We start from the raw sequence: 57,671 nt of genomic DNA on the forward strand, positions 1-57,671 counted from the left end.
CGCCGCCACAGAAACCGACTGAACCACCACAACCACAGACCACATGGGTCACGATTCAATCGGCCAAAGTGGGTCCGCGTTCAGACGCCCCCGACACGGAACCCGGATTCCGGCCATGACCGCCTCGAAGGCCGGCGCGTCACCAGCCTGTCCTGCAGTGACATGGATGGACAGAGGCCGTGCCTGGCTGTCACTGGCCAGGTGGACCTTCGTGCTCAAGCCACCGCGGGAGCGTCCAAGTGCGTGATCCTCTGGCTCGGACCGGCCGGGCGCCCCCTTTTCCCAGCGCCGGCCGAATGCTGGTGAGCCCGGCAGATGGTGGAGTCCACCGAGACTGTCCAGCCCACGTCGTCGTCGGCATCCGCCACCGCGAGGACAGCCGCGAGGATCCGTTCCCATGTGCCGTCCACAGCCCACCTGATCAGCCGTTTGTGCGCGGTCTGAAAGGGACCGAGTTCTTCGGGCAAGTCTCGCCAGGGCGAACAGGTGCGGTACTTCCACGCGATGGCTTCCAGCGTGCGGCGATGATCGGCCCACCGTCGTCCACGGACCGGATCGGCCGGCATCAGCGGCTCGATCCGGTCCCACATCGCATCAGTGATCACTAACCGGACAGACACATCCGATCAACTGATCAACCCATCAAAGAGACACGCGCTAGCCGCCGCCGGTCATCCGGGTGGCACCGTCGAAGTGCGGATGACGGCGTTCGGGCTCAAGCGCTGCCACATGCGCCGCACCATCCAGGCGGAACTCCTGCGCATGGGTGAACTCGTCGCCGCCGACGTCGTGCTGATCGCGGCCCCGGTGTACAACTTCTCCGTGCCCGCGTCGCTGAAGGCGTGGATCGACCGGGTGACCTGCCCGAAGATGCCCCTGGCGGGACGGCGGTTCGTCGTAACCCACGTGCGGGGGGCGGCGCGTACGGGCCGGGCACCCTGCGTCACCCTTATGACCACCACGAGCGTCATCTGCGGGATTCCTTCGCCGGCCACTCCGCCGTGCCGCAGGAGGCGATGACCTTCGTCGGCGCTGAAGTGGTCAATTCCCGCCTCGATCCCGCGCTCGCCGCCCGTCGTGAGGCCCACGACGCGTTCCGCACGGCAGCCCCGGCCGCGCGGCCCGCGAGCTGGGACAGACGCTGTGAGCCGGCTGCCGCTGGACGCGGCGGGCCTCGTCGAGGTCGCCCGGTCGCAGAGCATCAGGCCCACGGCCGGCTCGGTCTCCCCGCTGTCACTGGCGATGCGGACACTGCCCGTCGGCACGGCGCACGCGGTCTTCACCGGCATCGGCGCGGCAGGCGCCGTCAGTTTGGGGGTGCTCGTCCACTGCGAGCCCGTCTCCCTCGGCCGAATCGCCGCGCTGTGCCTGATCGTTTGCTCGATCTGCGCGGGGGTGAGGGAGGAGTTCTTCTGCTTCATGACCACCGTCCGGGTGCCCTCGTGGTCCCGCGGACGGTCGTACTGCTCGGGGACGCGGCGGCGGCGACAGCCCTGCTGGGCGACGGGTCCAGCATGGCGATGGCGGGCGCGTACGCCCTCGCAGAAGAGCTGGCCGCCCATCCGGGTGATCACGCCCGCGCCTTCGCCGCCTACGAGTCGCGGCTCCGCCGCGAGGTAGGCCCGCGGCAGCGACGCGTCGGTCTGCTCTCCAGGCTCCTGGTTCCCCGCACCCGGCCGGGCCTCGGGGTGCGCAACGCGGTGGGCCGCACGGTCGGTCGCACGAACCGGATCGCCTCCCGCGAAGCCGCGAACCGGTAGACCGGGTCCGCACCGACCGCTCACCGGTCGGTGCGCAGCACCGCGGTAGCTCTCAGCCGGGTCAGCGCCGCCAGGTCCCACGAGCCCGGCTCGGCGTGACAGGTCATCGCCGACGCGGCAGGTCGGCTGCTGTCGGCCTCACCCACCGTTCCCGGCGCTCGCCACGACAAGGGCGCTGCCGGTGACTATGCCCCCGCGACGCGGAGGTGAAGTGCTGGGCGGACAAGGCGTATCAAGGCGCCGACGGCATCATCCGGGTGCCCTTCCGCGGCCTGCGTCTCAAGCTGCGGCAACGTCGGCACAACAGCACCCACGCCAGGATCCGTTGCCTCGGCGAGCAAGCCATGGCCGCCCTGGAGGGCTGGCGCCTCCCGCGGGAACTCCGCTGTGGCACCAACCGGGTCGCCGCCGTTGTGAAGACCATCCCCGCCCTGCGTCACGCCTCAACCTGAGGTTGGAAATGGCTCACTGTCGTGGCCTCCTCCGTCGTTGGCCGTCCAGGTGTTGGAAAATGAAGTCGCAGCCCGGCAGCACCTTGGAGCCCAGCTCGCTGTGCTTGGTGACGCCGGTGTCGATGACCGCCATGCGCCATGGCCACGCCCCTGCCTGTGGCCTGCTTCCAAGCCGACGGAACGTTCATGCCGGCCGTGGTCTCGTACAGGTCCCACCGGGCCTTGTACTCGGCGGGGTCGACCGCGGTGCCGTACACCCGGCGGTCGGGGACGACGACCTCGAGCCGGTCGAGGGCTTCATCGTCGAGTACAAGCCCCCGGGCGCCACCGGTGCACAACCTCACCTGTGTGCCCGGCTCCTGCTTTCCGAGTGCCGCCCGCTCCTCGATGATGGCGGCGGTGAGCGGAAACACGCGAACGCCGCAGTCCGGTGGGCTATCCGTCCGCCCCGTCTACGGACACCTATTCATTCCGAGGCGGACCGCGCCGTTCGGACTCAATTCCAGAAATGGGTGACGTGTCCATCCAAAGGGAAGGAAAGGCCGTCTTTCGAAGAAAGAAGCGGGTGTTCTGTGGACCTCCGTTTCCGAACGGCGCCGTGCCCGGAGAGTGATTGCGTATCCGTGGATCCGGCGTTCCGGATGTTCAGGGACACGGAGCGGCGCCTAGTTTCAGGTGTCAGCCCGCCGGGCTCGCAGGACCGCGCAGTAACTGCGTGGAATCTGCCCAGTCTCGGTTGGCCGGCACGTGCACGGGCGTGTGGAACGAGCCGTGCATGCCGCTTCCCGGCTGTCCCGAGCCGGACGGCATCGCGCGCCGCTTTTCAGCGGTCGGCCGGGCGTGCTCCGCGGTGCGCCTCGACGCCGGGAGCTCGTCCACACGCCCGGGCACCCATGCCCGCCGAATCGCCAGGAGAGGCGGTGGAAATCCCGCTCGTGTGTGTGGCCGATGATGTGATCGTCTTGCTACGGTGCGGCGATGAGCGAGGATGACGGCGTGATCGCTACGCGTGGTTCCGCCGGGTGGCCCCTGGCCCGAGTCCTCGCCGACGAGCGTGCCGAACCAGTGCTGCTGTTCGTCGAAGGCGCCGCCGGCGAGGGAAAGAGCCACCTGCTCCAGGAACTGGCCGGCCTGCCCAAGAGCGCGGACACGCCCGGCCGGTGGTGGCGGTGCGGAGCCGGCGGCGGGCCGCCGCACAAGGACGAGCACGAAAACCTACCAACCCTGTGGCTCGTGGACGACGTCCACCGGGCGGGCGGAGACGAACTCCGGCGGCTGCGCCAGGTGCTGGAGGGACTGCGGCCGGGCTCGGCGGCCGCGGTGACCTACCGTCCCGAGGAACTCCCCGTGCCCGGTCTGCCTCTGGGCGCCCCGCCGATGACGTACCCGTCCGGGATGACAGTGCTCCGGCACCGGCTGGTGCCCTGGGACGAGGAACGCGTCCGCCGGGTTGCCGTACAGGCGCTGGGTGAAGGCTGTTCGGCCGAGGCGGTGCGCCGACTGCACGAGCGGACCGGCGGAGTGCCCCGGGTGGTCGTCGACGTCCTCGCCGTACTGCGGGAGCAGCGGCCGGCGTTCACCGGCACGGCCGTCGAGGTGGAAGCGGCCGGTACACCGGCCCGGCTGGCGGAGCTGGTGTTGAGCCGTACGCACGCGCTGCCTCCCGAGGACCGGCCGGTGGCCTGGGCGGCCGCCGTCCTCGACGGACCCGTCGGCCGCGACGAACTGATCGCGGTGTCGGGTCTCGGAGCCGTGACGGGGAACACCGCGCTGCTGCGGGCCCTGGAGGGCGCGGCGCTCGCGGAGCTCGGCGAAGACCGCTACGGCTTCGCCGTCCCGCTGGCGGCGCCGGCCGTGCGCGCTTCCCTGCCGGGACCCGTCCGCCAGGACCTGCACGGGCGGGCGGCGAAAGCGCTGGCCCGCAGGCAGCCCGTGCCCTGGGCCGCCGTCGCCGACCACCACAGGGCGGCCGGCGACAGCCACAGATGGATCAACGCGGTGGAGAGGGCCGCCGAGTCGGCGGCGGCCGGCAGCCGGCACCAGGAAGCCGTCAACCTGCTGGAACGGACGCTGGCCACCCCCGGCCTCCCGCCCCGGGTCCGTGCCCGGCTGGCCCCGCTGCTGGCCCGCAGCGCCGTGACCGGGCTGCGCTCCGACCAGACCGTCGAGGTCCTCGCGCAGATCGTGCGGGACGCGTCCCTCCCTGCGGCCGTACGCGGAGAACTGCGGCTCGACCTGGGCCTGATGCTGTGCAACCAGATGGGCCGGTACCCCGAGGGCTGGCGCGCCCTGGAGATCGCCGCCACCGAACTGCGCGAGGTGCGCCCCGGCCTGGCCGCACGTGCCATGGGGGCGCTGTCCAGCCCTTTCTGGCCGGGCAACTCCCTCGACGTCCACCGAGAGTGGCTGGTCAAGGCCACGGCCGCCGCGGACGCGAGCGGGGACGACGCGATGCGTACGGCGGTTCTGGCCAACCACGTCGCACTCGCGATGAGTTGCGCCGAACCAGGCGCGTGGGAGCTGGTGTGCAGGCTGCCCAGGGACACCACCGATCCCGCGCGCGCCGGGCAGGCGGCACGCGGTCTGTGCAACGCCGCGGACGCCGCCGTGTGGCTCGGCCTGCACGAGCGGGCGGCCGACCTGCTTGCGGAGGGGCGGGAGCTGTCCGCACGCAGCGGTGCGCCCTACTTCGAGCACAACGCGCTAGGGGCACAACTGCTGCAGGAATGGTGGACCGGCCAGTGGCCGGGTCTGGCCCAGCGATGCGAGGACTTCGTCGCCGCGACCGCCGACATGCCGCTCATCGCCGCAGATGCCTACGTCGTCCGCGGCCTGCTCACCCTGGCCCAGGGCGAGTGGGGGGAGACGGTGTCCTGGCTGTCCCAGCGCGGGACGTTCGGCACGGAAGACCTTCCCGTATCCCTGGCCGCGACGGCGGCCGGCGCCCTGGTCCGCCTCGCCCTGGCCCGCCAGGAGACGCAGACCGCGGCGGAACAGGCGCGTGCCGCTTGGTCGATCGTGGCCGGGAAGGGTGTGTGGCCGTGGGCCGCGGAACTCGCGCCGTGGGCCGTGGAAGCGCTGGCGCGCGCGGGCGACGGGGCCACGGCGCGGGCCATGGTCCGGGACTTCGCCCAGGGCCTCGGCCAAGGTGACGCGCCCGCTGCCAGGGCCGCGCTGATCTGGAGCCGGGCCGTGCTCGCCGAAACGGAAGCACCCGCCCGGGACGGGCGGGACGGACTGCTGCGGGCCGCGGAGCTGTACCGGCAGGCCGCGGCGGCCTACGAGGAGCTGCCCCGCCCCTACACGCAGGCGGTGACGGCGGAGGGTGCCGGGCGCTGCGTGCTCGCGGCGCACACCGAGGGCGGTCCCGGCCCGGTCGCGGAGGGCGAGCACACCGCCGCGTCGGCGGAACCGGCGGCCGACTGCGCCTCCGTCCTGGCGGCGGTGGCCGAGCTGGAGTCCTGCGCTCAACGCTTCACCGATCTGGGCGCCGTCTGGGACGCGGCCCGGACCAGGGCCCTGCTGCGCACGCGCCGGCCGGCCAAGAAGAACCGCCCGCCCGGACGCCCCTCGCACGCCGACGAGTTGTCTCCCCGGGAGGCGGAGGTGGCGCAGCTCGCGGTCTCCGGTCTGACCAACCGGGAGATCGCCGCGACCTTGCACCTGTCTCCCCGCACGGTGGAGCAGCACATCGCCCGCGCCATGCGCAAGACCGGTGCGCTCTCCCGCCGTAACCTCGCCGCCCGCCTCGGTGGCGGCCCCGAAGCGGTAAGCACCCTCTCGCCCACCGGTAACAGCCGGCCCTTCAGGGCAAGTGAGTTCTGCTGAGCCGGAGCTCTCTGTCCTGACCCCAGACGTCCGCGGTCGCGGCCGTCCAGTCGAGGACCCAGCCGGGGCGCAGCCCGCGAGCCGACCAGGTGTCGGCCGTAGATTTCGGGCACGACGTCGGCTCCTTGTTTCTGTGTTTCTGTGTTTCTGCGCGCTTTCCCGACGGACCGCATCAACGTAGGAACGGGCTCGGGCAGCTACTCCGCAGGGACTCCTGGTTTTCTGCGTATCCGTGAATACGCCCTCCTGATACAACAGCGAACGCGATACCTCTATGGTTCGGCAACGGCTCGAGTGTTCCCTTCTGTTCAACAGAAACACCGCGATTTATGTTAAATGAATTTCCCGCCGCCTGCATCTTGAAATTCGGGAAATGGCTGCGCAATAGTTCGGGTCCACGGCGGGTCGGTGACCCACCGTCAGACAGGAACTGCCGCTGTCCGAAGCGCAGTTGCGCTCCGGCGGTCCCCCCATTGGGTTCCTGTCTGATACCCGGAAGGAATCAACGTGCGCAACTCTCGTAAGTACCGCCTGGCTGCGGTTGGTATCGCGCTCTCGGCGTCCGCGGTCCTGGGAACCCAGACCATGGCGCAGGCGCAGACGCAGGGCACGACAGACACCGCCCCCCGCTACCAGCCCGAGATGGTCCGGGCGCTGGCGGCTTCGCTCGGTGTGAGCGAGGGGGCCGCGATCGACCGTCTGGACCGGCAGGACGCCCAGCAGGCCAAGCTCGCCGAGCTCGCCAGGAGAGGGATAGCCGGCGACGGGGCCTTCTTCGACGCCTCCGGCAAGCTGACCGTCAACGTCGCCGACAGTGCGGCCGCGGCCAGGGTCGAGAAGGCCGGCCTCGACGCCCGGGTGCCCGCCCGTGGCCAGGCCGCACTCGACAAGATCAAGGCCGAACTGGACGCCCTCGCCGCCAAGAAGGTCCCCTCCGGAGTGGTCGCCTGGTCCGTGAACCTGGCCGCCGACAAGGTGACCGTCAAGGTCAACAACGACCGTGGAGCCGCCGCCGAGGCGTTCCTCGCCCGCGCCGCCAAGCACGGTGCCGCCGTTGACATCGTGCGTGGTCAGGAGAAGCTCGAGCCCAAGGCCGCGATCCACCCCGGCAGCAAGATGACCTTCAACAACACCAGCCAGTGGTGTTCGGTCGGCTACGGCGCCCATGACAGCTCCGGTCGGCAGTACCTGGTCAGCGCCGGACACTGCATCGTGAACACCCTGCGCTACGACGGGACGGCATTCGCCAAGGGCTACAAGACCCGCTACGCCCTCGGCACCCGCAGTGTCGACATGGGCATCGCGACCGTCAACTCCGGCCACTCCATCGCCACCAGCGTCGGCACCTGGGGCAACACCGACCCGATCGCCGTCAAGGGGAGCAGCCGGGCCGCCTCCGGTGCCGCGATCTGCAAGTCCGGCGCCACCACCGGCTGGACCTGCGGTGCGATCGATTCCTACAACAACACCGTCACCTACGTCGACCTCAACGGTGGTCCTGACACCGTCGTATCGGGCTTGGCGGCCTCCAGCGTCTGCGTCGAGGGCGGTGACAGCGGAGGCGCCTACATCTCCGGCAACCAGGCCCAGGGCATGACCTCCGGCGGTCCGACCAACCAGCAGTGCTCCGGCGGGGTCAACTCCCGCGGCTCCTCCTACTTCCAGCCGCTCGACGACGCCCTCAGCTACTACGGGCTGACGCTCAACACCAACTGAGCACATCCGTAGCGGGACCGGCCGGGGGCAGCTCGCGAGACATGACGAGCGGCCCCCGGCTGCCTTTCCGGCGGGCCTCTGGCCCGCCCCGGCCGCAGACCGTTCCAGCCCGACCGAAGCCCTCCAACCGCTGGAAGACGCCATGCCCAACGCCCCCCACGCCGACGACCCGAACCTGATGTTCGCGACCGCGTTCAAAGAGGCCCTGCGACAGCGAGGACTGCCGCTGGATCACGTACGCGACCACCTCCAGTCGCACGGAATCACCGTCAGCCCCGCCACCCTCAGCTACTGGCGAAGCGGCCGCAGCCAGCCCGAAAGACTCCAGTCCCTGCGCGCCGTCGACATCATGGAACCCCTTCTCGGCCTCCCGAGCGGCGCCCTGCGGTCGCTGCTGAGACGCAGGCCGCGCGGCTGGGCCCCGCCGCACGACCCGGCCGCCGTGCGCAGCGTCTACGGCGAGAACTCCGACCTCGAGAAGGCCCTCGGCGACGCCTTCCCCCACCTCAACGCCGACCTGCGGCGACTGGTCGTACACGAGTCGGTGAACGTGAACCAGCACCGCCTCGTCGACGAGACCCGCGTCACCGTCGCGGTCAGAGCGATCCACGACGACGCGCGCCATCTGACGGCCGTTCACATTCTGGACTCGTGGAAGGCCGGCACGGTCGACTTGACCGTCCCCCACGGTCCGCCCCCGAGCATCCGGTTCCGACCGGAACTGAACTGCGTGATCGCCGACATCCCGTTCGGTCGCCGACTGGCCAGGAACGAGACCGCGGTCGTCGAGTACACGCTCCGCTCCGCCTCCACCGTGGGCATCTCCCACCAGCACGAACGCCGTACCGCCACCCCCCTGCAGACCTACCTGCTGCAGGTACGGTTCCATCCCCGGGCGGTGCCGTCCAGGTGCTGGCACTACTACCGCAGGCAACTCGGCATCAAGCCCCTGAGCCGGCAGCTCGCGCCCCTGGACGACTCCCGCACCACGCACCTGCTGCCCACGAAGTGCCCGCCCGGCGCGTACGGCGTCGAATGGCAGTGGACGGACTGAAACACGCTTCGCGAGGGCCCGGAAGCCGTACAGCAGGGCGGCGCCGGTCGCGGGGTGGACGGCCCATCGGGTGCGGGGCATCGCGGTGAACCAGTCGGCGGAGTGGTCGGCGCCGTCGTGGGCGAGCGGGTTGGGGCGATGCCGTCGAGATGGCGTGATGTGTGGGCGGAGGGCCGCATTCGACGTATGTCCACGGACGGCAGGAGGTGTGACGGGTGGCATCACGCGCGAGAGCATGGGGCGGTCCCGGTCAAGGCCCTAGGTACATGACTAGGTCCATGACCTCAATTCGGGAGGAAAGCCGGTCCAGCGCAACTCGGTCGGCAGATGGCGCATGTCGTTGGAGAGAAGGACGGAAGCCGGCCGGCCGGGCGTGTACCGGATGACCGTGAGCGCCGCGTTGCCGTAGTTGAGGCCGAGCCAGCGCCACTTCGGCGCATGCATGGCGTCGCGGACGAGCCAGGCGACCAGGAAGTTGTGCGTCACGACCAGTTCGTGCCGGTCCTCTTCGCCGTCCACCGGCCCGGTGAACAGATCCAGCGCCCGGCGGGCCAACTCCGGTCCCCGCGCCCGCTCCTCCTCGGTGGCTCCGCCGAGGAAGCGGAGAAAGAAGTCCGCCGATTCCGCCGGAAGCTCCTGTCTTTCCGGCATGTGGGGCACGTAGTCACCGGCGACTTCCGAGACGTGCAGAGGGACGTTCTCGAGCTGTTCGCCGATCAGGCGTGCGGTCTGCTCCGCCCGGGGCAGCGGACCGTGGTGGACTGCTGCGAAGGGGACGTCCCGCAGACGCTGACCGAGTAGCGCGGCCTGCCGCCGCCCGCCCTCCGTCAGTCCGCTCTCGTCCGGCGATGCCTCGCCGTGCCGAACGAGATAGAGGTAACGGCTGGCCGTACCGGTCATGTCGAACTCCTCCGCGCCCGCCGGCGATCTTGGGTAGCCATGGACGCTACCCTGCCCGCGTCAGGCCACGGCGGCGATGGAACGGCCCGCCCAGTCCGGAGCCGGTTCGGTCAGCTCCGTGAAGCCACGCCGGACCGCGTCCGGGAACTCGGTGGCCCGGCCCGTCCGCTGGTCGACGTGGACCGCGAGCAGCTCTGTCGTCGCCACCGGGGCCGCGTCGGGCGCAGGCGCCGGCCCCGGCTCCGACTCCGGGCCGGACACGACGTACATCTCGTGCACGAAGCGTGCCTTGCGCGCCGCCGCTCCCAACACGCGCGTACGGACGGCCAGCCGGGCGGCCTCGGGCACGTCCTGGAGAAAGCGGATGTGGGACTCGACCGTGTAGAGGGAACAGCCCGTGGACTCTCGGTAGCCGGAGTCCAGGCCCGTCTCGATCATCAGCGCGTCCGTGGCGTGGCCGAAGACGAGGACGTAGAAGGCCTCGCTCATGTGACCGTTGTAGTCGATCCACTCCGGGCGGACCGTGCTGTGGAACAGCGGGAGCCTCGTCATCGGGAGTCCTCCTCGCGGCCCAGGCGGCCGGTGGCGCGCAGTACGTCGACGACACCCCGGTCGCGTTCGGCCACCAGGTCCGCGAGGGAGCGGCCGTCCGCCGCCTCGTCGCAGCCCGACACCACGGCGTCGTACAACTCCTTGTCCAGCTCCGGCGCTTCGAGACGTGTCCACGGCGACTTCAGGGACGGCCCGAAGTGGTCCAGCATGTGCGCCATGCCGCCCTCGCCGCCCGCGAGCGCGAACGTCAGCATCGGCCCCATCACCGCCCAGCGCAGCCCGGGACCCTCGGTGATCGACAGGTCGATGTCCCGGACCGTCGCCTCGCCGCTCGCGACCATGTGCAGCGCTTCGCGCCACAGGGCCTCCTGGAGGCGGTTCGCGATGAAACCCGGCACCTCGTTGTCCATCGTGATGACAGACTTGCCCGCGGCCTCGTAGAAGCGGGAGGCCCAGGCGACCGCCGTCGCGTCGGTGCGCTCGCCGCCGACCACCTCGACGAGCGGGATGAGATAGGGCGGGTTGAACGGGTGGCCGACGACCAGACGCGACGGGTCCGCGGCCGCCGTCTGCATGTCGGTCATCGGATAGCCGGAGGTGGAGGAGGCGATGACGACGCCGGGCGGTGTCGCCGCGTCCAGGCGGGCCAGCAGATCGCGCTTGAGGTCGAGCTTCTCGGGCGCGCTCTCCTGAACGAACTCGGCGTTGGCCACGGCCTGTTCGAGGGTGTCGGTCACGGTGAGCCGGTCGGTCGACGCGCCCTCGGCCAGGCCGAGCGAGGTGAGCGTCGGCCACGCCGCGTCGACCAGGCGGCGCAGCTTCTGTCCGGCGTCGGGCGCCGGGTCCCAGGCGGTCACGTCGTAGCCGCGCGCCAGGAAGTGGGCGACCCAGCCGCCGCCGATCACTCCGGCGCCGACGCAGGCGACGCGGCGGACGTTCTCGGGTGAGGTGGTCTCCAGTTCGTTCGTCTCGAGGTCGTTCGCCTCGAGTCCGTTCGTCTCGGGTGAGTTCATGAGAGGCATCCTTCGTCGTCGCGGCGGGTTACTTGCGCGGCTTGAGGCCGAGCGTGGCGCGGGCCTCGTCCGGTGTGGCGACGCGTGCGCCGATCGACTCCGTGAGGGTCACGGCCCGTTCGACGAGCTGCGCGTTGGTCGCCTTGTTGCCCTTGCCGAGGTACAGGTTGTCCTCCAGGCCCACGCGGACGTGTCCGCCGAGCAGGATCGACTGCGCGACCCAGGGCATCTGCATCCGGCCGAGCGTGAAACTCGCCCAACGCGCGCCGTCCGGCAGCATGTTGACCATCGACTGGAGCACTCCGGGATCCGCGGGCGCGCCCCACGGGATGCCCATGCAGAGCTGGAACACGGTCGGGTCGTCGAGCAGCCCCTCCGCGAGCAACTGCTTGGCGAACCAGAGCTGACCCGTGTCGAAGATCTCCAGCTCGGGCCGCACGCCCAGCTCCTGGATGCGCCGCGCGCCCGCACGCAGCATGTCGGGCGTCGAGACGTAGAGGTTCGAGCCGTCGCCGAAGTTGAGCGAGCCGCAGTCCAGCGTGCAGATGTCGGGAAGCAGGTCCTCGACGTGCACAAGGCGCTCCAGACCGCCGACGAGGTCGGTGCCGGGGAGGTGCGTGAGCGGGTTGTCCGGGTCGATGACCAGGTCGCCGCCCATGCCGGCGGTGAGGTTGATGACGACGTCGGTGCCGGTCTCCCTGACCCGCTCGACGACCTCCCGGTACAGCTTCGGGTCGCGGGACGGATCGCCGGTCTCCGGATCACGTACGTGGATGTGGACGACGGCCGCTCCGGCGTCGGCCGCCTCCACGGCGTTCCTGGCGATCTGCTCCGGGGTGACGGGGACGTGGGGACTCTTGCGGACGGTGTCGCCGGCGCCTGTGAGCGCGCAGGTGATGATGACGTTCTCGGTCATGGGCATGCGGGGGCCTCCCGGAATCTTGCCGCTCCGGCGATGGCGGAGCGGGGTGCGGGGCTGGTTTCTGCGCTGAGCGGTGTCTGGCTTACGGGGTCAGGATCGTGTGGGTGACGTGGGCGGTCAGGGCCGCGTGCATCGCGTCCGCGGCACCGGCGGACGGGGGCCCGCTCACCGAGAGGACGTGTGTCGCCAGGCCGTCGATCAGCGCGGTCAGCGTCAGTGCCGCCGCCTGCGGATCGACCCCGGCGCGGAACACGCCCTGTCCGACACCTCGGCGTACGACGTCGGCGACGGTCTCCCGCCACTGCCGGTAGTACTCTGAGTGCAGTCGGCCCACCGCCGTGGAGCGCGCGGCCTCGGCCCACAGGTCGAGCCACACCGCCCACTGCCGGCGCTGCTGTTCGGTGCGCGGCGTCTGCAACGCGATGAGCTGGCGCAGCTCCGCCGCCGCGTCGTCCGCCTCGGCGAGACGGGCGGCACGGCGCGCGGTGTCCTCGTCCATGCACCAGCGCACGGCCGCCTCCAGGAGTTCGGCGCGGCCCGGGAAGTGGTAGTGGATCGCGGCGCTGCTGGTGGCGCAGGCCTGGGCGATGTCGGCGACCCGCACCGCGTGGAAGCCGTGCTCGGCGATCAGCCGGACCGTCTCGCGGACGATCTGCAGCGGTCGCCCGCCCTCGATGCCTGCGGCCGGCACCGTGGCCTTCTGGCGCGGCCGGGTGCCGAGCAGTCGGCCCGCGTCGACCCGGCCCTCGTCGGCGATCCGCGCCAGCTCCGCGGCCGTGAAGCGGCGGGTTCCGCTCAGCGAACGCGAGAGCTTGGACGGATCCATGACGACCCGGCGCGCGAACTCGCGCTGGCTGACGCCCGCGGCCGCGATGACCTCGCGGACGAGGGCTGCGGTGTCGGCGGCCGGTGTGCCGTCGGGGACGTCGTCGGTTTCCACGGGCCACGACTCTAGGCACATGTTGAGAAATACTCAACAGCGCAGCATGGATAAGTAGAGAATCTGCTGGCAATGAGCCCAATTGAGATCCTGACTGGTGTGCCAGTCAGAGGTGCAACGTCACGGCCACGTTCCATCACGGTTGAGCACCGAGCCGGAACTGTGGCTTCCACCACAGCTATCGTGATCTTGTCCTGGTGAGATCGCCGGGTGCTCGGTTTCCTCCTCCGTCTCCTGCCCTTCTGGGTCCGCGAACCCCTCCTCATCGTGGTCGGGTCCGTCTTCGGCGTACGCATCAGCTATCTCGCCCTGCGCGACGACGCATGGGTGCCGGCCGGGATCGGCGTGGTGTTCCTGGTGTTCACCGCGGTACGCGTCCACACGGTGGCCCGGGCCCTGCGCGCACGCCGGCACCCGAGCCCGGCGGCCACCGAGGACGGGACGGTGTCCGACGCTGTTGTCCAGCCGCAGCCGCAGCCGCAGCCGCAGCCTCCGGCGGCGCAGCGTCCCGCCCCCGCCGCTCCGGAGAAGGAGCCCAACGCGTGGGGCCAGGCCCTCGCTGCCGTGGCGTTGTTCGCGGCACTCGGGGCCGCGCTGTGGCTCGGCCCGCGGCTGCTGCCCTCCGACGACGACGGCACGCGGTCACAGTCCGCCTCGTGTTCGAGCGGGGAAGCCGAGGAACTGCCGAGCGCCTACAAGAAGACGACCCGGGCCGTGACCGGCGACGAGCTGTGCAAGGTGCTCAACAGGTCCGACCTGGCCCAGCTCCTCGGAACGCCCGCGGAGACGGCGACCGTGGCAACCGGCACCAGCAACACCGCTCCCCTGACCGACGGGAAGGTCGCCCGGCCGGAGGCCGAGGTCCAGTTCGACACCTACACCGTCAACGTCTCGGTCACGTACAACAAGCTGTCGATCGCCCAGTCCGTGAAACTGATGAAGTTCGGGCAGGAGACGGACGTCAGGACGCTCACGGTCCTCGGCCGGCCCGCGGTCCTCTCCTCGGACCACACCATGAAGTTCGAGATCAGTCTCGGGAGCGGCGGAACCGGCGGAACCGGCGGACCGGTCGAGCAAGGGCCCCTGGCCAGAACGCTGTCCGTCGCCCTCGACGCGAAAGACCGGGGCGGCTACTACGACATCACCGTGTGGAGCACGTCCGGAGCCCTCCCGGACGACAGCGCCCTCCTCGACATCGCCGAGAAGGTTCTTCCGGCGCTCCCCGAACGGACCGTGTGACGAGGCGCTCGTGGATCACCGGCCCTGGTGAGGACGGTGTCCGGCGCCCCCGCTATGGCAGCATCGGCGAGATGTGAGAACGTGCAGGGCGTGAGTGAGACACCGCCGAACACCCTGCAATACCGCTTTGACGGACCAGAAGACGCACCTGTCCTGATCCTGGGTCCCTCACTGGGCACCACCTGGCACATGTGGGACCGGCAGGTTCCCGAGCTGGCGCAGCAGTGGCGGGTCTTCCGTTTCGATCTGCCCGGACACGGTGGCGCCCCCGCCCACCCGGCCGGTTCCGTAGCCGAACTCACCACGCGGCTGCTGGCCACCCTCGACGGGCTCGGCGTGCAGCGCTTCGGCTACGCGGGCTGCGCGTTCGGTGGCGCCATCGGGATCGAACTGGCCCTGCGCCACCCGGAACGCCTCGCCTCCCTCGCGCTGATCGCCACCTCGCCACGCTTCGGCACGGCCGACGAGTTCCGACAGCGGGGCGTGATCGTCCGCACCAACGGGCTCGACCCCATCGCCCGCAGCTCGCCGGAGCGCTGGTTCACCGGCGGGTACGCAGCGGCCCAGCCCGCGATCACCGAGTGGGCCGTGCAGATGGTGCGGACCACCGACCCCGGCTGCTACATCTCCGCCTGCGAGGCCCTCGCCGCCTTCGACGTCCGCGGCGAACTCGGCCGGGTCGGCGTCCCGACCCTGGTCCTCGTCGGCTCCGACGACCAGGTCACCGGCCCGGCCGAGGCCCGCACCCTGGTCGCCGGGATCCCCGACGCCCGCCTCGCGGTCGTCCCCGCCGCCTCGCACCTGGTCCCGGTCGAGCAGCCCGCCGCCGTCACCGACCTGCTCGTGCGGCACTTCACCACCGCCTGGCAGGCCGCCCACGACGCCACCTCCACCGGCCAGATCCCCGTCCCGCCCCACCCCGCCCCCGCCGCACACCCGTTGGCCGCCCCCGGGCCCTCCGCCGCCCCCGTCCAGCCGGCCCTGGCCCCGCCGCCGCAGGCCGCGCCCATCGCCGAGATCGCCCCGGCCGTCGTGCCACCGCAGACACAGGGGCGGCCCGACCCGTACGACGCGGGGCTCAAGGTGCGCCGCGAAGTGCTCGGCGACGCGCACGTCGACCAGTCGCTCGCGCAGGCGGACGAGTTCTCGGGGGACTTCCAGGAGTTCCTCACCCGGTACGCGTGGGGCGAGATCTGGGACCGGCCGGGCCTCGACCGCCGCGCCCGAAGCTGTGTCACCCTCACCGCCCTCGTCGCCGGCGGCCACCAGGACGAACTCGCGCCCCACCTGCGGGCCGCCCTGCGCAACGGCCTCACCCCGGGCGAGATCAAGGAAGTACTGCTCCAGGCGGCCGTCTACTGCGGCGTGCCCGCCGCGAACCGCGCCTTCCGGGTGGCGCAGCAGGTCATCCGCGAGGAGACGACACCACCGGAGTAAACCCTGCGGGCCGGGAGCCGGAGCCCGGCGGCAGGATGGGGTCATGAAGCTCACCAAGAAGTCGCACTCCTGCGTCCGCCTCGAAAAGGACGGGCGGATCCTCGTCCTCGACCCGGGCGGATTCAGCGAGCAGGACGCCGCCCTCGGCGCGGACGCCGTCCTCGTCACCCACGAGCACCCCGACCACTTCGACGAGTTGCGGCTGCGCGCCGCGATGGAGGACAACCCGGCCGCCGAGATCTGGACCCTGCGGTCGGTCGCGGAGAAGATCTCGGCGGCGTTCCCGGGCCGCGTGCACACCGTCGGCCACGGGGACACCTTCACCGCCGCCGGTTTCGACGTACAGGTCCACGGGGAGCTGCACGCGGTGATCCACCCGGACATCCCGCGCGTCACCAACGTCGGGTTCCTCGTGGACGGCGGCAAGGTCTTCCACCCCGGTGACGCCCTCACCGTCCCCGACCACCCGGTCGAGACGCTGATGCTCCCCGTCATGGCCCCGTGGAACAAGATCGCCGAGGTCATCGACTACGTCCGCGAGGTGCGGCCGCAGCGTGCCTACGACATCCACGACGCGCTCCTCACCGACCTCGCCCGCCCGGTCTACGACCGCCAGATCGGCGAGCTGGGCGGCTCCGAGCACCTGCGGCTGACCTCGGGCGACTCCGCCCGGGTGTGAGACCGGCCCGCCGTCGGGGGCGCGCCGTCAGGGCCAGCCGTCAGGTGCCCGCCCCCGGGCGCGACCGGGTTGTCAGTGCCGCCCGGTAGGTTGTGAGACATGCGCATCGCGACCTGGAACGTGAACTCGATCACCGCCCGACTGCCGAGGCTGCTCGCCTGGCTGGAGAGCAGCGGCACCGACGTGCTGTGCCTCCAGGAGGCCAAGGTCGCCGAGGCGCAGTTCCCCTTCGACGAGCTGCGCGAGGCGGGTTACGAGGCGGCGGTCCACGCCACCGGCCGGTGGAACGGCGTGGCGGTGCTCTCCCGCGTGGGCATCGAGGACGTGGTCAAGGGCCTGCCGGGCGACCCGGGATACGAGGGCGTCCAGGAGCCCCGCGCGATCTCCGCCACCTGCGGCCCGGCCCGCGTCTGGTCGGTGTACGTGCCCAACGGCCGCGAGGTGGAGCACCCGCACTACACCTACAAGCTCCAGTGGTTCGAGGCGCTGCGCGCCGCCGTCGAGTCCGACGCCTCCGGCAGCCGCCCGTTCGCCGTGATGGGTGACTACAACGTGGCGCCGGCGGACGACGACGTCTACGACCGCGCCGCCTTCGAGGGCGCCACCCACGTCACCCCCGCCGAGCGCGCCGCCCTTGCCTCCCTGCGCGGGGCCGGCCTGTCCGACGTGGTCCCGCGCCCGCTGAAGTACGACCACCCCTTCACGTACTGGGACTACCGTCAGCTCGGCTTCCCCAAGAACCGCGGCATGCGCATCGACCTGGTGTACGGGAACGAGCCCTTCGCCAAGGCGGTCACCGACTCCTACGTCGACCGCGAGGAGCGCAAGGGCAAGGGCGCCTCCGACCACGCGCCGGTCGTGGTGGACCTGGACGTGGACCTGGACGTGTAGGCGCAGCACACCGGCCCGTCCCGCGTGCCCTGTGGTGCACATGGCGGTACGAATGACAGTGTGGAGGTATGAACTTCCCCTTCCTGGGCAAGCGGCGCGAAGATCCCCGGGCTCACGACGCGGAGGGCATCGGTGAGCTGCTCGCCGACTGCGATCTGCTGCGCTCGCGGGCGCAGCGGGAGGGGGTCCGGCTCGACGACTCCGAGGTCTCCCTGGAGCAGCTCGACCAGGTGCTGCCGCGCTGGCGGAGCGACGAGGAGATCCTGACCTGGCTGGGCAACGACGCCGGTCTGTACCTCGGTACCGTGATCGTGCGCACCGTGCCCGGCGCCGTCTGGACCATCCGGTCCGACGGGCAGCCGGTCGTCCGGCTCGCCTCCGGCCGGGAGTTCGACGTGGTGGCTTCCGGTCACGAGTGGGCCGCGGACGGAGTGCCCGAACTCTCGCAGTTGTACGGCGAAGTCGCCGAAGCGTGAACCCCTGGCCTCACGTTCGCCGTAAATAGGGGTAATGCCCGAAAGGTGCGTGTCGGTAGCATTCGTGACGTTCGCCCCGATACGTTGCAGAGGTCCGAGCACACGAACGCACGGGGGTCATACGCACGGTGCAGCCGGAGATCACTGCTCGCGGGCGAGGAGAAGGTCAGTTGCACACCGGCGAGCGACGTCGTCGAGGCGCCGCTCGACGACGTGGCGCTCGCCGATCGGCTCAGCGGGAGGTGCCGGACGATGTCGAAGGCAGATACCGGGGTGCCCGCCAGGCGTCCAGCCGATGCTCCACCGCCGCCCCCAGGGACAGCAGCTCGGCGTCCTGGCGGTTACCGGCCATGAGGAGCAGCCCGACCGGCAGTTCGCCGACGAACCCGGCGGGTACGGACAGCGAGGGGTACCCGGCGACGGCGGCGGGGGTGGAGGAGGGGATCACGTCGTTGTCGCCCCGCGCGCAGTCGGTGGTCCACGCGGGCGGGTTCGCCGGGGAGGCGATGGCGTCCAGGTCGTGCTCGGCCATCGTCTCGTCGATGGACCGACGGGACAGATCCGTCAGCTCCGCGCGCATCGCCCGGTACTCCGGATCGGTGGTGGGCGGTGCGACCAGCGCCTGCTCGAACAGCTCCTGCCCGGCGAAGCAGGTCTGCTCCTTCGGGTGCGTGCGGTTGAACTCGATCAGCTCGGCCAGGTCCTGCGGCCCGCCCCGGGTGGCGAGGTAGGCGTCGATGTCCCGGTGGAACTCGCTCAGCAGCGCCGGGAACTCGAGTTCGGCCAGTCGCTCCTGGTACGGCATGCTCACCTCGACGACCTCGGCCCCCGCGTCGGTCAGCCGCTCCGCCGTACGGGTCATGAGGGCGTCCACCTCGGCGCCGAGTGACGGCAGCCGCCACAGGCCGATCCGTTTGCCGCGCAGCGAGTCCAGAGAGCCCAGAGAGCCGTCGGCGGCGCGCACGGTGTCACGGCCGCTGAGCACGGACAGGGTGAGCGCGGTGTCGATCACGTTGCGGGCCATGGGACCGGCCGTGTCCTGCTCGGCGGAGATCGGTACGACGCCGGACTGGCTGACCACTCCGAGGCTGGGCTTGAGACCGACCACGCCGCTCATCCCGGCGGGGCACACGATGGAGCCGTCCGTCTCGGTGCCGATCGCCACCTGCGCCAGCGACGCGGCGAGCGCCGCGGCCGAACCGGAGGACGATCCGCAGGGATTGCGGTCCAGGACGTACGGGTTGTTGGTCTGACCGCCCACTGCCGACCACCCGGAGGTCGGCTTCGCCGCACGGAAGTTGGCCCATTCGGACAGGTTGGTCTTGCCGAGGATCACCGCACCGGCCGCCCGCAACTTCTTGACCAGGTCCGCGTCCGTGTCCGGTGGGCTCCCGGCCAGTGCCAGGGACCCGGCGGTCGTCGGCATGTCGCGGGTGTTCACATTGTCCTTGAGCAGGACGGGGATGCCGTCCAGCGGGCCGCGGGTCCTGCCGCGGCGATGCCTGAGGTCGCTGGCGGCCGCCTGGCGCAGTGCCGTCGGGCTGGTGCGCAGCACCGCGTTGATCCTCGGGTCGACGGCCTTGATCCGCCGCAGGTACGCGAGGGTCAGCCTGAGCGAGGACAGCGACCCGCGGTTCATGCGGGCCTGCAGTTCGGGGATGGTTACCGTGTCCAGGTTCACTCCGTTGACCAGCGTCGACTCGGCGGATCGCGCCGAATCGCCGGGCCCGGACTCAGCGGCGCCGGCCCGTTGACCGGGTGCGGCCGCAACGAGGGGGGCCACGACCAGGATTGCGGTCAGGGCCGCCATGCTTCGCTTCTTCATGGCGGACAGCCCACTACACGGTGGCGCCCGGCACAAGGGGCCCCTCAGCCTTGGCCGTTGGCGCGTTCGGGGACGATCCGGCCGTCGAAGACGGTGAGGGCGACGGGCAGGCCGGGGATGTCGTGCGGGTCGGCCGTCCGCAGGTCCCCGCCGAGGACGCAAAGGTCGGCGACCTTGCCCGGCTCGACGGCGACCTTGCCCGGCTCGACGATGCCCTTCCAGGACTCGGCGAAGTCCTGCCGGGCGGGGTTGAGCGTGTAGGCGCGCAGTGCCGTCTCCAGCGAGACGCGTTGCCCGGGGCCGCTCACCCCGGCCCGTGGCTTTGGACTCGCGCAGGAGAAGGTCGGCGCGGTGCGGGCGGCGGGCCGGGTCGGCCAGGCACTTTGCCAGGTAGCCGACGTCCCGTCCGAGGCCGGTCGCCGGACGAGCGCTCGGCCTCCACCCCGACGTCGATGTCCTCGCCCTCACCGGCTCCACGGCCGTCACTGCCCGCGCTACGCCGCGTCACCGCTCGCGCCGCCGACGGCACCGTCGAGGCGGTCGAGGCGGTCGGAGCGGTCGAGAAGCCCGTGAGCGGGCGCATGGTTCCTCGCCGTGCGGTGGCATCCCGAGGACACGGCGGACGGCGCTCGCCCCCTTGACGGCCCCCACTCCTTCGCTAAGGTCTAGACCTGCATGGGTAGGTCTAGACCTGCGATGCAGGGTTGCCTCATCGGCAACGTCGTACGAATGCCGGGGCAGGCTGGTTCGACGTGGACCGAAGGGAAATGTGATGTCATGCGCATGAAAAGAAGAGTGGCTGCCGCCGTGGGAGTGCTGGTCGCTCCCGTGGTGGCCGTGAGCCTGCCGGCACCCACGGCGAGCGCTCACGGCTGGGTGGTCTCGCCGGGGAGCCGACAGGACCAGTGCGCCGCGCGCGTGGTGGACTGCGGTCCGATCAAGTGGGAACCGGCGAGCGTCGAGGGCCCGAAGGGACTGCGCAACTGCAGTGGCGGGGACGCCCGGTGGGCCGACCTGGACGACGACAGCAAGGGCTGGCGGGTCACTCCGATCGGCTCCACGCACACCTTCACCTGGAGCATCGAGGCCCGGCACGCCACCAGCAACTGGCAGTACTTCATCGGCGACCAGAAGATCGCCCAGTTCAACGGTCACGGCGCCCAGCCTCCCGCCTCGGTCAGCCACCAGTTGAACTTCGGCGGGTTCACCGGTCGGCAGAAGGTGCTTGCGATCTGGAACATCGCGGACACCGCCAACGCCTTCTACTCCTGCATCGACGTCAACATCGGCGGTGGTGGAGACGACGGCGGCGGCGACGGGGGCGGCGACGACGGAGGTGGCGAAGAGCCGGGTGACTGCGTCGCGGCGCCCTGGAACACCGGGAGTGTCTACAACGGCGGCGAGACCGTCTCCCATGGCGGCCACACCTGGCGTGCCAAGTGGTGGGTGACGGGTGAGGAGCCAGGCACCACCGGCGAATGGGGCGTCTGGGAAGACCTCGGCGCCTGCTGAACCGCCGCATCGGCCGGCGTACGCATCAAGAGGGGCGTACGCCGGTCTACGGCCCGTGGTGCGCGACCGTCGGCTCGTGCGGGCGCTGCTGTCACACCCACCCCCTACAGTCCCCTTCATGACACAGCCGACTTCCCCCGGGCCGCACGACAACGGCACAAGCGAGACCGCGCGGGGCCCGCGTCGACTCGAGCAGTTGCGAACGCTGCTGGATACCGTCGCCCCCGTCGAAGCCCGTGGAATCGTCCCAGAACTCATGCTGCCGTCCCCGCCGGAGGACCGCACGGAGGCTCTCCGACTGGCCGCCCGGTTCAGCCTGAGGGCCGACTTCTCCACTGAGGAACTGCTCCGGCTGTGGTCGACGGTTGACGGTGACCCAGGTGGATTCTGCGAGAACTCGCTCGCTCCGGCGTACTCCGCGCGCAAGGCCATCCGGCGCCTCGTGCCGCTGTCCGCACCGGGTGACGGCACGGACGCCCTGAAACTGGCCGCCCGCTTCGCCGGCCAGGACAGATACGTGCACAAGCTGCTGCTTCGGCTGTGGCCGAAGGCCCCCGACCCGGACGGTTTCGCCGAGCACCTGCTCGCTCCGGTGCTGCATGACGTCGGCATGACCGAGCTGCGGCTGTCGCACCGCGCCTCACTGACGGGTCTGCGCCACCTCACCATGCTCGACAGGCTCCGGCTCGACTGGGGTCGGGAGCTCACGGACCTCACCGAGGTCGGCGAGCTCACCAACCTCACCCGACTCGGTCTCTGGGGCTGCCGCGGCATCGAGGACCTCACCCCGCTCAGCCGGCTCACCCGGCTCACCCACCTCGACCTGAATGCGTGCGACTCCGTCGCGGACGTCGAGCCGCTGCTGGCCCTCCGTCACCTGCGTGAACTGCGTCTGACGTCGACCAAGGTGGGCTCCGTCAGCGAATTCGGCCCGGCGTTTCCCGTTCTGGAAAGCCTTGACCTCCGCTCCTGCGCTTCGCTGACGGACCTGGACGGGCTCTTCGAGCTGCGCAGCCTCACCCACCTCTGGATGAGTGACAACGACCGGTTCCGTGACCTCTCACCGTTCGCCGCGCTCCCGCGCCTGGAGACTCTCGGCATCGACAAGTTCACGAACCTGGCGACGCTGGAAGGGCTCGGAACGCACCCCCGCCTGACGAAGCTGGGAATCCACGGCTGCGACGGCCTGCGCACCACCGAAGGCCTCGGTGAGCAACCCGCGCTGCGAGAAGTCTCGTTGACCGGAAGGGGGGCGCCGACCGATCTGCGTGGCCTGGGCCGGCTGCCCGCGCTGCACACGCTCCTGCTCAACGGCACCCCAGTCAGCAACCTCGACGGCCTGGCGGGGTCCCCGCTGAGTTCACTGAACCTCCGCTACATGGAATCCCTGGAATCCCTCGACGCCCTTCGGAACTGCCCCGAACTCCAGGACCTGACCCTGTGCGGCTGCCCGCTGGTGCAGGACATACCCGCCGGCTCCCTGCGTTCGCTCTCCCTGTCCGGCGTGAGCTGGACGGAACTGTCGCGCCTCGCCGGCCAGCCCGGTCTGCGCAGTCTGGAGCTGGGGTCGAGCACACTCAGGGACATCACCGCCCTGACCGGCCTGCGGCACCTCGTCGATCTCGACCTCGGCCGCTGCCGGCACCTTCACGACCTTCGGCCGCTGCTGGACATGCCGTCACTGACGAACGTCCGCCTGCCCGACGACCTCGGGACCTTCACGGAATCGGGAACGCCCGTCCCCCTCGTGGCCGAACTCAAGGAACGTGGGGTGACCGTACTCGGGGTGACCGGCCCTCGCCACGACTGAACCCTCCCGACCCGCAGACGCGACGCAACACTCGCTGCGCGTCCGGCCCGAACCCCAGGAGCCCCGCATGACTCCCGAATCGCTGAACATGCTCAACCAGTTCCGTGAGAAGGCGCGCGAGAGGGACATCCCTCCCGACGCCGTCGAATGGTGGATACGCACCGCCCGCCCGTGCGGCAGTCTGGGCACGCGGGGAAGCGGACCGGTCGTGGGCCGGCTCGGCGGCCCCATGATGATCCCAGCCCAGGCCCCCGACCCCTGGTGCAAGCTCGCCGCCACCATCGACCTCGCCGCGCTGCCCCGGGACCTGACGGACCTCCCGCTGCCGTCCGACGGCCACCTGCTCCTGTTCGCCGACCCGGATCCCGACTCGATCGGCTACCGCACTCTGGGCAGTGCGCTCCACGTCTCCGCCGGTACCCCCGTCGAGGAACGCCAGGTGGACCTCGACCCGGACCCGGACGACGACGAGCCGTACGGTGCGGTGTTCGGCGAGGGCCTGCTGCACGTGGACACCGACCTCTCCCTGCCCCACCACACCGAGGTCCGCGGTCCCGAATCCCCTCCCACCGGCAGCATTTCGTCGCACCCCTACGCCTACGAGCTGCTCGACGCCTGGGATGACGTACCTCACGACGGCGTCCATCCCGGACTCCAGCTCGGCGGGTACTCCGTGGACGAGTACGGAGAGGAGGACCCCGCCGTATCGGCCGGACTGGAGGCCGCGCGTGCGCAGGCAAGAGGCGAACTGCCCCCCTCCGAAGCGGGCGTGAGTCCCGCGGACTGGGTGTGCCTCGCCCAGTGGTGGCATGGAATCGAAGGCCTGGAAATGGCCTTCTTCTCCTGGTCGATCGCCCGGCAGGACCTCGCCGCCGGACACTTCGACCGGGTGTACGCCACCATGACCTGGAATCCCTGACCCATCCGGGCGGCCACCAGGAACTGCCCTCGCGGGTCACGAGCCGAGGTCGAGCGGGACACCTGCGCCGTCGCCGTCGCCGTCGCCGTGGTCACGGCGACGGCAGGGTGTGACTGTGATCGTCGTGCGAGGACCAAGGGGTGTTTGTAAGAGGTCTTCCTGGCTCCACCGGGCCAACTTGATGTGGCTCCACGGCGTGAGAAGTTGATCTGGCTCCATCAGCGCAGCGGAAGCAGAATGGCCGCCATGGCTCACCTGATCGATACGCCCCGTCCTGAGGAGGCCGCAGCCTTGGCTCAGGTTCATCTCCAGGCATGGTTGCAGACGTATCCGAACGAGGATGCGGGCATTGACGAGGTCTGGATCAAGGACAATCTCGGCTCGGTCGTGACGCCCGAGGGCATTGCTCGGTGGCATGCCGTCATCGAGGAAGCGGACCGGTGCCCGAACGAGGTCTTCTGCCGGGCTGTTCGTGCGGAGAGCGGTGTCGTCGGCTTTCTGTGTGGCCGACGCGCTGACGTGGTGACCCTCGGTCCCATGTACTTCCTGCGCGATGCCCAGAATCTGGGCTTTGGGAACCGGCTCATGGGCGAGTTCCTGGCGTGGGCGGGTGGAGCCACCATCCGGCTATGGGTGACGGCATACAACGAAGGAGCGATCCGCTTCTACGGCCGGTACGGCTTCAAGCAGACCGGGGAGCGAGAACTGTGGCGGGGCAGGCTTCCCAACGTGCGGATGGTTCGCGGTGAGGTAGGAAACCGAGGCTTGCCCACTTTGGAGTGAATGCAGTGGGCCACCCGTCCGACAGCGACATCGTTTGTGAGTCGATCACGGTCATGTCGGAGGCCGTGTCCATGGGTCACGGTCGCGTCGGGAGGCCGGGATGGGTTTGTCACGGGTCGAGCTGTTCGCGAGCATCAGGCGGGACGAGCGTCAACCGAGAGTTCAACGAGTGCGTCATCCACCAGGAGTCCCTGTTGCCCATGGAGGGTGCGTATGTGGAAGCCCCGGGTCTGTCTGGCTCTGGCGCTGTGCGGCATGGCAGGAGGGTGCGGCCTGCTGGCCTGGTACTGGGACGCACTGGGGATCGGTCTGATCGGGTCGCTCGCGCTGTGGTGCGGCGTGGGAGTCCTGCTCTGGAAGGCATTACAGGCACTCCTCGGCAGGACAGGTCTCCCGCAGGTGCAGAGCCCTGCCCGGCCCACAGCCCTCCCCGTCGCTCCTCATGCCCCTGTCGCTGGTCCGGGGATGCCGCCGTGGACGCCGCAACCGCTCCCGAGTCCCTCGCCTTCTCCGGTGGCACCGAACCCCGGGGCGTCGGGTACCGGAACGCCCGGTGCGGACGGCGCGGCCGTGGCGCGGGCGGTGGGGAACGCCGCCAGAGGCACGGCGCGGACCGTGTGGCGAGTCTGGACGGTGCTGGCCCTCGTCCTTCTGATCCCCCTCGCACTGGGCCTCGCCGTGGCGGGGGGCGTCTTCCTGTACAGGGGTGACCTGCCGCAGGGCGGAATCCTGCTGGGCGCGGCCGGCTTCCTGGCGTGGTACTGCACTGGCCTGCTGCGGGGCCGGGGACAGCCGGACTGGACGGCCCTCGGGGGCGACGGCGAGTGACGTTCTCCCAGAGGCATGGGGACCGGAAGTGTCACAACCGACAGCGAGTTGCGTACGCCCACTGGCCGACAGTGTGCCGACTGGCAGTCCGGCACTGATCGGGACGACGGGCTGACGTCTCGGCGCGGCAGACACAGCGGTGGACTGCATACGATCCCCTGACGCGGACGCCGCTCATCGTGGTCGTGACCGCGCCTACTCCGCGCCGGGTGGGCTGCCCGCCCGTGCGGAGTGGTCCCGGGCGAGTTCCTCGAGCTCCTGGATGCCGTGGTTGAGCTCGATCATCAGGGTGAGGAACTGCTGGGTGCGTTCGTCGTCCCAGCCGGCCGCCTCGATCAGCCGCGCGGCCCCCGCGCGGCTGATGGCGCGGTCGGCCTCCAGTCGTTCCAGACCCAGCGGGGTGGGCCGGAAAGTGCGTGAGCCTCCCTTGGTGGTGGCATCGAGGCGCTCGACGAAGCCGTGCCGGAGCATGGTGCTCATCTGCCGGTTGATGGTGGACACGTCGGCCTGGAAGGTGTGCGCCAGTTCCTTGAGGGTGAGGGGGTCGCCCGTTTCCAGGCGGGTGAGCAGGACGTAGGCCGAGCGGTCGAGGCTCTGGCCGATGCGTGGGCCGCGTGACGCGACGAAGTGCCTCGACAGCAGGGTCAGCTCACGTTCCAGGTCGTTCAGACGGCGATCCTGCCCGCTCGGCTCGGTCATGTGCTCCGTGCTCCCTTCCTCCGCGTTTGCTGCACCAGTGTCCACGGCCGGGCCCCTCCGCCGGCGATCGCCCCGGGCGTTGCCGCTTCCGTCGATGTGTATGTACCATGCACATCGTAACTCCCTGTGGTGATCACTCCTGGGTGACGGGCGGTCGGTCGCAGAGCCGGCCAGGGGGAGTGAACCCGGCCGTGGACCCTGCCGAGTCGCCCGCGCCCCGTACGAACCGGCCCGCCGCCGTGGACCTCGATCTCGTCAAGGAAGTGCCTCGTGTCGACCAGAATCGTCCGCACCGTGGGGCCAGGGGCGGTCACCGCTGTGATCACCCTGAGCTGCGTCGTGATCTCACTGATGCAGACCTTCATCGTGCCCATCATCCCGATGCTGCCCCAACTGCTGGGCACGGGTGCGTCCAACGCCTCCTGGGCGGTCACCGCCACGCTCCTGGCCGCGGCCGTGGTCACCCCGATCGCCGGGCGCCTCGACGACATGTACGGCAAACGCAGGGTCATCATCGCGAGCCTGGTCATGGTCGTCGTCGGATCCGTGCTGTGCGCGGTGTCCGACAGCCTGATCCCGGTCGTCACGGGCAGGGCACTGCAGGGCCTGGCCACCGGCGTCATCCCGGTGGGCATCAGCTTCCTGCGCGACGTGCTGCCCGCCGAACGGGTCGGCAGTGCGATCGCCCTGGTCAGCGCAGCCCTGGGCGTCGGCGGTGCCGTCGGCCTGCCCGCGTCGGCCGCCATCGTCCAGTACGCCGACTGGCACGTGCTGTTCTGGATCGCCGCCGTGCTCGGCGTGGTCTGTCTCGCGCTGGTGACGGCACTGCTGCGGGAGTCCCCGAACCAGTCGCCGGGACGCTTCGACGTGCCCGGCGCCCTCGGACTCGCCGCCGGTCTGGTGTGCCTGCTCCTCGCCGCGACCAAGGGTGGCAGTTGGGGCTGGACCAGTGGCTCCGTCGCCGGTCTGCTCCTGGGCGGCGTCGTGATCCTGCTGCTCTGGGGTGTCTACGAGTTGCGCGTGGCGCAGCCGCTGGTGGACCTGAGGGTCACCGCCCGCCGTCCCGTGCTCTTCACGAACCTGGCCTCCCTCATGGTCGGTTTCGCCATGTACGCGACGAGCCTGGTGTTGCCGCAACTGCTCCAGTCGCCCTCCGCCACCGGGTACGGCCTGGGCCAGTCCGTCCTCGCGGCGGGCCTCGCCCTCGCCCCCAGCGGCCTGGTCATGATGGCCTTCGCACCGCTCTCCGCCCGTATCACCGCCCGGCACGGCGCCCGCACCACGCTCCTGACCGGCCTGTGCGTCATCGGCGTCGGATACGGGGTCGGCCTGGCGCTCATGGCGGAGGTCTGGCAGATCATCGTCATGTCGATGATCGTCAGCGCCGGCGTGGGCATCGCCTACGCCGCGAGCCCGGCCCTGATCATGGGAGCCGTGCCCGTGACCGAGACGGCGTCCGCCAACGGCATCAACTCCCTGATGCGCTCGATCGGCACGTCCTCGTCCAGCGCGGTGATGGCCGCGATGCTCGCCGGCATGACCATGCAAATCGGCCCGGTCTCCGTACCGACCGAGCACGGCTTCCGCATGACCTTCGTCGTGGCGATGCTCGCCGCGGTGGCCGGCATCGTCCTCACCCTCCTCATTCCGCGGGTCCGCCGTTCCACCACGCCGGATTCCGCCCCGGCCGAGACCGTCGGCGTCGCACGCTGACCCGCCGCACCCCGGACACAGCGAAAGGAACCACCATCATGGAACGCCTGAAGGACAAGGTCGCCGTCATCACCGGTGCGGGCAGCGGCATCGGCCGGGCCGCCGCCGAGCTCATGAGCCGGCAGGGAGCGCGGGTCGTCGTCGCCGACTTCGACACCGAGGCGGCCGCGGAGACCGCCGCGCTCATCGACAAGGCCGGCGGCCTGACCCTGCCCGTGACGGTGGACGTCACCGACGAGGGCTCGATCGTGGACATGGTCGCCGCCACCGTCGCCGAGTTCGGCGCCCTGAACGTGCTCTGCAACCACGTCGGCGGCACCAACCCGCGCACCGACCTGGACGTGCTGCGCATGGACATGGACGAGTTCCACAGGGCCGTCTCCCGCAACGTGACCAGCACGCTCCTCGGCACCCGGCACGCGATCCCGCACATGATCCGCGCGGGCGGCGGCTCGATCATCAACACCGCCTCGGTCGCCGCCCTGGTCGGCGACGTTCTGCAGACCTCCTACGGGGCGGTCAAGGCGGCCGTCGTCAGCATCACCAAGTCCACCGCCGTCCAGTACGGGCCCCGGAACGTGCGCTGCAACGCCATCGCCCCCGGCGCCGTCATGACCCCCGCGCTGGAGAACAACCTGCCGGACGGCGTCATCGAGAGCCTCAAGCAGGGCAACGCGCTGCCCCGCCTCGGCTCGTCCGAGGACATCGGCCACACCATGGTGTTCCTCGCCTCCGACGAGTCCCGCTACCTCACCGGCCAACTGCTGGTGGTCGACGGCGGAATGACCATGCAGTCGTCCGCCGCCCCGGGGCGGCGGGCCCAGCTCCCCGCCTGAGCCGACGCACGAGAGCCCGCAAGAAAGGAACGGACGGCATCATGAACGTACGCACACTCGACGGCAGGACCGCCATCGTCACCGGGGGAGCCTCCGGGATCGGCGGCGCCATTACCAGGATCTTCGTCGCGCGGGGAGCCCGGGTCGTCGTGGTCGACCTGCAGGAGGAAGCCGGGCAGGGCATCGCCGACGAGCTCGGTGACGCCGTGGTCTTCCTGCGCGGTGACGTCTCGGACCGGAAGGTCGCCGATGCGGCCGTGGCCACCGCCGTCGACCGTTTCGGGTCCCTCGGCGTGCTGGTGAACAACGCGAGCGTGTCGCGGCAGAAGCCGTTCGAGGAGCAGACGGACGACGACTGGAACCTCGCCATGGACACCGGTCTGTACGCCACCCGCAACTTCATGCTCGCCGCGCTGCCCGAACTGAAGAAGACCGGCAACGCCTCCGTCATCAACTTCGGCTCCGGAGCCGGACTGAACGGCCAGCCGAACCAGGCCTCCTACGCCGCGGCCAAGGAAGCGATCCGCGGCCTGAGCCGGGTGGCCGCCAACGAGTGGGCCCCGCACAACATCCGGGTCAACGTCGTCTGCCCGATGGCGCTGACCGCCGGAGTGGCCCAGTGGGCCGAGGCCCGCCCCGAGCAGTACGCGCAGTCCGCCGCCGCGGTGCCGTTGGGTCGCTTCGGCGACCCCGACCGCGACGTCGCCCCCATCGTCGCCTTCCTCGCGAGCGACGACGCGAAGTACATGACCGGACAGACCGTGATGGCCGACGGCGGGGCCGTCAAGCTCCGCTGAGACGCGCCCGCGTTCCCGCCCGTCGGAAGTGTGGGAGGCCGGCCGCCGACTGGTCGGTCGTTCATGACGCCCGACCACGGATGGGGCGCCATCCGGACTCCCGGGAACATCCACCTCAGGAGGCGCCGGTGACCGGACCGCCCAGGCCTGATGGTGGCTCTCCGCTCCGGCCCGGCCCGGCCGCCGGCCATGTCCTACTTCTCTGGCTGTCGGGGTGGAACAGGGGCGAACCGAAGTACGACTCCCGCTGCGGGCCCGAGGACGGGAGCGGTGCTCATCGCGCGTGGACGGCCACCTCCCGCAGCGAGTAGCCGTACTTGGTGGCCCGGTCGGTGCCGTGCACGCGCAGGTAGCGCGCGGTCGTCGGGGTGAACCGGGCGGTCTCGATCCCGCCGCGGCCCTCCGCGGTCTGCCACACCGTGCGCCAGGTCCGGTTGTCGTCGGACACCTCGATGCGGTAGGCGGCGGCGTGGGCCTTCTCCCAGTCCAGTACCACCCGGCCGACGGGCCGGGCGCTGCGCAGGTCGACCGACCACCACTGGTCGTCGCTCCAGTCGCTCGCCCACCGGGTGGCGAAGTCTCCGTCGACGGCGCGGTCGGGCCGGTAGCTGGTGAAGACCGAGAACTCGCTGCTGCTCGCCGACGCGGCACCGCCCCGGGCCAGGTTGGCCGTCCGGTCCCACGCGCGGGTGGCGTTCCACGTGTCCAGGTAGGACTGCGCGCCGTGCAGCAGTTCGTCGACCAGCGGGTCGCCGCCGACGCGGCGCACGTCCTCGATCCAGTCCGGGATCAGTCCGACGTGGGCGCCGCCGTCGGTGTTGACGTCCCACACCCGCTCGCCGGTGCGCTGACGGTCCACCAGCGGGCCTTCGGGGTAGGACCGGAACGGGTAGGTGACCTTGTCCGGCGCGTCGTCACCGCGGGGCGCGGGGTGACTGCCCAGCCCGTTGAAATCGGTGCCGTAGCCGAGCCCGACGTCGTACTTCTCGCGCAGGTCGGCGGTGGCCGCGGTGTCCTCGACGAACGCCTTCGAGTCCATGTCGTAGGAGCCGACGAAGCCGCCCATCCGGTACAGCCGCTCGGTCCAGTCGCGGTCCATCCAGCTATGGCTGGAGAGCACGCCCGGGTAGTCCACCGACTCCATGATGTCCATCGCCCGGCCGGCGGCCTTGACGCTCATGTGGTCGACCTCGACCATCATCCCCCGGTCCATCATGCCGTTGAGGGCGTACTCCCCGAGCCGGGTGAGCCCGCGGGTGTTGCACCGCGCGTTCTCGTCGTACGACGGCACGCTGATCCCCTCCGGCAGCTTCGCCTCGGCCTCGGGCACCCTGGCCGAGCCGATCGGGTTGTCGTGCTGGGGGCCGGTGCACTTCTCGGTCTTCCAGAAGGTGCCGGTGGAGAGGAACTGCCCAATGTTGATGATGGTGCCCTGTGTCCCCTGGTCGAAGCGCACGCCGCACAGCGCGTTGTCGAACTTGTGGCACAGGAACATGCTGCTCACGCCGAGTGCCTGGAGTTCGTCGAGACCGGCGTCGATGTCGGCCTTGCTGCACTGGGCGATGTCGAGCACCTGCTTGCAGCCGAAGGGCTCGGAGGTCTCCACGCCCAGGACCACGGCCAGCTTGCCCGCCTCGATCACCTGGCGTGCCTGCGCGGGCGACGTCACGATCCGGAACCAGCCCTTGCCGGAGCCGCCGTACATCTCGTCGATGTAGTCCTGCATGTCGTAGGTCTTCTCGGCCTGCAGCCGGACGGACTCCATCTCGTCGCAGCCGCGGTCGCGCACATAGATGGAGCAGATGACGCCGTTGGACGTCAGGTCGGTGACCAGGACGCGCTGGCCGGCCCGCCAGGCGCGCTCCAGCCAGGCGTAGTAGTTCTGCTGGTGCGACATCGTGGTGGAGCTGGGCCAGTCCTTGAACGTCGGCCAGCCCACCGGGTCGTGGTGGCCGTCGGGGTCGACGGTGAGGTTCTCCAGCAGCGCGCCGGCCCCGTCGGGGTAGTGCTCGGGGCAGTCCTTGAGGGCGTCGGCGACACCGCCGTCGGAGAACGGCTTGCCGCAGACCAGCTTGCCGCCGAAGGCCTCGTTGGTCATCAGGTGGTTGTGGGTGTCGACGAAGCCGCGTACGTCGCCGTTCGCGTCGGTGCCGGTGAACGGCTCGCCGCTCACGTTGATCTGAGAATCGGGTGCGGGCCGGTCGACCGGCTCCCACCAGGGCCGCTCGGCGGCGCCGGCCCCGCCGGCTCCCAGGCCGGCCAGGAGCAGTGCGGCGAGGAGGGACAGGGCAAGGGCGGCGGCGGCGCCCGGACGCGCTCTCTTCATGGGGTCTCCCGAGGGCGTGAGGTGGGCCGCACCCTAGAGTTGGTCAAACGTCCCGGTCAAGAGTCCCAGTTGAGCCATCGGCACGTGGATCAGGCGGGGCGGGCCAGCTCGGCCACATGCCGGGCGACGAGGTCGAGGGCCTCGCCGGCCGCCGCCGCGTTCCCCTCGTTGAGGTAGAGCAGCGTCACGCCGTCGAGCGCCGCGGTGACGTAGCGCGCCAGGACCGGCACCGGCACGCTCCACTCCAGCCGCTTCCCCGCGTCGTCGGTGAGTGCCTCGATGAGGCGGGTGTTGGCCGCGAGATACGTCTGGTACTGCCGCTCCGCGACGACGGCGAGGCCGGGCTGCCGCGCGGCGTACTGCGTCAGTTCGTAGGTGAGGCGGTGTTCGTCCGGCTCCTCGACCACGTGCTGCCAGTAGGCGCGCATCCCGCGACACAGCCGCTCCTCCAGTTCGCCGTCGCTCACCACCTCCGACAGCGCCCGCTCCAGGGTGTGGCCGGTGATGACCTCGATGACCTCGCCGAGCAGCTCCTCCTTGGAACGGAAGCAGTAGTGGAAGGACCCCAGCGACATGTCGGCCTCGGCCACGATCGCGCGTGTGGTGGCGGCCGGGACTCCGTCCCGCACCATGACCGCGATCGCGGCGTCGACCAGCCGCTCGCGTCGTTCGCTCGCCGCAATCCGGTTCATGGGCCGACTCCTCGCTCGTGCGCACTGGTGGCCGGGGGTCGCGGGGTGCGACCGACCGAGTCGAGCCGCCATTCTCCCCGACACCGGGTTGTGGCCCCCGCGTCCACCGAGGACGTCGCGGCCGCGGCCGCGTACCGGAGACAGGCCCAAGGCGATCGGATCGGGGCGCTCGTTCTCCGGGACCGCGGTCACGGAAGGCGGGCGACTGCGGTCGGACCGACCGACCGGACTGGTCCGCGCCGACACCGGGAGCGGCCCGGTCACCGTGCGGGCCGGGATGCCGCTGCACAGGCTCAACCCGCTGCTCGCCGGGATCGGACCGGCTTTGGGGTGGGGATCCTCGGCGACATCGACCGTCGGACCGCGGCCTGCTTTGCCACGCGGTTACCCCGACCTGTTCGTCGCGCGGCCGGGGTCTCCCTCGCGCCCTGGGCGTCATCACCGCCGTCACCCTCCAGTGCGTGGCGCTGCACGCGCGGCGCGACGTCGACCGGCCGGAGCCGCTGGAGCGGACTCTGGAATCACCCGTCTCGCGTCCCGGTTCAGCGGATCCCGCGACGTCACCGACCTCGCCCACCGGGTCTCGGCGTCGCCCGCAGCGTGGGCCTCCGCGAGGGCGAGTACCCCGTCCCGCGCGACACCCTCGTCGATGCCCTGCGCGAACTCGGGTGCCAGGTCGACTCCCACGGCGAGGCGGATTCCTTCCCTTTCGGCGCCCGGTTCGCCGCCGACTACGACATCCGGCTCTCCCTGGCCCACGAACGCGATGTCGCCCACATCGCGTTCCACCAGTACCACCGGAAGCCGCACGAGAGGTGGTTCCAGGACTTCACCGCTCTGCGCGCCCGCCTCGACCCGGCCGGGATGTTCGCCGGCCCCTACCTGGACCGCGTCCTCCGTCAGGCCGGCGCCGCACGGTGAACGCGCCGGACCTTCTCCCGCCGACGCACAGGTCCTGGAGGCACCACGTGTAACAGCGCACACGGGACCGCGCACACCGGACCGGGAGCGGAACCGGGGGCGGAACCGGGGGCGGAGCCGGAGGGGGACTCTGCTGCCCGGTTCCCGGGCCGCGGTCACGGTCGGCAGGCGGCGTCGTCCGTTCGCCCGCTCCGTCGCGGACCTGCCGACCGGCCCCGCATACATGCAGGGCCGGTGACGGTGACGTTCGGCCCCTGCGCAGCGCACCCGGAGGTCCGGTCAAGGCGGCGGGAGCCGGTGATCCCCGGGCGGATGCCGCGGCCGGACCGAGCACGGCTGCCCCTCATGCGGCCCCGCCGGGGTCACTGATCCGGTGAGACCCGGAGCGAGGGCTCCTCGGGGTGCACACAGTGCCACTGGTGGCCGTCGCCGCCGTCCTCCCCGGCGGGGAAGCCGGTGGAGCAGGCGTCGTCCGCCTTCCAGCAGCGGGTGCTGAACGGGCAGCCGGGCGGCGGGTTGGTCGCCGAGGGCACCGGCCCGTGCAGCACGATCCGCTCGGGCCGCTCCAGCAGGCTCGGCGTCGCCGAGAGCAGGGCCGTGGTGTAGGGATGACGCGACCGGCCGGCCACCTGGTCGGCCTGGCCCTCCTCCACGACCCGTCCGAGATAGAGAACGGCGATCCGGTCGGCGAGGTAGCGCACCGTCTGGACGTCGTGCGAGATGAACACCATGCCGAGGCCGAGGCGTTCGCGCAGATCCACCAGGAGATTGAGGATCTGGGCGCGCACCGACACGTCCAGGGCGCTGGTGGGCTCGTCGGCGACGATCAGCTCCGGCTCCAGCGCGAGGGCGCGGGCGATCGCCACGCGCTGGCGCTGGCCCCCGGAGAGCTGTCCGGGCATCGCCTCCAGCGTGTGGGCCGGCAGGCCGACCAGGTCGAGGAGCTCCAGGACGCGTGCCTCACGGGCCTCCCGCGTGCCGCGGCGGTGCACGTCCAGCGGGTCGCGCAGGATGCGGCGCACCGACAGCCGGGGGTTGAGCGCGGTGGACGCGTCCTGGAAGATGACGCCCACGGCGGAGCCGAAGTCCCCGCGCCGTTCGGCCGGGCTCATCGTCCACAGGTCCCGGCCCCGGAAGTGCACGTGTCCCTCGGTGGGGCGCTGCAGTCCGGTGACCACGCGGGCCAGCGTGGACTTGCCGCAGCCGGACTCGCCGACCAGGCCGAGGATCTCGCCGCGCCGGACCTCCAGCGAGACCTCCGTCAGGGCGTACACGGAGTCCCGGTGCAGGATGCCGCCGCTGCGCGCCTTGTGCCGTACGTGGATGCCGTCGAGCCGGATCAGCGGGTCCGCGGCGGGGACCCCGGTGTCCTCCGGGGTGTGGTGAAGCGTCTTCATCGGGTACTCCCCAGGGGCTGTGCGGACTGCGTGGGCTGCGCCGCGGGCGCCGGGTGGTGGCAGGCGAACCGGTGGTCGTCCGCGCCGGACCGGTCGACTGCGGGCGGGGGCGTGGTGGCGCACAGGTCGGTGGCGGCGGCGCAGCGCGAGGCGAACCGGCAGCCCGGACCGAACGCCTTCGGGGCCGGTACGACACCGCGGATCTGGTGCAGCCGCTCGGCCCCCGACTCCAGCGAGACGACCGAGCCGAGCAGCCCCCGGCTGTAATGATGGGCCGGTGCGGTGAGCAGGGACCGCGTCTCGCCCACCTCGGCGACCTGACCGGCGTACATGACCGCGATCCGGTGGGAGAGGTCGCCGACCAGCGCCAGGTCGTGCGAGACCAGGACCATGGCGAAGCCGAGTTCGTCACGCAGCCTCACCAGCAGCTCGACGACCTGCGCCTGCACGGTCACGTCCAGGGCCGTCGTCGGTTCGTCGGCGATGAGCAGGCGCGGGTCGCGGGACAGGGCCATCGCGATCAGGACGCGCTGGCGCTGGCCGCCGGACAGCTCGTGCGGGTAGCTGCGCAGGGTGCGTTCGGCGGAGAGACCGACCAGTTCGAGGAGCTCGGCGGGGGTGCGGGTGCCACCGCGGGAGGTGAGCCACTTGAGCTGGGTGCCGATCAGCACGGACGGGTTCAGGGACGACATGGCGTCCTGGTAGACCATCGCGATCTCCGGACCCATCAGCGCCCGGCGCTCCTTCGGCGTCAGCTTCAGCAGGTCGCGGCCGCGGTAGCGGATCTCGCCCTCGACCTCGGCGTTGCGGGCCAGCAGACCCATGACCGCGAGGCTGGTGATGGACTTGCCGCAGCCCGACTCGCCGACCAGACCCAGGGTCTCGCCCTCCCGGACGGTGAAGGAGATGCCGTCCACGACACGGGTGTCGCCGTAGCGGTCCGGGAAACGGATCGTCAGGTCGCGTGCGACCAGCAGGTCCGGCGCGTCGGCCGGCAGCGGCCGTGCGGCGGGCTCGACGCGCGAGAGGCGCTCGGCGAGCTCCGCGAGAGCGGCGTCCACGTCACCCTGGTCCGGCGCCTTGGCCGCGGACCCGGTGGCGGCGGAGGTGGCGTCGTCGCCGCCGGTGCGCGACTTGTCGGGCGACGCGGCGGCGTCGGTGAGGCCCTCGGACAGGATGTTCAGGGCGAGCACGGTGATCAGCACGCACACGCCGGGGAAGAACGTGGCCCACCAGCCGCCGGACAGCATGATCTGCCGGCCGTAGGCCAGCACACTGCCCCAGCTCGGGTCGGGGTCCTGCACACCGGCGCCGATGAAGGACAGGCTCGCCTCGAAGATGATCGAGTCGGCCACCATGACCGTCGCGAACACCATGACCGGAGCCATGCAGTTGACGGCCACGTGCCGGGCCACGATGTAGTGGCGCCGGGCCCCGATGACCTTCTCCGCGGCGACGTAGTCCTCGCCGTACTGCTCGAGCACGTTGGCGCGCACGACGCGGGCCAGGGAGGGCGAGTAGACGAAGGCGATGGTGAAGATGATGACCGGGATGCTGGGCCCGAAGACGGCGACGAGCACGGCGGCCAGCGCGATCGGCGGGAAGGACATCACGACGTCGAGCGTGCGCATCACCGACTCGTCGGCGAGCTTGCGCGAGGTCGCCGCCAGCGCGCCGAGCACGGAGCCGAGGACCAGGGCGAGCAGGGTCGCGCCGAAACCGATGATCAGGGAGTAGCGCGCACCGTGCACGACCCGGGCGAAGACGTCGCGTCCCGCCCGGTCGGTGCCGAACCAGTGGTCGCCGCCCGGTGCCAGGGCCGGGGTGCCCGTGGTGAGCGGGTCCTGCGTGAGGAGCGGGGCGAACAGCGCGCCGAGGACGATGACCAGAAGGATGCCGAAGGCGATTCTGGAGGACAGGGGCAGCCGGCGCAGCCGGGCGCCGGGACTGGCGACGAGGCGCCCGGCGAGAGAGCGTGGGGCGAGCATCACACCGTCCTGATACGCGGGTTGACGAGCAGGTAGAGCAGGTCGACGACGACGTTGACCACGAGGAACGCGACCGCGATGGTGATGACGGTGCCCTGCACGAGGGCGATGTCGCCGCCGGTGACGCCTTCGAGGATCAGCTTGCCCATGCCGGGCAGGTCGAAGATCGCCTCGATGACGACGGCGCCGCTGAGCAGGTAGCCGACCTTGACGCCGAGCACGGTCATCGGGGTGACCAGGGCGTTGCGCAGCACCGACCGGATGATGAGGGACGGCGGCAGGCCGCTGCCCTTGGCGGTGCGGACGTAGTCGCGGTCGAGTTCGGTGACCATCGCGGTGCGGATGAGGCGGGCCAGGGAGGCCGCGACCGGCAGCGCCAGGGAGAACGCGGGCAGCGCGAGGGATTCCAGCCAGCCGGTGAACGAGTCCGCCGGGTTGACGTAGCCGCCGGTCGGGAAGACCGGGGTGTTCAGCGCGAACTGCTGGATGAGCAGGATGCCGAGCCAGAACGAGGGCAGGGCGATCCCCGCCATCGACACGACCCGGAAGACCTGGTCGGGCCAGCGGTCGCGGTACATGGCGCTGGTGACACCGAGGACCAGGGCGAGCACGATGGCCAGCACGAGACCGAGCAGGGTGAGCTGCAGCGTCAGCGGGAAGGCGGTGGCGATGCGGTCGGTGACCGGCTGGCTGGGCGGCACGGTGACACCCAGGTCGCCGTGGAGGAGATCACCGAGGAACGCGAAGTACCGCACCGGGAGGGGATCGTTGAGGCCGTGAGCCTCCTCGAAGACGGCTCGCGCCGCGGGGGTCGCGCTGTCCCCGAGCGCGTTGTACGCGGGGTCGACCGGGGAGAACTGCAGCACCACGAAGACCAGTAGCGCGATACCGAGAATCATCACCGGCATCATCGCGACGCGGCGCAGCGCGAGCCGGAGGAATGCAACCATCGTGAGGTTCCTAGAGGTTGGAGGCCGGACCGGCCCCGCGTGTCAGGCGCGGGGCCGGCCCGGCGGTCGTGCGGCGCGTCGCTCAGGCCCGGCCGACGTCGATGAAGGACAGTCCGGTCGTGGGCAGCGGCTTGAACCCGGTGAGGGCGTCGGTGGTCCAGCCGGTCGGCAGCTTGCGATGCAGCACCGGATAGAGAGCGGCCTCGTCCGCGACCAGGTCGGTGACCTGCCCCCACAGCTCCTTGCGCTTGGCCTCGTCGGTCAGGCCCGCCGCCTGGTCCAGGAGCGACTTGGTCTTCTTGTACGCGGCGGAGCCCGCCCACCCGTAGCGCTTCTCGGGCCAGAAGCCGTAGTAGAACCAGCGCATCAGCAGGTCCACGTCGTTGCCGAAGACCGAGGGGTCGCCCGGCGCGGCCAGCGCGTGGAAGTCTCCCTTGTCCACCTTCGCGTACTGGGCCGCGGACTTGGCGATGTCGAGCGTGGCGTCGACACCGATCGCGGCCCAGCTCTCCTTGATCAGCGGCGCGACGTCCTTGACCCAGCCGGTGTCGGTGAGCATCAGGGTGAAGGAGAGGTCCTTCGCCCCGGCCTCGGCGAGCAGCTTCTTCGCCTTGGCGAGGTCGTGGGAGTAGACGGTCGAGGCCTTGCGGTAGTCCGGGTGGGTCGCCGGCACGTAGCCGGTGGCCGGTGCGGCGTTGCCGAGCAGGGCGGTCTCGATGATCTTCTCGGTGTCCAGGGCGTAGTGCAGCGCCTGGCGCACCCGCTTGTCCTCGAACCGCTCGTCCTTGCAGTTGAACATGAGGAAGAGCAGCCCGAACGACTGGACGGACTCGACCTTGTTCTCGCCGGTGATGCCCTTGACGTCGATGTACGGGACGTCCTCGATGGCCTGGACCCGGCCGGACTTGAGCGCGCTCACGCGGGCGGACGGGTCCGACATCAGGCGCCAGACCATCTTCTGGGCCTTGGCGGGGTGCGGACCGTTGTACTTGTCGTGCTTCGTCATCACGATCTTGTCCTCGCGGACCGCCGAGACGAACTTGTACGGGCCCGAACCGACCGGCTCGGCGTCGAAGCCCTTCACGTCCTTCTCGACGATCTTCTTCGGCACGATCCGTACGACGGATATGCGGGAGGGGAAGAGCGCGAAGGGGCTCTTGAGCTTGAACTCGACCGTGCCGGTGTCGACCGCCTTGACGGTGTCGATGAAGGGCACGAACTGCGCCATCAGGGAGGCGTTCTTCGGGTCCAGGACGCGCTCGAAGCTGAACACGACGTCCTCGGCGGTGACCGCGGAGCCGTCGTGGAAGGTCGCGCCCTTGCGCAGCGTGGCGCGGTACGTCGTCGCGTTGATCTTCTTCGGCATCTCCGTGGCCAGCGTGGGCCGCGCGACGAGGGTGGCCGGGTCGAGGTCGACCAGCCCCTCGAAGATGTGCATGTTCGCCGCGTACGGCGTGGCACCGGAGGTGATCATCGGGTCGAAGCCCGTGGACAGGGCGTAGGACAGGCCGGCCTCGATGGTGCCGGCGCCACTGCCGCCGGAGCCCTTCGCGCCGTCGCCGTTGGACGCGGGGCCGCCACAGGCCGTCAGGCCGGTGGTGATCGCGGTCGTCACACCGATGGCGCTCGTGTATCTCAGAAAGGTGCGGCGATCGACGCCGGCTGCGCTGCGCGAGGGCAAGGAGTCCTCCAGACGGACAGAAGGTGACTAAGGATGACCAGAGACGTGGCCGATTCGGCAGTGAGTGTGGTCAAAGCCTCATAGATCGTGCGTCAGACGTATGATGTCCGACGCGTTGATAGTGTGGGAAGGTAGTCCGACCGAGGAGAGGGGTCAAGAGGTGGCGGTGGAACAAGGGGCCGTGAAGCCGGTCATGCCGGCGCCCAAGTCGGCGCGCCAGCCGCTCAGGCAGGAGGTCGTCGACGGCATCAAGACACACATCCTGAGCAACAGGCTCCGCCCCGGCGACCCGCTGCCCACGGAGACCGCCCTGTGTGAGGCCCTCGGCGCGAGCCGCTCCAGTGTGCGCGAGGCCATCAGGATCCTCACCGCGCTGGACATCGTCGAGGTCCGGCACGGGCACGGCACCTACGTCGGACGGCTGAGCCTGTCCGCACTGGTGGAGAGTCTCACCTTCCGCGGACTGCTGAGCCCCGACGACGACTTCCAGGTCATGTCGGACCTCATCGAGGTGCGCGAGCTCTTCGAACGCGGGATGGCCGAGCGCCTCGTCGCGTCCCTCGCCGGGGACCAGGTCGACCGTCTTCAGGGATACGTCGACGTCATGCGCGACGCGGAGGCGGGCGAGGGGCACGGTTTCGTCGACGCGGACCGCTCCTTCCACGCCCTGCTCGTCGCCCCGCTCGGCAACGACCTCATCGGCCAGTTGTCCGCGGCGTTCTGGGACGTCTACGTCATCGTCGCCCCCCATCTGGACGTGTTCACGCACGAGCACGAGGCGTCCACCATCGCGAACCACCAGCGCATCGTGGACGCGTTGCGGGCCGGCGACGCCGGCGAGTTCGCCGCCGCGCTGAGCGACCACTACGCACCGGTGCGCCACCGGATCGCGGAGGCGCGCGCCCGGCAGTGACGCGTCTGGCAGCGACCGGGCGGCAGTGACCCGGGTGGCGTCGGGGCGCGCCCTTCCGCGGGTCCCGGCGCCCCGGCCGGCCCGTCGGTCCCAGCTCCACATCGGTCCTGGGCCAGGACTGCCCCGTAGGTCCCGCTCAGAGGTGCGCCGGTGCTCCGCCCGTGTCGTCGCTCGCGGCGTCCCGTCGGGCACCGGGGCGCCGCGACCGCCCCGGAATCGACGGCGCCGTCCCGCCGGGGCGATGCCGTGCCCGCCCGGCCTCCTGTCGTCCCCAGCGCGCTGAACCGCCGGGGAAGCGTCTTGACGTGTGCCGCAGGGTCTCTTAGAGTCCCTCGACACCAGACATCTGACGTCTGGCGTCAACCGGGTGTCTGTCGCTTGGGCACCCCGTCGACTCCGCCGTGCCGCACCGCGCGCACGCCACACCCACCGGGGCCCCTCTCATGCCGCTGACGGATCTGACCCTCGACGAGTGCCTGGCGCTGCGGCCCCGGCTCGACGAGCCGGCCGACCTCGACCTCTTCTGGGACCGGACGCTCGACCGGGCACGTGCCACGGACGCCCGCCCGCACTTCGCACCGGTCGACACCGGCCTGACACAGGTGACGACCTACGACGCCACCGTGCCGGGTTTCGACGGCCAGCCCGTACGCGGCTGGCTGCACCTGCCCGCCCGGGCGAGTGAACCCCTCGGCTGCGTCGTAGAGTTCCTCGGCTACGGGAGAGGCCGCGGCCCCGCGCACGAGCAACTGCTGTGGGCGAGCGCCGGATACGCCCACTTCATCATGGACACCCGCGGCCAGGGCTGGTCCGCGGCAGGCGGGGACACCCCGGACACCGCCACCCTGCACGGCTCGGTCCCCGGCTTCCTGACCCGCGGCGTCGAGAGCCCCGAGGACCACTACTACCGCCGAGTGATCACGGACGCGGTGCGGTGCGTCGACGCCGTCCGGGACCACCCGGCCGTCGACCCGGACCGGATCGTGGTGACCGGCGTCAGCCAGGGCGGCGGCATCGCCCTCGCGGTCGCCTCGCTCGTGGCGGACCTCGCCGGAGTCATGCCGGACGTCCCCTTCCTCTGCGACATCCGCCGCGCGGCCCGGATCTCCGCCACGAACCCCTACACCGAGATCGCCGCATACCTGAGCCTGCACCGCGACCGCGCCGACACCGTGTTCCGCACCCTGTCCTACGTCGACGCGGCCGTGCTCGCCTCCCGGGCCACGGCCCCGGCCCTGTTCTCCATCGCCATGATGGACGACGTCTGCCCGCCCTCCACCTGCTTCGCCGCCTACCACCGCTACGCCGGCCCCAAGGACGTCCGCGTCTACGAGTTCAACGGCCACGAGGGCGGCGGCGGTCACCACCGGCGCGAACAACTCGACTGGGTGCGCGCCCTCTTTGCCCCCGGACACCGCACCGGTGCCGGGACCCCGCACGACCGACAGCTCGTCTGACCCCACACTCGAGAAGAGGTCCGTCCATGCAGCGAAGAGTCACCCTTGGCACGCTCGCCGCGGCGCTCGCCGTCGTGACCGCCACCACGACCGGCGCCCAGGGCGCCACCGCCGCCCCCCGCACCGCTGCGAACGCGGCGAACGCCGGCACCCTCACCTCGCAGGACCTGGCGACGGCCGGCAGCGGCTCGCCCTACTACCGCATCCCCGCGCTCACCAGGACCACCGAGGGCACCCTGCTCGCCGCCTACGACGCCCGTCCCACCCTCGCCGACCTGCCCAGCAACATCGGCATCATGATCCGACGCTCCACCGACGGCGGAACCACCTGGCAGGCGCAGCAGGTGGTCCGCAAGGACGCCGCGCCCAAGGGCTACGGCGACCCCAGCCTCCTCGTCGACCGCGACACCGGCCGCATCTTCCTCTTCTACGCGGCCGGTGTGAACCAGGGCTTCTTCGGCTCGGCCACCGGCAACGACGAGTCCGACCCGGACGTCCTCCAGGCCGACTACAGCTACTCCGACGACGACGGTCTCACCTGGAAGCACGAGCGGATCACCGCCGACATCAAGAACCCGGCCTGGGCCGGCATGTTCGCCGCGTCCGGCGAGGGCATCCAACTGCGCCACGGCGCCTACAAGGGCCGCCTGATCCAGCAGTACGCGATCCGGAACAACGGCAAGAACTACGCGGTCAGCGCCTACAGCGACGACCACGGCGCCACCTGGAGGATGGGCACCCCCGTCGGTCCAGGCGGCGACGAGAACAAGACCGTCGAGCTGTCCGACGGCCGCGTCATGCTGAACAACCGCTCGACCCCGTACCGCACGGTCGCCTACTCCAGCGACGGCGGCGTCACCTACACCCCCTTCCAGCAGGACACCGAGCTGCCCGACCCGGCGAACAACGGCTCGATCACCCGCTTCGCGCCCGACCTGCCCGCCTCCCACCCGCGTGCCTCCTGGCTGATGTTCAGCAACACCGCGACGGCCAACAGCCGCAGCAACCTCACCGTCCGCCTGTCCTGCGACAACGGACAGAACTGGCCGATCCGCAAGACCGTCGAGGCCGGTTCCGCCGCCTACTCGACGCTCACCCCGCTCAGCGACGGCACCGCCGCCAACGCGCGCATGGGACTGCTCTGGGAGCGCGACAACTACCAGCACATCACCTACTCGTCCTTCGACCTGGTGTGGCTCGGCGGCGTCTGCGCACCGGTCACCGTCACGCCGCCCACCGGACTGACGGCCGGTGCCAACACGGAGGTCGCCGTCCGCGTCGTCAGCCAGAACGACGTGAAGCTGCCCGCCGGTTCGGTCTCGCTGAAGCTGCCCGCCGGTTACAGCGCCCCGGCCGTCTCCGTTCCCGCGCTCAACCCCGGCCAGGGGGCCACCGTGAAGGTGCCCGTGACCGTGCCCGCGACCGCTGCCGCCGGGAGCGTCGAGGCGACCGCCGACTACCAGGTCCGCGGCCGGCAGCACGCCTACGGCGACGCCACGTTGACCATCACCGCCCCGTAGCACCACAGCCGGGGCCGCCCGCCGTCGGGCGGCCCCGGTCGCCCTTCCGTTCCACCCACGCACAACCTGGAGTTCCCATGTCCTGGTCCCAGCCTCTTCGCGGCGTCGTCCCGCCCGTCTGCACCCCGCTCGACGCGGAGGGCGAGGTGGATACGGCGTCGCTCGCCCGGCTCGTCGACCACCTCGTGGGCGGGGGAGTGCACGGCCTGTTCGCGCTGGGCTCCAGCAGCGAGGTCGCCTTCCTCACCGACCGGCAGCGGGCCGTCGCCCTCGACACGGTCGTCGAGGCCGCCGCCGGCCGCGTCCCCGTGCTCGCGGGCGTCATCGACATGACCACCCCCCGCGTCGTCGAACACGCCCGCACCGCGCTCGCAGCGGGAGCGGACGCGCTGGTGGCCACCGCCCCGTTCTACGCCCGCACCCACCCCGTCGAGATCGCCCGGCACTTCCGCACCCTGCGCGAGCGCGCCGACCTGCCGCTGTTCGCCTACGATCTCCCCGTCTCCGTGCACAGCAAGCTCTCCACCTCCCTGGTACGGGAACTCGCCGAGGACGGCACGCTCGCCGGGCTCAAGGACAGCAGCGGCGACGAGGGCGGCCTGCGCAGGCTCCTCGTCGAACTCGGCGGACGCCACGGCCGCGCCGACGGCCCCGCACCCTCCTTCAGCATCCTCACCGGCTCCGAACTCACCGTGGACGCCGCCCTGCTGGCAGGCGCCGACGGCGTGGTACCCGGCCTCGGCAACGTCGACCCGGCCGGTTACGTCCGCCTCTACGACGCCGTGCGCGGCGGCGACCTGGACGGCGCCGTCAAGGAACAGGAGCGGCTAGTCGAGCTGTTCGGCCTCGTCGACGCGGGCCCGGAGAGCGAGATGGGCCGCAACTCCTCGTCCATCGGCGCCTTCAAGCACGCGCTGCGGCTGCTCGGGGTGTTCACCCACGGCACCACCGCCGCCCCGCAGATCCAACTGGGCGAGGACTCCGTCGCCCACGTCGAGCGGCACCTGCGCGGCGCCGGGCTGCTCACCGTCCGCTGACGAGCGGCCCCCGGCCGGGGGCCGACGACACCGTCCTCGCCGCCCGCGGCGGGCGGCGAGGACGATGCGGGCGTCGAGCGGGAACGCAGGGTCTAGACCACTTGGGGTCGCGCCGCTATGGTGCGTAATTCTGCAAGAAATAAGCGCTCTTCGCGCATATGCAAGCACCAGTGATGCCCCGATGAGGAGTCCCAGTGCGATTGCGGAAGAAGAGAAGCCCCGTACCGCCCCTGCGTCGCAGACCGCATCTCCTGTTCGCGGCGGTTCTCGCGACCTTCGTCGGCCTGCTGACCGCGCCGTCGGCCGGCGCGCAAGAGACCCCGGCCGACCCGGCGTCCGGCGGAACCGCCCTCGTCCCACGCCCGGTCCTGGTCCAACAGGACGCCGACGAGCAGCCGTTCGTGCTGCGCCCGACCCTCAAGGTCGTCGCCCGCGGCGAAACCGCCGACGTCGGCGAACGGTTCGCCGCGCAGCTCCGCCGGGCGACCGGCTTCCGGGTGCCGGTACGAAGCCACGGACACGGCAACGCCGTTCGCCTCACGGTGGATCCGAAGGCCGACTACACCGTCGACGGAGCGGCGCCCACCGCCGAGTCGTACGTCCTGGACGTGAACAGCCGCGGTGTCTCGATCACCGCGCGCACCGCGCACGGCGCCTTCAACGGTGTCCAGACGCTGCGTCAACTGCTGCCCGCCTGGGCCGCCTCCGCGACCCCGGTCGTCACCGACTGGCGGGTACCCGCCACGCACATCGAGGACGCGCCCCGTTTCTCCTACCGGGGCGTGATGCTCGACGTGGCCCGGTCGTTCCAGGACGTCGACGAGGTCAAACGCTCCATCGACACCCTGTCCCGGATGAAGATGAGCGTGCTGCACCTGCACCTCGCCGACGACCAGGGCTGGCGGATCGAGATCACCAACGACGGCAAGGAGCCGGGCGACCCGATCGACTACACCGCCCTGCACCGCGAGTCCGGCGCGACCGCCATGAACCAGCGCGGCCACCGCGACGAGCTGGGCCGCACCGGCTACTACACGCAGGAGCAGTACCGCGACATCGTCGCCTACGCGAAGGAACGGTTCGTCACCGTCGTCCCCGAGGTCGACGTGCCGAGCCACACCAACGCCGCCCTGCACGCGATCCCGCAGCTCAACACCGACCGGTCGCTGCCCGCCCCCGACCCCGCCACCGGCGTCGTCGACTGGAACGGCAGCGGCGACGTGGGGTACTCGGCCCTCGACGAGCGCCATGACCTCACGTACACGTTCGTCAAGCACGTCTTCCGGCAGCTCGCCGAGATGACCGGCGGCCCCTACGTACACATCGGCGGTGACGAGTCCCACGCCATGGGCCACGAACGCTACCGAACACTTGCCCAGTGCTCCACCCTTCAGGGTGGAGGTGAGGGGCATCTCTGCCCCAGCGGCCCGGAGGGCCGCAGCACCACTGCTAAAGTCGCCTTGTCCGACAACGTAGTTGGCGGACCTACCGCCGGACTGGCGGGACGTCAAGCCTGTGGAGACCACGTAAGACCACCCCTCGGGGCGGCAGAGGCCGATGAAGCAGGAACCCGAGGGAGCACCGCGTAGCGGTGCTGACCGGAATCGCCTGCACTCATGCAGGCGAGGATGTCAATACGCCTGGGGTCCGACGACCGCCGTCTCCGGGGGAGTCCCCGAGTCCGGCGTGCTCGGCGTCGAGGGCGCGCTGTGGTCGGAGACGGTACGGGGCGGCGACCAGGCGGAGTTCCTCACGCTGCCGCGCGCCGCCGCGATCCTGGAGACCGGCTGGACGCCCAAGGACCACAAGGACGTCGGCGACTTCGGTGAGCGGCTCGCCCGGCTGGGCACACACCTCACCGTGGCCGGCGCCAACTTCTACGAGAGCCCGGGGGCCGAGTGGGCCGCCACGGTCGCCGGCACCGACGCGACCGCGCCGCGCGCGGTGACGTCCCGGGTCGGTCTGGGTCGCGTCGCCGCCCCCGGCACCAAGGTCTCCGAGGACGGCACCCGGATCGTCCCGGACACGGTGTCGACCGACGGCGACCCCGCCTCGGCCGGCGCGCTGTCCGAGCCGCTGACCGCGACGGCGGCCTGCGGTGAGCGGGACCTGCCGGTGACGTTCACCCGGAGCAGGGCACGTGACTCCCTGCACGCCGCCGGTGTCTACACCGCGGGTGTGAACGCGTCGTTCACCCGTCCCACCACCTGCGTACTGACCCCGTCGGTGGGAGACCCGGTCTCCGTCCGCGTCCGCCCGGTCCGCCCCCGCGCCGAGACCCCCGCCCCGGCTGCCGCTCCGGAGCTGTCGATGCCGGGCGAGGTGAAGGCGGGGACCTGGGTGCCGTTGAAGCTGGCCGGCTTCGCACCCGGGTACGTCGAGATCCGCGTCGACGGCCGGACCGCCTACACGGTGCGTGCGGACGCCTCCGGCGCGTTCGACCGGCACGGTGTCGTCCCGGCCGGAACCTACGACGGCGTACGCGAGTTCAGCGCCGTCCAGGGCGACCGCGAGGCGCACCGGTCCGTGTCGGTCGACTCCGAGGTGCGTCCGCTGCCCGATCTCGTCGACCAGTCCACGCTGCGCGTCCACGACGTCGACAGCGAGGAGACCGCGGGCGAGGACGCCGCCGCGGTGAACGCCCTCGACGGCGACCCGAGCACGTTCTGGCACACCCGGTGGGCGGGCGCCGCACCGGACTTCCCGCACCACATCACCCTGGACCTGGGGAAGCGGTACGACGTCACCGGCCTGCAGTACGTGCAGCGGCAGAACTCCCGCAACGGCCGGATCAAGGACTGCCGGATCGAGGTGTCCGACGACGGCACCACCTGGACGCGGGTGGCCGAGGGTTCGTTCACCGAGGCGCTCACGCCGCAGAACGTCGAGTTCGACGTCCAACGCGGCCGCTATGTACGCCTCACCGGCCTCGGCTCCCATGCCGGCAACGCCTTCGCCGGAGCCGCGGAACTGAACGTCGGGGGCCGCCCCGTGTGATCCGACGCGGCGGCCGCGCCGCGTGGCCCGGTGAGCGGGGCGCCGACCGGACGGCGCCCCGTGCTCCGCCGTACCTCCGGGCCGGGGCCGCGACCGGGCCGCCGGCGTGCGGGCGGCGGAACGTTCGGCGCCGTGCGGTGAACGGTCGGCGAAGAGCCGCCTCGCGGGGTTATGCCGTGCGGTACAAGCCCGTAGCGTCCCCGGCATGTCCCGTGTCTCCCGCCGCCAGGTCCTCGGCACTCTCGCCGGTGGCGCCACTCTCTCCCTCCTGCCCCCTTCGCTGCACCGCGCGATGGCCGCGCCGATGCCGCGCGGCGGGCTCCGTGCCGTCGAGCACGTGATCGTGCTGATGCAGGAGAATCGCTCCTTCGACAACTACTTCGGCACGCTCAAGGGAGTACGCGGCTTCGGCGACCGTACGCCCCTGCGCCTGCCCTCGGGGGGCGACGTCTTCCGGCAGCCGCGGGCGGGCGGCGGCGAGGTGCTGCCCTTCTCGGCCCGCGGGGCGGCCTTCGACGCGGGCCGACCCGAGGGCGACATCCAGTACCTGGGTTCGCTCCCGCACGGCTTCCCGGACGCCGTCCAGGCCCGTGCCGACGGCTGGTGGAACGACTGGGTGGCCGCCAAGACCCAGAGCACCATGGCCTTCTACGACCGGCGTGACATCCCGCTCCAGTACGAACTCGCCGACCGCTTCACCCTCTGCGACTCCTACTTCTGCTCGGTCTACGGCTCGACCAACCCCAACCGCAACTACCTGTGGACCGGCACCACCGGCCAAGAACCGGACGGCAGCGGCCGAGCCGTCACCAACGCCGCCTACGACCACGACCACGCCGGCTACACCTGGACGACGTACCCGGAACGCCTGGAGGCCGCCGGTGTCTCCTGGCAGATCTACCAGGAGTGGGACAACTTCACCGACAACGCGGTGGAGTACTTCCGGCCCTGGAAGGAGATCGGCCGGAAGATCCTCTCCAGGGCCGGTGGCCGATTCCGCACCACCGAGGAGTTCTACGACAGCCTGTGGGACCGCAGCCCCGAGCAGCGCGAGGCCGCGCTCGCCGAGTTCCAGCGGGGCGTCGACGCCCTGACCGAGGCCGAGCGGAGTCTGTTCCTGCGCGGCGCCCACCGCTCCGAGCCCGACACCCTCGTCCGGCGGATCCGCTCCGACATAGCCAACGGCACACTCCCCGCGGTGAGTTGGGTCGTTCCGACGGCGGCACTGTCCGAACACCCCAGCAGCTCCACCCCGGTGGGCAGCGCCAACCTGGTCTACGACCTCCTCGACGCCGTGGCGAGCGACCCCGACACCTGGTCGAAGACGGTGCTGCTCATCAACTTCGACGAGAACGACGGCTACTTCGACCACGTACCCGCCCCGGTCGCGCCGCGTCCCGCCTCCGGCAACGACGACGACTGGACGGAGGGCAGGCCCGTCGGCCCCGGCCCACGGGTACCGATGACCATCGTGTCGCCCTGGACGGTGGGCGGATTCGTCAGCTCCCGGGCGTTCGACCACACCTCGGTCCTCCGGTTCCTGGAGGAGTGGACCGGCGTGCGCGAGCCCAACATCAGCGCCTGGCGCCGGAGCGTGTTCGGCGACCTGACCGCGGCCTTCGACTTCCACCACGCCCACCGGCAGCCCGAGGTCGAGCAGCCCGGACCGGTGCCGGACGCGGTCGGCCGCTGGAACCCCGCACCGCCGAAGGACCAGTCCCGGCCCGAACAGGAGACCGGCGTCCGCCCGACCCGCCCCCTGCCGTACCGGCCGTCCCTGAGCACCGAGGTGACCCCTACCGACGTCCGCCTGCGGTTCGGCAACGCGGGCCCCACCGCTGCCTGGTTCAGTGCCTACCCCGGTGACGGCGACGCCCCGAGCACCTGGACTGTGCCCGCGCGCGGACGAGCCCGCCACACGGTCGAGTACGGCGCCGACGGCTACGACCTCCAGGTGCACGGTCCGGGCTGGTCCGTGTGGGAGCTGCGCGGCAGGGGCGTCGGCGCCGAGGCACATCTCTCCGAGCACCAGGCGGGCGGCCACATGCGGATCGTCTGCTCCAATCCCTCCGCGAAGACCCGCAGACTCCTCGTCGGCGAATCGGTCCACGCCCACCGGCACGGGGACCGCCCGCGCACCGTCACCCTGCGGCCCGGAGCCTCCCGCACGGTGCGACTGCGCCTGCCGGACCACGGCTGGTACGACATCGTGGTCGTCGACCGGGACGACCCGGCCTTCCTGCGTCGCATGACCGGCCGCCGGTCACACGGCCGCCGCGGCGTCACCGACCCGGCGACCGGCACCGCCCCGGAACTGACCGCGAAGATCGGCCTGCCCGAACCACCGGCCTCCCTGGACACGCCGTTCGCGCAGGGCAACCCGACCGACGTTGTGGTCACCGTGCGCAATGAGGGCAGGCACCGGCTCGAAGGGCTCGTCGCCGCCCTGACGGCCCCCTCCGGCTGGACGGTGGAACGCGTCGGCACCGCCCCCGGGGCCCTCGGAGCCGGCGACTCGGCCGACGTGCGCTTCACGGTCACGCCCGCCCGGGACGCCACCGCCGGTCGACTCGCCGTCGCCGCGCACGCGCAGGGCGCGGGGCTGCTCAGACTCGCCGACGCCCGGGTACGGGTGAAGGTGGGGCCGGTCCTGAGCGTCGCGCTGACCGGTCCGGGGAGCTCGCCCGGCACCGACGGCGCCGTCCTGTCGCCGGGGCGGCCGGCGTTGGTGACGGCCACCGTCACCAACGCCGGCACCACCCCCCTCACCGGCCTCTCCGCCACGCCGGTCCTCCCCGACGGCTGGACGGCTGCCCCCGACGGGACCCCGCCCACATCCGTTCCGGCCCGCTCGGAGGCGATCCTGGCCTGGAACGTCGTCGCGCCCGTCACCGCGACGCGTGTCGTCGACACACTCGGGGTGACCGTCAGGGGGCGGCACGGCGGCGGTGTCGCGGAGGTACCCGCGTCCCTCTCCGTCATGACCGGCCCCCTCATGTCCGGTCACCTTCTCGCGGAGGACTTCGAGCCCGCCGCCCCGAAGCTCGCCCCGGCCGCCGACCTCGACCGCCCCGGTCTGCTCGGCTGGACCCGGACCCTCCCCGAGGGCTGGACGGTCACCAACGCTCCAGACATGCCGCAGGGCACGCGGGAACTGCAGGGCTGGACGCTCATGACCAAGCAGTTCTGGTTCCCCGCCGGACAGAACCGCCCCGACTTCACCCGGGCGCTCGGCGTCGTCGCCGTCGCCGACAGCGACGACTGGGACGACACCGGCGGTCCGGCGGGCCGGGGCCGCTTCGACTCGACCCTGACCGGCCCGGCGGTGACCGTCCCGTCCGGCACCGCCACCCTGCACCTCGTCTTCGACTCCCACTACCGGCAGGAGAGCCCGCAGGAGGCCGAGGTCACGGTCGAGTTCGACTCCGGCGACAAGGTGCGGCTGCTCCACTACAGCGGTGCCACCTCCGGCAACGACAACCTGGGCAGGGACCAGGAGAACCGCCTCGTCCGGCTCTCCTGCCCCGTCCCTGCGGGCGCCACCTCGGCGAAGGCGGCCTTCCGGCTCTTCAACGCCGGGAACAACTGGTACTGGGCGATCGACAACGTCCGCGTGGCCACTGCCCCGGTCGACGACGCCTGAACGGGAGGCTGTGCCGGACGCCGGACGCCGGACGCCGGACGCCGGACGCCGGACGCCGGGCCGTCCGGCAGAACGGGCGGTGTCGGCGCGTGCCGGGTGCCGAGCGCGGGGTGCCGAGTGCGGCGTGCCTGGGCGGGGGCGGCGCGAGCGCGGGGTGCCGGGCCGTCCGGCCGAGCGGGCGGTGTCGGCCAGTGCCGCCGTGCTGTGCAGAGGGGGCGGAACCGGCGTGCGCGCGGTCGGGGCGGGCGGGCCCCGGCGTCGCACGAGACGCTGTTGGCACGGGCCTGAGGGCCCGGCCCCGGCAGCCACCGGGAAGGTGCCGCCCCGCGCCCGGCGGCAGTGCCCGGGGAGTCCCGCCGCCCGCGACGGTGCCGGACCGGTCTGCTCGGGGGCGGGCGCGGAGACCCGTGCCCCGACCCGTCGCAGCCCGCACGCTTGGGGTGGTCGGGGCGTGAGCGCCGAGTCCACAGCGCTCGCCGACCGGAACGCCCGCCGACGAGGAAGACGGCGACGACAGTGCGGTCGATGCGCATCGGCTCCGGTCTCCTGCCCCACTTGCGACGGTCCGAGGGCGACGCGGTGGCATCCCGGGGCCGGTCGAGGCGCCCGCACTGCCGTGCGGTGCTCGGGGGCGCGCCTCTGCGAGTGCGCGGTCGCGGTCGGGGTCCCCTCGCGCCGGCCGAGGGCGACACGGCGGCATCCCGCGGCCGGTCGAGGCGCCCGCACCGTCGTGCGGTCCTCGGGGGCGCGTCCCTGCGAGTGCGCCGTCGCGGTCCGGGTCCCCCCGCGCCGTCACAGGCCGAGCACGACGAGTGCGGTGTCGTCGGTCGCTCCCGCGGGTGGGGTCAGGTCGGCCAGCAGCGCGTCGGCGAGCGCGTCGGGATCGCCACCCCGGTGCCGGGCCAGCGAGTCGGCGAGCCGGGCCAGGCCGGCGTCGATGTCCTCGCCGCGGCGTTCGACCAGCCCGTCGGTGTAGAGCACGAGGACGGAGCCCTCGGTGAAGGCGGTCTCGCGCTGGAGGCGATCGGCGTGTTCGGGACGGGCGCCGAGCGGGGGATCGGTGGCCCCGTCGAGGAAGTCCACGGTGCCGTCCGGACGCATCAGGGCCGCCGGGAGGTGCCCGGCGCTGCTGTAGGAGATGGTACGGCCGGTGTGGTCGATCACGGCCAGCGTCGCTGTCGTCGACTCGGCGCCGTCCACCGAGCGGGCGTACAGGTCGAGGGCCTCCAGTGCGCGGGCGGGGTGGTCGGCGACGCGGCAGGCGGCGCTGAGGGCGCTGCGCAGTTGGCCCATGACGCAGGCGGCGACCAGACCGGAACCGACGACGTCGCCGACGGCCACGGCGACGCGCCCGTCGGGCCGGTCCACCAGGTCGTACCAGTCCCCGCACACGTTGAGGAACCCGACCGCCGGCCGGTAGCGCACCGCGGCGTGCCGCAGTGGCAGCGGGTCGGGCACCGGCAGCATCGCCTCCTGCAGGTGCAGGGCGACCTCGCGTTCGCGGGCGTGGGCCTTGCGCAGCCGTTCGTTGACCTCCTGCAGCTCCCGGGCGCGTCGGTACAGTTCGGCCTCCAGCACCGTCGCCCGGCCGGCGGCGCCGCTGCGGCCACCGTGGTTGCGGACCAGCTCGGTGAGATCCTGCTCCCAGTGCAGCAGCCAGGCCACCCGCCCGTCGGCGCCGAGGACGGGGACGCAGACCGTACTCCAGTACCGCTCCTCCCAGACGCCCGGCCGGTCCGGCGACTCCACGTCGTAGCGGTGCAGCGTCATCGCGTCGCGTTCCCCGGTGGCCGCCACCCACCGCAGCGAGTCGCGCAGCTTGCGCATGCCCGTCACACCCGGATCCCGCGGGTCGTCCGGGAAGGCGTCGGCCAGACCGTGACCCACCACCTGGTCACGCCTGCGGCCAAGACCACGCAGGAACGCCTCGTTGACGTCGGCGTACTCGAGGCCGGGGGTGAACAGGGCGACCATGCTCGGCAGGGCCTGGAAGACCGCCTGGTAGTCGATCTCGGATTCCCTCACGATGCCACCTGCCCGCCACGCCGTGCCGATCACGTGTCCCTTCAACGATAGGCCCACCTGGCCCGACGTTCTCCCGGCACGGAATCACCTATTGGCATCGATAACATTCTCTGCCATAGTTCCAGCTACCGACGACCGACCCGGGTTCCGGGCACGGCCGCGTGTCGCCGATTTCTCGGCCGTGCGGAGACATCTCTCCTCCGCGCCACCCCTGTCAAGGAGGAGCTGTGAAGCGATCCACCATCCGTTGTGCCGGAATCGTCGGCGCCGTCGCGCTGACCCTCACGGTCGGCGGCTGCTCCGACTCCGGTTCCGGTTCCGGTTCCGGTTCGGACTCGGCATCCTCCGGAGGCAAGGCATCGATAACATTCTGGGGTTGGGCACCCGGCTACGAGGACGCGGTCAAGGCCTTCAACAAGTCCCACCCCGACATCAAGGTCTCGTACCAGTCGGTGCAGCCGGGCGCCAAGGGCGGCTACGAGAAGATGCTGAACGCGGTGAAGGCGGACAACGCCCCGTGCCTGGCCCAGGTCGGCTACGAGACCCTGCCCAGCTTCGCCGCACAGGGAGCGCTGACGGACGTCACCGAGCACGCCTCGGCGGACAAGGACGACTACCAGGAGGCCGCCTGGAAGTCCGTCACCCTGGCGGACCGCGTCTACGCGGCGCCCGTGGACACCGGCCCGATGGCCCTCTTCTACAACAAGAAGGTCTTCGACTCGCTCGACCTCAAGCCCCCCACCACGTGGGCCGAGTACGAGGCCGCGGCTGAGAAGATCCACAAGTCGGACCCGAAGCGGTACATCTCGGCGCCCTACCTCGACTACGACTACGCGGGCCTCGCCTGGCAGACCGGCGCGTCCTGGTTCGGCACCAAGGGCGACGCCTGGCAGGTCACCATGGACTCCGAGGCCAACAAGAAGGTCGCCGGGTACTGGCAGGGCCTGGCCGACAAGGGGCTGATCAGCGACGCCCCCATGTACGACCAGGCGTGGTACACGGGCCTCGGCAACGGCGACATCGCGACCGTCGTCGGTGCCGTGTGGCAGGCCGGTGTCATCAAGGGCGGCGCCAAGAGCGGCTCCGGGCAGTGGGCGGTGGCACCGCTGCCGCAGTGGAGCAAGGGAGACAAGCGGGTCGGCAACGCGGGCGGGTCCTCCACCGCGGTCCTCAAGGGCTGCGAGAACCCCGAGGCCGCCTGGGAGTTCGCGCACTGGCTGAGCACCGACCGCGAGGCCTTCGGCGACCTCGTCGACAAGGCCGCCCTCTACCCGGCCGCCAAGGACCTGCTCGACCTGCCGCAACTCAAGTCCGCCGACCCGTACTTCGGCGGCCAGAAGATCTACGACGTCTTCGCCGACGCCTCCGGCCAGGTCAACGCCTCCTGGACCTGGGGCCCGCTGATGACCAAGACCGCCGCCGACCTCAACGACGGGCTCGGCAAGGCCTGGGCCGGCGAGAGCACCATCGCGGACGCCCTGCGCACCGCGCAGGACAAGACGGTGGGCGAGATGAAGAAGCAGGGTCTTCAGGTCGCCGAGTAGTCGCCGAGCAGCAGACTCCCACCGGGCCGGAACGCCGGACCGGAACGCCGGACCGGAACGCCGGACCGGCCCGGTCCACCGCATCACAGTGAGGAAAGCGCCCGTGGCCAACGCCGCCGCTCTGGCGGACACCCGAAGCAGTAGCCGCACGACCGGTGCCCGACCGCCCGCGGACGAGCCCGGCCGCCGGCCGCGCCGCTCGCCGAAATGGCTGAGCCCGGTGCTCTTCTGCGCACCCTTCGCCGTCCTGTTCGCCGCCATGTACGTCGCGCCGATCGCCTACGCGGCCGTCGAGAGCCTCTACACCGTCAAGAGGTCGGGACTGGGCCTGACGGCGCCGACGGAGGTCTTCGACCCGCTCGCGAACTACACCCGCGCCCTCGACGACGGCGCCTTCCTCGACTCCCTCGGACGCGTCGCGCTGTTCGGCGTGGTCCAGGTGCCGCTGATGCTGGGCGCGGCGCTCCTGCTCGCCCTGCTCATCGACTCCCGGTCCGCGCGGGGCAAGGGCTTCTTCCGGCTCTCCAGCTTCCTGCCGTACGCGATCCCCGGCGTCAGCGCGGCGCTCGTCTGGTCGTTCATGTACTCGTCGCAGTCGAGCCCGATCAACCGGCTGCTGGAACCGGCCGGAATCAGCATCCCGTTCTTCGACTCCGAGCTGGTGCTGTGGTCGGTGGCGAACATCGTCACGTGGAGCTGGACCGGCTACAACATGATCATCATCTACGCGGCGCTGCAGTCGATCCCCGCGGAGGTGCTGGAGGCCGCCAAGGTGGACGGGGCCTCGGCCGTCCGGATCGCCTGGAGCATCAAGGTGCCGTCCGTGCGCGGCGCGCTCGTGCTCACCTCGGTGTTCTCCATCATCGGCTCGGCCCAGCTCTACAACGAGCCGACCGTACTGCGGCCGCTCTCCGACGGTGCCGTGTCCACGACCTTCACCCCGATCATGTCCGCGCAGAACGCGGTCGCGTCCGGCAACTACCCCTACGGCGCAGCCCAGTCGGTGATTCTCGCCGTACTCGTGGGCGCGGTGTCGTTCACGTTCTTCAGACTGACCAGCCGGGGAGAGCAGGGATGAGCGCGTTGAGTACGTCGAGCACCGGAACGCCCGTGGTCCGCGCGCGGCGCGACAGCGACCTGCCCAGCCGGCTGACCGTCATGGCGCTGCTCCTGCTGTCCGCGTTCTACTTCCTGTTCCCCCTGTGGTGGCTGCTGGTGTCGGCCACCAAGCCCTTCGGCGACCAGTTCTCCGGCACCGGCCTGTGGTTCGACGGCTTCGGCCTGTTCGACAACATCGCCCGCCTCAGCAGCCAGGACGACGGCATCTTCTGGCGCTGGATGCTCAACAGCATCCTGTACTGCGGCGTCGGCGCCCTGTTCGGCACGGCGTTCTCCGCGCTGGCCGGCTTCGCCCTCGCCAAGTACCGCTTCCCCGGGCGCGGCTTCCTGTTCGGCGTGGTGCTGGCGGCCGTGCTCATCCCCAAGGTCCTGTTCACGCTGCCGCTCTACCTGATGTTCTCCGGCGTCGGGCTCATCGACAACCCGTTGGCGGTCCTGCTGCCCAGCGTGGTCAGCCCGTTCGGGGTGTACCTCTCCCGGGTCTTCGCCGCGCAGACGGTGCCCGACGAGGTCATGGAGGCCGGCCGGCTCGACGGGGCGAGCGAGTTCCGCATCTTCCGGACCATCGGCGTACGGATGATGCTGCCCGCCCTCGTGACGATCTTCCTGTTCCAGTTCGTGGAGATCTGGAACAACTACCTGCTGCCCGCGATGGTCCTCGGCGACGACCGGCTGCAGCCGGTCACCGTGGGTCTGGTCGGCTGGAACGCCAGCCACGTCGCGGTGCCGCCCCCACTGGTCGTCATCGGGTCGCTGGTGTCCGTCGTACCCCTCCTGATCGCCTTCCTCGCGCTCCAGAGGTTCTGGCGCGCGGGCATGACCGCCGGAGCCGTCAAGTGACCACTTCCCCCCACGTCTCCCCTTCACTGCCGACGAGCACGGGCCCGGGTGACCGCACGACGGCCACCCTGACGTACGCCGACGGCACCCTGCTGCGCAACGGGCGCCCGCACCGCGTCCTTTCGGGCTCGCTGCACTACTTCCGGGTCCACCCGGAGCACTGGGCCGACCGGCTCCGGCGGCTGGCCGCCCTCGGCCTGAACACGGTCGACACCTACGTCCCCTGGAACTTCCACGAACGCACTGAGGGCGACATCCGCTTCGACGGCCCGCGCGACCTGGCCCGGTTCGTACGGCTGGCTCAGGAGGAGGGTCTTGACGTCGTCGTGCGGCCCGGACCCTACATCTGCGCCGAGTGGGACAACGGCGGTCTGCCCGCCTGGCTGACCGGCACTCCGGGCATGCGGCTGCGGGCGTCCCACGGCCCGTTCCTCGAAGCGGTCGACCGCTGGTTCGACGCGCTGATCCCACGCGTCGCGGAACTCCAGTCCGGCAGGGGCGGCCCGGTCGTGGCCGTGCAGATCGAGAACGAGTACGGCAGCTACGGCGACGACCGCGCGTACGTCCGCCACATCCGCGACGCCCTCGTAGCCCGCGGCATCACCGAACTCCGCTACACCGCCGACGGGCCGACCCCGCTGATGCAGGACGGCGGTGCCCTGCCAGGCGAACTGGCGGCGGCGACCTTCGGCTCACGTGCCGACGAGGCCGCGGCGCTGCTGCGCTCGCGCCGGTCCGGGGAGCCGTTCTTCTGCGCCGAGTTCTGGAACGGCTGGTTCGACCACTGGGGCGAGAAGCACCACGTCCGGTCGGCGGCGAGCGCGGCCGAGGACCTCGGCGGCATCCTCGACGCGGGCGGCTCCGTGAGCCTCTACATGGCGCACGGCGGCACCAACTTCGGGCTGTGGGCGGGCGCCAACCACGAGGGCGGCGCCCTCCTGCCGACCGTCACCAGCTACGACTCGGACGCCCCCATCGCCGAGAACGGCGCCCTGACCCCGAAGTTCTTCGCCCTGCGGGACATGCTGACCGCGCTCGAC

46 protein-coding genes and 2 pseudogenes (1 of these 48 running past the window's edge) are annotated in these 57,671 nt (G+C 71.2%); 32 read left to right on the forward strand and 16 right to left on the reverse strand.

Annotated features, from left to right (window positions below):
• Nucleotides 1-87 precede the first annotated feature (87 nt).
• A pseudogene (locus KUM40_RS13360) lies at nucleotides 88-620 on the reverse strand (IS5 family transposase); the annotation flags it as partial.
• A 79-nt stretch (nucleotides 621-699) separates the two neighbouring features.
• On the opposite strand from KUM40_RS13360, the gene KUM40_RS13365 reads away from it, so the two are divergent.
• The 7 genes and pseudogenes from KUM40_RS13365 to KUM40_RS13395 all read left to right on the forward strand — a co-directional run bounded on the left by KUM40_RS13365 (nucleotide 700) and on the right by KUM40_RS13395 (nucleotide 8,810).
• Nucleotides 700-1,020, forward strand: a complete 321-nt coding sequence (locus tag KUM40_RS13365) for an NAD(P)H-dependent oxidoreductase (RefSeq protein WP_254395058.1) — start codon at nucleotides 700-702, stop codon at nucleotides 1,018-1,020.
• A gap of 123 nt (nucleotides 1,021-1,143) precedes the next feature.
• Nucleotides 1,144-1,362 (forward strand): annotated as a pseudogene (locus KUM40_RS42400) (multidrug efflux SMR transporter); the annotation flags it as partial.
• 80 nt (nucleotides 1,363-1,442) lie between these two features.
• The gene (locus KUM40_RS42405; protein WP_254395150.1) at nucleotides 1,443-1,760 is read left to right on the forward strand and encodes a hypothetical protein; all 318 of its coding nucleotides are present in this window, start codon (nucleotides 1,443-1,445) and stop codon (nucleotides 1,758-1,760) included.
• Nucleotides 1,761-1,966: 206 nt separating this feature from the next.
• Nucleotides 1,967-2,212 (forward strand): transposase family protein, encoded by a 246-nt coding sequence (locus tag KUM40_RS13380; protein WP_217166058.1) that lies wholly within the window; start codon nucleotides 1,967-1,969, stop codon nucleotides 2,210-2,212.
• Between the two features lie 978 nt (nucleotides 2,213-3,190).
• Nucleotides 3,191-6,040: a helix-turn-helix transcriptional regulator gene (locus KUM40_RS13385; RefSeq protein WP_217166059.1), complete on the forward strand. Its 2,850-nt coding sequence runs from the start codon at nucleotides 3,191-3,193 to the stop codon at nucleotides 6,038-6,040.
• Between the two features lie 507 nt (nucleotides 6,041-6,547).
• Nucleotides 6,548-7,756: a S1 family peptidase gene (locus tag KUM40_RS13390; protein ID WP_217166060.1), complete on the forward strand. Its 1,209-nt coding sequence runs from the start codon at nucleotides 6,548-6,550 to the stop codon at nucleotides 7,754-7,756.
• 142 nt (nucleotides 7,757-7,898) lie between these two features.
• Nucleotides 7,899-8,810 (forward strand): hypothetical protein, encoded by a 912-nt coding sequence (locus tag KUM40_RS13395; RefSeq protein WP_217166061.1) that lies wholly within the window; start codon nucleotides 7,899-7,901, stop codon nucleotides 8,808-8,810.
• A 270-nt stretch (nucleotides 8,811-9,080) separates the two neighbouring features.
• Here KUM40_RS13395 and KUM40_RS13400 read toward each other — a convergent pair whose 3' ends face one another.
• The 5 genes from KUM40_RS13400 to KUM40_RS13420 form a co-directional block, all read right to left on the reverse strand.
• Nucleotides 9,081-9,710 (reverse strand): histidine phosphatase family protein, encoded by a 630-nt coding sequence (locus KUM40_RS13400; protein ID WP_217166062.1) that lies wholly within the window; start codon nucleotides 9,708-9,710, stop codon nucleotides 9,081-9,083.
• Between the two features lie 60 nt (nucleotides 9,711-9,770).
• Entirely contained in the window at nucleotides 9,771-10,262 is a 492-nt protein-coding gene (locus tag KUM40_RS13405; RefSeq protein WP_217166063.1) for a thioesterase family protein, read from the reverse strand.
• Nucleotides 10,259-11,275 carry a 3-hydroxyacyl-CoA dehydrogenase NAD-binding domain-containing protein gene (locus KUM40_RS13410; protein ID WP_254395059.1) on the reverse strand — a complete coding sequence of 339 codons (1,017 nt, stop codon included), beginning with the start codon at nucleotides 11,273-11,275 and terminating at the stop codon, nucleotides 10,259-10,261. Before KUM40_RS13410 ends, KUM40_RS13405 begins: the two co-directional genes overlap by 4 nt.
• Before the next feature lie 28 nt (nucleotides 11,276-11,303).
• Nucleotides 11,304-12,197 carry a 3-keto-5-aminohexanoate cleavage protein gene (locus tag KUM40_RS13415; protein WP_217166064.1) on the reverse strand — a complete coding sequence of 298 codons (894 nt, stop codon included), beginning with the start codon at nucleotides 12,195-12,197 and terminating at the stop codon, nucleotides 11,304-11,306.
• A gap of 82 nt (nucleotides 12,198-12,279) precedes the next feature.
• Nucleotides 12,280-13,137 carry a TetR/AcrR family transcriptional regulator gene (locus KUM40_RS13420; protein WP_217166065.1) on the reverse strand — a complete coding sequence of 286 codons (858 nt, stop codon included), beginning with the start codon at nucleotides 13,135-13,137 and terminating at the stop codon, nucleotides 12,280-12,282.
• 210 nt (nucleotides 13,138-13,347) lie between these two features.
• Between KUM40_RS13420 and KUM40_RS13425 the strand changes: the two genes are divergently transcribed.
• The 5 genes from KUM40_RS13425 (at nucleotide 13,348) to KUM40_RS13445 (ending at nucleotide 17,859) form a co-directional block, all read left to right on the forward strand.
• A complete protein-coding gene (locus KUM40_RS13425; protein WP_217166066.1) occupies nucleotides 13,348-14,376 on the forward strand; it encodes a DUF6215 domain-containing protein in 1,029 nt (342 codons plus the stop codon).
• 90 nt (nucleotides 14,377-14,466) lie between these two features.
• Entirely contained in the window at nucleotides 14,467-15,813 is a 1,347-nt protein-coding gene (pcaC, locus tag KUM40_RS13430; protein WP_217166067.1) for a 4-carboxymuconolactone decarboxylase, read from the forward strand.
• A 43-nt stretch (nucleotides 15,814-15,856) separates the two neighbouring features.
• Nucleotides 15,857-16,492, forward strand: a complete 636-nt coding sequence (locus KUM40_RS13435; protein WP_217166068.1) for an MBL fold metallo-hydrolase — start codon at nucleotides 15,857-15,859, stop codon at nucleotides 16,490-16,492.
• Nucleotides 16,493-16,591: 99 nt separating this feature from the next.
• Nucleotides 16,592-17,383, forward strand: a complete 792-nt coding sequence (locus tag KUM40_RS13440; protein ID WP_217166069.1) for an exodeoxyribonuclease III — start codon at nucleotides 16,592-16,594, stop codon at nucleotides 17,381-17,383.
• A 68-nt stretch (nucleotides 17,384-17,451) separates the two neighbouring features.
• A complete protein-coding gene (locus KUM40_RS13445) occupies nucleotides 17,452-17,859 on the forward strand; it encodes a DUF6278 family protein (RefSeq protein WP_217166070.1) in 408 nt (135 codons plus the stop codon).
• 232 nt (nucleotides 17,860-18,091) lie between these two features.
• On the opposite strand, the gene KUM40_RS13450 is transcribed toward KUM40_RS13445, so the two are convergent.
• Nucleotides 18,092-19,684 (reverse strand): amidase family protein, encoded by a 1,593-nt coding sequence (locus KUM40_RS13450; RefSeq protein ID WP_217166071.1) that lies wholly within the window; start codon nucleotides 19,682-19,684, stop codon nucleotides 18,092-18,094.
• A 44-nt stretch (nucleotides 19,685-19,728) separates the two neighbouring features.
• Nucleotides 19,729-19,992 carry an amidohydrolase family protein gene (locus KUM40_RS13455; RefSeq protein WP_374227378.1) on the reverse strand — a complete coding sequence of 88 codons (264 nt, stop codon included), beginning with the start codon at nucleotides 19,990-19,992 and terminating at the stop codon, nucleotides 19,729-19,731.
• Nucleotides 19,993-20,461: 469 nt separating this feature from the next.
• On the opposite strand from KUM40_RS13455, the gene KUM40_RS13460 reads away from it, so the two are divergent.
• The 5 genes from KUM40_RS13460 to KUM40_RS13480 all read left to right on the forward strand — a co-directional run bounded on the left by KUM40_RS13460 (nucleotide 20,462) and on the right by KUM40_RS13480 (nucleotide 25,536).
• The gene (locus KUM40_RS13460; protein WP_217166072.1) at nucleotides 20,462-21,196 is read left to right on the forward strand and encodes a lytic polysaccharide monooxygenase; all 735 of its coding nucleotides are present in this window, start codon (nucleotides 20,462-20,464) and stop codon (nucleotides 21,194-21,196) included.
• A 118-nt stretch (nucleotides 21,197-21,314) separates the two neighbouring features.
• On the forward strand, nucleotides 21,315-23,006 hold the full coding sequence (locus KUM40_RS13465) for a leucine-rich repeat domain-containing protein (protein WP_254395062.1): 1,692 nt from the start codon (nucleotides 21,315-21,317) through the stop codon (nucleotides 23,004-23,006).
• 67 nt (nucleotides 23,007-23,073) lie between these two features.
• Entirely contained in the window at nucleotides 23,074-23,925 is an 852-nt protein-coding gene (locus KUM40_RS13470; protein WP_217166073.1) for a DUF1963 domain-containing protein, read from the forward strand.
• Nucleotides 23,926-24,171: 246 nt separating this feature from the next.
• Complete coding sequence (locus KUM40_RS13475; protein WP_217166074.1) at nucleotides 24,172-24,708, forward strand: N-acetyltransferase; 537 nt, start codon at nucleotides 24,172-24,174, stop codon at nucleotides 24,706-24,708.
• 513 nt (nucleotides 24,709-25,221) lie between these two features.
• Nucleotides 25,222-25,536: a hypothetical protein gene (locus tag KUM40_RS13480; protein WP_217166075.1), complete on the forward strand. Its 315-nt coding sequence runs from the start codon at nucleotides 25,222-25,224 to the stop codon at nucleotides 25,534-25,536.
• 195 nt (nucleotides 25,537-25,731) lie between these two features.
• Here KUM40_RS13480 and KUM40_RS13485 read toward each other — a convergent pair whose 3' ends face one another.
• Nucleotides 25,732-26,235, reverse strand: coding sequence for a MarR family winged helix-turn-helix transcriptional regulator (locus tag KUM40_RS13485; RefSeq protein WP_217166076.1), 504 nt, complete (start codon nucleotides 26,233-26,235; stop codon nucleotides 25,732-25,734).
• Nucleotides 26,236-26,505: 270 nt separating this feature from the next.
• On the opposite strand from KUM40_RS13485, the gene KUM40_RS13490 reads away from it, so the two are divergent.
• The 3 genes from KUM40_RS13490 to KUM40_RS13500 are packed head-to-tail and all read left to right on the forward strand — an operon-like array spanning nucleotide 26,506 to nucleotide 29,581.
• Nucleotides 26,506-27,948: an MFS transporter gene (locus tag KUM40_RS13490; RefSeq protein WP_217166077.1), complete on the forward strand. Its 1,443-nt coding sequence runs from the start codon at nucleotides 26,506-26,508 to the stop codon at nucleotides 27,946-27,948.
• A 38-nt stretch (nucleotides 27,949-27,986) separates the two neighbouring features.
• Entirely contained in the window at nucleotides 27,987-28,784 is a 798-nt protein-coding gene (locus tag KUM40_RS13495) for an SDR family NAD(P)-dependent oxidoreductase (RefSeq protein WP_217166078.1), read from the forward strand.
• A gap of 41 nt (nucleotides 28,785-28,825) precedes the next feature.
• Nucleotides 28,826-29,581 carry an SDR family NAD(P)-dependent oxidoreductase gene (locus KUM40_RS13500; RefSeq protein ID WP_217166079.1) on the forward strand — a complete coding sequence of 252 codons (756 nt, stop codon included), beginning with the start codon at nucleotides 28,826-28,828 and terminating at the stop codon, nucleotides 29,579-29,581.
• A 274-nt stretch (nucleotides 29,582-29,855) separates the two neighbouring features.
• Here KUM40_RS13500 and KUM40_RS13505 read toward each other — a convergent pair whose 3' ends face one another.
• The gene (locus tag KUM40_RS13505; protein WP_217166080.1) at nucleotides 29,856-31,907 is read right to left on the reverse strand and encodes a discoidin domain-containing protein; all 2,052 of its coding nucleotides are present in this window, start codon (nucleotides 31,905-31,907) and stop codon (nucleotides 29,856-29,858) included.
• Nucleotides 31,908-31,996: 89 nt separating this feature from the next.
• Nucleotides 31,997-32,599, reverse strand: a complete 603-nt coding sequence (locus KUM40_RS13510; RefSeq protein WP_217166081.1) for a TetR/AcrR family transcriptional regulator — start codon at nucleotides 32,597-32,599, stop codon at nucleotides 31,997-31,999.
• A gap of 600 nt (nucleotides 32,600-33,199) precedes the next feature.
• On the opposite strand from KUM40_RS13510, the gene KUM40_RS42410 reads away from it, so the two are divergent.
• Nucleotides 33,200-33,520: a D-arabinono-1,4-lactone oxidase gene (locus KUM40_RS42410; protein ID WP_217166082.1), complete on the forward strand. Its 321-nt coding sequence runs from the start codon at nucleotides 33,200-33,202 to the stop codon at nucleotides 33,518-33,520.
• Nucleotides 33,521-33,882: 362 nt separating this feature from the next.
• Here KUM40_RS42410 and KUM40_RS13520 read toward each other — a convergent pair whose 3' ends face one another.
• The 4 genes from KUM40_RS13520 to KUM40_RS13535 all read right to left on the reverse strand — a co-directional run bounded on the left by KUM40_RS13520 (nucleotide 33,883) and on the right by KUM40_RS13535 (nucleotide 39,536).
• On the reverse strand, nucleotides 33,883-34,863 hold the full coding sequence (locus tag KUM40_RS13520; protein ID WP_217166457.1) for an ABC transporter ATP-binding protein: 981 nt from the start codon (nucleotides 34,861-34,863) through the stop codon (nucleotides 33,883-33,885).
• A 50-nt stretch (nucleotides 34,864-34,913) separates the two neighbouring features.
• Nucleotides 34,914-36,905: a dipeptide/oligopeptide/nickel ABC transporter permease/ATP-binding protein gene (locus KUM40_RS13525; protein ID WP_217166083.1), complete on the reverse strand. Its 1,992-nt coding sequence runs from the start codon at nucleotides 36,903-36,905 to the stop codon at nucleotides 34,914-34,916.
• Entirely contained in the window at nucleotides 36,905-37,855 is a 951-nt protein-coding gene (locus KUM40_RS13530; protein ID WP_217166084.1) for an ABC transporter permease, read from the reverse strand. Before KUM40_RS13530 ends, KUM40_RS13525 begins: the two co-directional genes overlap by 1 nt.
• An 82-nt stretch (nucleotides 37,856-37,937) precedes the next feature.
• A complete protein-coding gene (locus KUM40_RS13535) occupies nucleotides 37,938-39,536 on the reverse strand; it encodes an ABC transporter substrate-binding protein (RefSeq protein ID WP_217166085.1) in 1,599 nt (532 codons plus the stop codon).
• Between the two features lie 193 nt (nucleotides 39,537-39,729).
• Here KUM40_RS13535 and KUM40_RS13540 point away from each other — a divergent pair, with 193 nt between their 5' ends.
• The 7 genes from KUM40_RS13540 (at nucleotide 39,730) to KUM40_RS13570 (ending at nucleotide 51,103) form a co-directional block, all read left to right on the forward strand.
• Nucleotides 39,730-40,449 carry a FadR/GntR family transcriptional regulator gene (locus tag KUM40_RS13540; RefSeq protein WP_217166458.1) on the forward strand — a complete coding sequence of 240 codons (720 nt, stop codon included), beginning with the start codon at nucleotides 39,730-39,732 and terminating at the stop codon, nucleotides 40,447-40,449.
• 443 nt (nucleotides 40,450-40,892) lie between these two features.
• Nucleotides 40,893-41,906 (forward strand): acetylxylan esterase, encoded by a 1,014-nt coding sequence (locus tag KUM40_RS13545; protein WP_217166086.1) that lies wholly within the window; start codon nucleotides 40,893-40,895, stop codon nucleotides 41,904-41,906.
• A gap of 26 nt (nucleotides 41,907-41,932) precedes the next feature.
• A complete protein-coding gene (locus KUM40_RS13550) occupies nucleotides 41,933-43,426 on the forward strand; it encodes an exo-alpha-sialidase (protein ID WP_217166087.1) in 1,494 nt (497 codons plus the stop codon).
• A 77-nt stretch (nucleotides 43,427-43,503) separates the two neighbouring features.
• Nucleotides 43,504-44,463, forward strand: a complete 960-nt coding sequence (locus KUM40_RS13555; RefSeq protein ID WP_217166088.1) for a dihydrodipicolinate synthase family protein — start codon at nucleotides 43,504-43,506, stop codon at nucleotides 44,461-44,463.
• Nucleotides 44,464-44,663: 200 nt separating this feature from the next.
• Nucleotides 44,664-46,052 carry a beta-N-acetylhexosaminidase gene (locus KUM40_RS13560; protein WP_217166089.1) on the forward strand — a complete coding sequence of 463 codons (1,389 nt, stop codon included), beginning with the start codon at nucleotides 44,664-44,666 and terminating at the stop codon, nucleotides 46,050-46,052.
• The gene (locus tag KUM40_RS13565; protein WP_254395063.1) at nucleotides 46,021-47,460 is read left to right on the forward strand and encodes a discoidin domain-containing protein; all 1,440 of its coding nucleotides are present in this window, start codon (nucleotides 46,021-46,023) and stop codon (nucleotides 47,458-47,460) included. The genes KUM40_RS13560 and KUM40_RS13565 overlap by 32 nt, the downstream gene beginning before the upstream one ends.
• Before the next feature lie 205 nt (nucleotides 47,461-47,665).
• Nucleotides 47,666-51,103: a phosphocholine-specific phospholipase C gene (locus KUM40_RS13570; RefSeq protein ID WP_217166091.1), complete on the forward strand. Its 3,438-nt coding sequence runs from the start codon at nucleotides 47,666-47,668 to the stop codon at nucleotides 51,101-51,103.
• Between the two features lie 792 nt (nucleotides 51,104-51,895).
• On the opposite strand, the gene KUM40_RS13575 is transcribed toward KUM40_RS13570, so the two are convergent.
• Nucleotides 51,896-53,128, reverse strand: a complete 1,233-nt coding sequence (locus tag KUM40_RS13575) for a PP2C family protein-serine/threonine phosphatase (RefSeq protein ID WP_217166092.1) — start codon at nucleotides 53,126-53,128, stop codon at nucleotides 51,896-51,898.
• A gap of 227 nt (nucleotides 53,129-53,355) precedes the next feature.
• On the opposite strand from KUM40_RS13575, the gene KUM40_RS13580 reads away from it, so the two are divergent.
• The 4 genes from KUM40_RS13580 to KUM40_RS13595 form a co-directional block, all read left to right on the forward strand.
• Nucleotides 53,356-54,672, forward strand: coding sequence for a sugar ABC transporter substrate-binding protein (locus KUM40_RS13580; RefSeq protein ID WP_308401132.1), 1,317 nt, complete (start codon nucleotides 53,356-53,358; stop codon nucleotides 54,670-54,672).
• A gap of 103 nt (nucleotides 54,673-54,775) precedes the next feature.
• Nucleotides 54,776-55,750 (forward strand): sugar ABC transporter permease, encoded by a 975-nt coding sequence (locus tag KUM40_RS13585; RefSeq protein ID WP_308401133.1) that lies wholly within the window; start codon nucleotides 54,776-54,778, stop codon nucleotides 55,748-55,750.
• The gene (locus KUM40_RS13590) at nucleotides 55,747-56,631 is read left to right on the forward strand and encodes a carbohydrate ABC transporter permease (RefSeq protein WP_217166093.1); all 885 of its coding nucleotides are present in this window, start codon (nucleotides 55,747-55,749) and stop codon (nucleotides 56,629-56,631) included. Before KUM40_RS13585 ends, KUM40_RS13590 begins: the two co-directional genes overlap by 4 nt.
• Before the next feature lie 26 nt (nucleotides 56,632-56,657).
• On the forward strand, nucleotides 56,658-57,671 hold the 5' portion of the coding sequence (locus tag KUM40_RS13595) for a glycoside hydrolase family 35 protein (RefSeq protein ID WP_217166461.1). It continues 801 nt past the right edge of the window; the window shows 1,014 of its 1,815 coding nt (coding positions 1-1,014); its start codon is at nucleotides 56,658-56,660; the stop codon falls past the right edge of the window.

The sequence above is a fragment of the Streptomyces sp. AC512_CC834 genome, assembly GCF_019049325.1.
GTDB lineage: Bacteria > Actinomycetota > Actinomycetes > Streptomycetales > Streptomycetaceae > Streptomyces.

What these genes read in the sequence shown, in the direction of transcription:
- KUM40_RS13545 (WP_217166086.1), top strand. Translation starts at nt 40,893, where the DNA reads ATGCCGCTGACGGATCTGACCCTCGACGAGTGCCTGGCGCTGCGGCCC.
- KUM40_RS13510 (WP_217166081.1), bottom strand. Translation starts at nt 32,599, where the DNA reads ATGAACCGGATTGCGGCGAGCGAACGACGCGAGCGGCTGGTCGACGCC.
- KUM40_RS13445 (WP_217166070.1), top strand. Translation starts at nt 17,452, where the DNA reads ATGAACTTCCCCTTCCTGGGCAAGCGGCGCGAAGATCCCCGGGCTCAC.
- KUM40_RS13530 (WP_217166084.1), bottom strand. Translation starts at nt 37,855, where the DNA reads ATGGTTGCATTCCTCCGGCTCGCGCTGCGCCGCGTCGCGATGATGCCG.
- KUM40_RS13405 (WP_217166063.1), bottom strand. Translation starts at nt 10,262, where the DNA reads ATGACGAGGCTCCCGCTGTTCCACAGCACGGTCCGCCCGGAGTGGATC.
- KUM40_RS13505 (WP_217166080.1), bottom strand. Translation starts at nt 31,907, where the DNA reads ATGAAGAGAGCGCGTCCGGGCGCCGCCGCCGCCCTTGCCCTGTCCCTC.
- KUM40_RS13525 (WP_217166083.1), bottom strand. Translation starts at nt 36,905, where the DNA reads ATGCTCGCCCCACGCTCTCTCGCCGGGCGCCTCGTCGCCAGTCCCGGC.
- KUM40_RS13565 (WP_254395063.1), top strand. Translation starts at nt 46,021, where the DNA reads ATGAAGCAGGAACCCGAGGGAGCACCGCGTAGCGGTGCTGACCGGAAT.
- KUM40_RS13365 (WP_254395058.1), top strand. Translation starts at nt 700, where the DNA reads ATGACGGCGTTCGGGCTCAAGCGCTGCCACATGCGCCGCACCATCCAG.
- KUM40_RS13495 (WP_217166078.1), top strand. Translation starts at nt 27,987, where the DNA reads ATGGAACGCCTGAAGGACAAGGTCGCCGTCATCACCGGTGCGGGCAGC.
- KUM40_RS13410 (WP_254395059.1), bottom strand. Translation starts at nt 11,275, where the DNA reads ATGAACTCACCCGAGACGAACGGACTCGAGGCGAACGACCTCGAGACG.
- KUM40_RS13435 (WP_217166068.1), top strand. Translation starts at nt 15,857, where the DNA reads ATGAAGCTCACCAAGAAGTCGCACTCCTGCGTCCGCCTCGAAAAGGAC.
- KUM40_RS13465 (WP_254395062.1), top strand. Translation starts at nt 21,315, where the DNA reads ATGACACAGCCGACTTCCCCCGGGCCGCACGACAACGGCACAAGCGAG.
- KUM40_RS13415 (WP_217166064.1), bottom strand. Translation starts at nt 12,197, where the DNA reads ATGCCCATGACCGAGAACGTCATCATCACCTGCGCGCTCACAGGCGCC.
- KUM40_RS13385 (WP_217166059.1), top strand. Translation starts at nt 3,191, where the DNA reads ATGAGCGAGGATGACGGCGTGATCGCTACGCGTGGTTCCGCCGGGTGG.
- KUM40_RS13590 (WP_217166093.1), top strand. Translation starts at nt 55,747, where the DNA reads ATGAGCGCGTTGAGTACGTCGAGCACCGGAACGCCCGTGGTCCGCGCG.
- KUM40_RS13555 (WP_217166088.1), top strand. Translation starts at nt 43,504, where the DNA reads ATGTCCTGGTCCCAGCCTCTTCGCGGCGTCGTCCCGCCCGTCTGCACC.
- KUM40_RS13500 (WP_217166079.1), top strand. Translation starts at nt 28,826, where the DNA reads ATGAACGTACGCACACTCGACGGCAGGACCGCCATCGTCACCGGGGGA.
- KUM40_RS13460 (WP_217166072.1), top strand. Translation starts at nt 20,462, where the DNA reads ATGCGCATGAAAAGAAGAGTGGCTGCCGCCGTGGGAGTGCTGGTCGCT.
- KUM40_RS13395 (WP_217166061.1), top strand. Translation starts at nt 7,899, where the DNA reads ATGCCCAACGCCCCCCACGCCGACGACCCGAACCTGATGTTCGCGACC.
- KUM40_RS13475 (WP_217166074.1), top strand. Translation starts at nt 24,172, where the DNA reads ATGGCTCACCTGATCGATACGCCCCGTCCTGAGGAGGCCGCAGCCTTG.
- KUM40_RS13450 (WP_217166071.1), bottom strand. Translation starts at nt 19,684, where the DNA reads ATGAAGAAGCGAAGCATGGCGGCCCTGACCGCAATCCTGGTCGTGGCC.
- KUM40_RS13400 (WP_217166062.1), bottom strand. Translation starts at nt 9,710, where the DNA reads ATGACCGGTACGGCCAGCCGTTACCTCTATCTCGTTCGGCACGGCGAG.
- KUM40_RS13485 (WP_217166076.1), bottom strand. Translation starts at nt 26,235, where the DNA reads ATGACCGAGCCGAGCGGGCAGGATCGCCGTCTGAACGACCTGGAACGT.
- KUM40_RS13550 (WP_217166087.1), top strand. Translation starts at nt 41,933, where the DNA reads ATGCAGCGAAGAGTCACCCTTGGCACGCTCGCCGCGGCGCTCGCCGTC.
- KUM40_RS13540 (WP_217166458.1), top strand. Translation starts at nt 39,730, where the DNA reads ATGCCGGCGCCCAAGTCGGCGCGCCAGCCGCTCAGGCAGGAGGTCGTC.
- KUM40_RS13570 (WP_217166091.1), top strand. Translation starts at nt 47,666, where the DNA reads ATGTCCCGTGTCTCCCGCCGCCAGGTCCTCGGCACTCTCGCCGGTGGC.
- KUM40_RS13440 (WP_217166069.1), top strand. Translation starts at nt 16,592, where the DNA reads ATGCGCATCGCGACCTGGAACGTGAACTCGATCACCGCCCGACTGCCG.
- KUM40_RS13470 (WP_217166073.1), top strand. Translation starts at nt 23,074, where the DNA reads ATGACTCCCGAATCGCTGAACATGCTCAACCAGTTCCGTGAGAAGGCG.